The sequence below is a fragment of the Aliirhizobium cellulosilyticum genome, from assembly GCF_014198105.1.
Lineage (GTDB): Bacteria > Pseudomonadota > Alphaproteobacteria > Rhizobiales > Rhizobiaceae > Neorhizobium > Neorhizobium cellulosilyticum.
The window spans coordinates 1-57671 of the sequence record NZ_JACIGW010000001.1 but is presented as its reverse complement, the minus strand read 5'-3'; the positions used below and the strand labels follow the sequence as shown (position 1 = coordinate 57671).

The window sequence follows — 57671 nt, the reverse complement described above, 5'->3', positions numbered from 1 at the left end:
CCGCCCTGCGTCATCGCATAGATGATGTCGAAGCTTTTGACCGCATCGATACTACGGATAATGACACCGATCATCAGGAAGGGCGCGATCATCGGCAGCGTCAGGTAGCGGAACTTCTGCCAGGCATTCGCGCCGTCGATTTCCGCGCTCTCATAGGGTTCGCGCGGAACCGCAGCCAGACCGCCGAGAACGATCAGCATGATCAGCGGCGTCCATTGCCAGGTCTCGACCAGAACCAGCGCCGGAATGACGGTCGACTGGTTGTAGATCCATTCCTGCGCGCCGATGCCGACCAGCGACAGAAGATAGTTGAGCACGCCGAGCTGCGGGTGGAACATCATCGTCCAGACGAGCGCGATCGCCACCGGCGTCGCCATCATCGGCATGACGAAGACCCCGCGCAGAAAGCCGCGCAACGGGAATTCACCGTCGAAGATCAGGGCTGCCAGCGTTCCGAGTATCAGCGGTGCGATAACCGACAGCGCCGTATAGACCAGCGTATGCCACATGGATTCCCAGAACCGCATGTCGCCGGCAAGCCGGATATAGTTGTCGAGACCGGCAAACGTCTGTTCCTGTCCGAGCGTCCACGAATTGACGCTCATCCAGAGGGTAAACACCCAAGGAAAGACGATGACCGCGCCGATAACCACCAGGGCGGGCACCACGAAAGGCCAGTAGTTGGGAGCAAGCCTTTGCGGCTTGCCCCCCTTTACGGCCAGATCCCTGGCCGCGGTGGGTTCTATGGTCACGGAAGCCATTATCCCTCGCTTCGGGCAAGCACCGGCTCGAACTGAGCGGTTGCCGATTCCAGTTCCTTCGCGGGATCGGCACCGCCGATCATGTTGGTGAGGCCCACCCCATAGATGTCACGGAATTCCGTGACCGGGATGATGACCGGGAGTGCGAGCTGCGAGATCTTGCCGGAGGCAACGACCGCATCCACCCATGCCGGCGGCATCTTGACGCCTTCACGCACCTTGGCGTCCTCGAGGATCGACTGACGGAACGGCACGCCGGCACCGGCCTGCAGCAGACGGGCACCCATGTCATGGGAAATGACCCACTGGCAGAACAGATAGGCGGCTTCCTTGTTCTTGCTGGCGGCGGTGACACCGATCCCGTCACCGGTCGTCGCTGCAGCCTGCGCCTTCGGGCCTGCCGGCATGACGCCGTAGCCGACCTTGCCGACGACACGCGACTTCTGCGGATCTTCGATCGGGGGTGCGAAACCGACGCCGTCGAACCACATGCCGATCTTGCCCTGCAGGAAGGCAGACTGAGCTTCCGCCCAGTTGAAGCCCGATACACCGACCGGCGCCGACTTCGACATCAGCCGCTGATAGAGCTTGGCCGCCTCGACAGCACCTTCCGATGTCGTATTGAGCTTGCCGCTGGCATCAAGCGGGGTCGCGCCGTAACCAAGCATGAACGAGGTCCATACCGGCGTATTGGCATTCTTCAGCCCGCGAGCAACGAAACCGTAGGTGCCGGCCGACTTGTCGGTCAGCGCTTCGGCAGCGGTCACCATTTCATCGAAAGTCGTCGGATATTTCAGACCCTTCTTTTCGAAGAGTTCGTTGTTCCAGTAGACGATCCAGTAATCCACCGAGAAGGGCAGCGTGCGCAGCTTGCCATCGGGATCCTTGGCGAATTTCAGCGCAGCCTCGGCGAAATCGCCTTCGACCAGCGACGGATCGGTGAGCGACGGATCCTTGAAGTAGCCGGAAAGATCGGCCAGCCAGCCACCCTTTTCGAACTGCCGCTTCTGCACGTGATAGCTCAGGTGCACGACGTCGAAGCTCGGGCGACCGGAAGACAGTTCGATCGTCGTCTTCTGGCGCTGCTGCTGTTCCGGCGTTGCCTCGGCATTGACCTTGATACCGGTCAGAGCCTCGAACTCGCTGATATATTTCAGGATGGTTTCGCCGCGCGGGCTCTTGACCAGGTTCACTTCCAGCGTAGTGCCGGCAAAGCGCTTCCAGTCGACGGCGGCGGATGCCGGCCGCGATCCGATCAGACCGGCGGCACCAAGCGCTGCCGATCCCGCCAGAAAACTCCGGCGTGTCGGTGTAAAGAACGAAGATGTCATAGATTCCTCCTCCAGGTTTCGCCGGGGTCTCCTCACCCCGGCTTCGCGTGTACTTAAAGTCTCAAGGCACGATCCCTTGCATGGCCGATATGCTTGACGAGCGCCTCGACGGCGCCGTCGGCAGAACGACACTTGATTGCTTCGAGCACGGCCATGTGTTCGCCCATGACAGGCGCGACACGGCCGTTGATACGGAAACGTTCCTGATTGATCAGGCGCATCTTGATCGAGTTGACCCGATAGACGTTCCAAATGATGGCATTGTCGAGTGCTGCGACGAAGGCATCATGCATGCCCCAGTCGACAGCCTGCGCATGAGCATCGAGTTCGGGCGTTTCATTGCCCGAAGCGATGGCATCCGAGATTTCCCGGTGCTGCCGGATCAGCTTTTCTACCACTTCGTCGGAAGCCGTCTGAACGAACAGCGCAACCGCTTCCTTCTCAAGGAAGAGACGCAGCTGAAAGGCCTCGCGGATCAGGTTCAGGTCGATATGGGCGATCTGCAGACCGCGCTGCGGCACGGTCTTTATCAACCCCTCGGCCTCCAGCCGCGGAATAAGTTCGCGGATGGCGCCGAGTGTGAGACCGGTCAGCTCGACCAGATGACGTTGGGAAACGAACTGCCCCGGGCGCACGTCGCGCGCCAGAAGGTGCCGGGTGAAGCTCTCATAAGCCTTTTCCCTGAGCGTCGGTTCTTCCGTCTGCTGGTCTTGGCGCTGGTCCATCATCGTCCTGTTCTTAGGCTTAGCCTGTTATGGCCTCAGGCCGCTTTTGTCCGGAACAGGCCGTCGAAGACAAGGCCGAGCTGCTTCTGTCCGTCTTTCGATATAGAAAGCAGCGGAGCGCGAACCGCAAGCCAGTTTTCGTCACCAAGCTGACGTGCCACCATGGCTTTCACAGCTGGCGTGACCGGGTATTTCAGAAGCTCGGCGACGAAACCCACCACGCGGACATCGTCACGACCTTCATTGGCCATCGCACCGATCTCGTGCGGAGCAAAATTTGCCATGCCGGAGATCGCCCCCTGCCCGCCCATACGCACACCTTCGGCCAGATGACGCTCGTCACCGATCAAGATGATCAGGTCCGAATGTGCCTTCAGAAGCTCCTGCGTATAAGGCCAGTCGCCAGACGAGTCCTTTACTCCAGTCACGATGCCCGGAAAGGCCTGTTTCAGCCGGCCGACAAGCGAAACACTGAGCGGCACCATGGTGACGGACGGAATATTGTAGACGATGATATCGCGCGCCAGCTTGCCGAGATCCTTGAAGACCTTCGAATACCAGCCGAAAAGCCCATCATCGCTGACATTCTTGAAATAGGATGGCGGTGCGAGCAGGATGTTGCGCACGCCCTTGGAAAGCGCCTGCGACGATTGAAGCGCTGCGTCTTCCGCAGCATCCACCAGAACGCCGACAACGATCTGCTCGGGCGCGATGCCCGCCTCGATAAAGGCCGCAAGAACACGCTCGCGTTCCTGTGTACCAATCGACGAGCCCTCGCCGGTCGTGCCGAACAGCGTGCAGCTCGCGCAGCCGGCATCAAGGCTGCGCCTGGCCTGCGCGATCATCATGTCGATGAGTATCTCGCCGTCCTCACCAAACGGCGTAGTCAAAGCGACGGAAAGTCCGAAGCGTGTCATTAGTCATCCTCCACTGATTTTTTAACGCTAACGCACTAACATGTCAGTCGTCAATGGAAAATTTTCAACACGGCGAAACCGGGTTTCGCGGGTGAGATTACTTGAAGGAAACGCACGGGAGGATCGATTGCCGTCCGCCAATCGGGGGAAACGCGCCGGAAAGGGCTGAAAGGAGAATGGCGTACCGGCAGAAGACCGCACACCATCCTTCCAGCGGCTTAGAAGCCTTCCAGCACGACCTTGCCCCTGGTCTTTCCGCTTTCGATCGCCGCATGCGCCTTCTTCAGATTGGCGGCATTGATCGGCGATAGCGTCTCGGTCACCGTCGTGCGGATCTTGCCCTCGTCGACCAGTCGCGACACCTCGTTGAGCAGCTTGCCCTGTTCGTCAATGTCAGCAGTCTCGAAGATCGAGCGGGTAAACATCAGCTCCCAGTGAATGGACACGGCCTTGCGCTTGAAGCCGAGCACATCGAGGCTTTCGGGATCGTCGATCAACCCGAACCGGCCCTGCGGCGCGATCAGATCGATGATCTCCTTCAGGTGGCGATGGGTCTCGGTCGTCGAGAATACGAAGGCGGGCGCGCCGATCCCAAGCGCTTCGACCTGCTCTGCGATCGGCTTCGAATGGTCGATCACATGATGAGCGCCGAGCGCCTTCACCCATTCCTGTGTTTCCGGCCGCGAAGCTGTGGCAATCACGGTCACATCGGTCAGCGCCCGCGCAAGCTGGATGGCGATCGAGCCGACGCCGCCTGCGCCTCCGATGATAACGATCGCATTAGCCGCACCCGGCACCGGCTTGCCGATATCCAGCCGGTCGAACAGCATTTCCCAGGCGGTGATCGCCGTCAGCGGCAGCGCCGCAGCCTCCGCATTGGAAAGGGTCTTCGGCTTCTGGCCGACGATACGCTCATCGACCAGATGAAACTGGCTGTTGGCGCCGGGACGGATCAGTGAACCGGCATAAAACACCTCGTCGCCGATCTTGAAATTCTTCGCATCGGCTCCGGCCTCGACCACTTTGCCGACGGCATCCCAGCCGAGAATTTTCCACTGACCGGCTTGCGGATTGACGCCTTTGCGAACCTTCGTGTCGACGGGATTGACGGAAATAGCTTCGACCTCGACGAGAATATCCCGCCCCTTCGGCACCGGCAAAGGAAGCTCTATGTCCTTTAACGCCTCGTCGCGCTCGATTGCGCCGGCTTCTCTGTAACCGATGGCTTTCATGATCTGCTCCTTTTGATGACGCATGCAGTGTCGATTGATGTGTCATCAAAATGGGCTATATTCACATAGGTGCAATACGCACAAAAACAGCACGTAGTATCAAAAAGGATACTGTCATGGCCAAGGCCCGTCACTCCCGTTTCGATTGCTCTCCCGGCTGCTCGGTGGAAGCGGCAATTGGTCTCATCGATGGCAAGTGGAAGTCCGTCGTGCTGTACCATCTTTTGTCGGGAACACTGCGCTTCAACGAAATCCGCAGGCATATCGTCAACGTCACGCCGCGCATGCTGACCAACCAGCTGCGCGAACTGGAAGACGATGGCCTGATTGAGCGCAAAGTCTATGCCCAGGTGCCCCCGAAGGTGGAATACAGCCTCTCCGAACTCGGCCGCAGCATGGAACCGATCCTGCTTGCGCTGAAACTCTGGGGCGATGCCAATATCGGCCTCTATGGCAAGCCGCGCGGCATGGATCCGCGCGAGCCCACGACGGACGATATCGCCGCATAACCCGTGACGCGCATCAGCCAGGATCGATGCTCATCAATCTGATCTGTTCGGCCTCGTCGAAACGGAGCAAGCCGCCATTCCGGTTGCGCTTCACCCGTTCGACATGCGCACGCGGGCTGACCCCGAAGACACGCTTGAACATGCGTGAGAAATAATAGGGATCACCGTAACCGACGTCCGCCGCCGCATTGGCAACCGGCATCCCCGCCTCCAGCAGATGCATGGCGCGCTCCATGCGCTTCTGCTCCTGGTATTTGCGCGGCGTGTGGCCTACCCGCTTCTTGAACTCGCGCAGAAAATAGTCAGCATTGAAGGGCGAGGCATCGACTGCCTGTTCCGCGATATCCGGATCGAGAGGATTGGCCGAGATCATCGCCGCAGCCTTCATTACCGCCAGATCAAGGGCGTCGGTTCCTTCGGTCTGATATGTCGCACTGTCGTTCCAGCCGATGAACGCGTCCTCGATATAGGCGATCAGCAGATACATGAAGAGATGATGCTGGCTGAGCGTCAGGGAAGAAGGCGGCGCCGTCTGGCGATATTGTCGCACCAGCGGCTCCAGTAGCGGCCACTTCTTAAGCCGGACATGAGGTCGCAGTTGCATCTGCGCAATCAGGTCATGCTTGCCGTAGATGTCCAAGGAGAAATGCTGGGCAATTCCCCTATAGATTGTCGTTCCGCGGTTCCAGCCGCGAAAGCGCTGCCCACGCCGGATAAGCATTGCGTCACCAGGCTCCATCACCCGGCGTTCCCCCTCGATGACATAGTGGCCGCAGCCTTCCAGGCAGATGACGAAATCTTCGACGGGGTTTGTCTTGTCAATGCGCCACGTCTTGGAATGCTCCATCTTGATCGTCGCTCGAGTGAGTTTCAACGACAGCGCAGAGGGCGCGATACTGGAGAGAATGCCACCTTCGATTTCGTCCATCTTTTTTTCCGTGTTTGTTCATTCATTCTCGACTGAAAATGAAATTATGTCACGCTAAATACTGGAGGGGGAACAGAATTGATGAATGTTCAGTCTTTCAGCTAAGCCACTGACGCATAACAGCCTTGCACCTATTGGCTGGAGGAGGAATTTGATTTGCACAAAAATGTATTTCTCATAACCGGGTGTGATTTGCCCGTTGGAGGCGCCTCATGAGGTCTCAGCGCTTCCTGGGATATGCCTATCTGACCCCATATTTGATTGGCCTCGTCATATTCACGGCCATCCCTTTTTTGACTTCGCTTTATCTGAGCTTCACCAGCTACGACCTGATGAGCAGCCCGCAATGGACCGGGCTGTCGAACTATGAGCGCCTGTTCACCCGCGACCGGACTTTCGACAAGTCGCTGACTGTCACGCTTATTTACGTATTTTCCACCGTGCCGCTGAAGCTTGCTTTCGCGCTCTTCATCGCCGCCATACTCAACTACAAGCTTAAATTCATTAATTTCTTCCGGACGGCTTTTTATGTCCCGTCCATCCTCGGCGGATCGATCGCCATCGCCGTTCTGTGGCGTTACCTCTTCTCGGCCGAAGGCCTCGTCAACATGGCGATCGGCGCTGTCGGCTTTGCTCCGGTAGACTGGTTCGGCGATCCGACAAATGCACTTTTCACCATCACGCTTCTGCGCTGCTGGCAGTTCGGTTCGGCCATGGTGATCTTCCTTGCCGCCCTGCAGTCGATCGACAAGTCGCTTTATGAAGCGGCCTCGATCGATGGCGCCGGCAAGGTCACGACCTTCTTCTTCGTAACACTGCCGCTGCTGACACCGGTCATTTTCTTCAATCTCGTCATGCAGATGGTCCAGGCATTCCAGGAGTTCAACGGCCCTTACATCATCACGCAAGGCGGCCCGCTGAAATCCACCTATCTCCTGCCCCTCTACATCTACGAGGAGGCCTTCAAGAAGTTCAACATGGGCTACGCCTCGGCGATCGCCTGGGTGCTCTTCGCCATCATCATGATCCTCACCATCGTGGCCTTCTGGTCCTCGAAGAAGTGGGTCTACTACGCCGGCGACAAGAGGAGCTGAGCCATGGCCGATATCACTATGCCCAAAACTGCGGCCCGCAACTCGGATGAAGCCGCCGCAGCAAAACGCGCCCGCATGGATCTCATCTCCGCGGTCGTCCGTTACTCCCTGCTCTTCGGTGTCGGCTTCCTGATGCTCTACCCGCTGATCTGGCTGGTCGGTGCAAGCTTCAAGACCAATTCGGAGATCTTTGCCGGCGCCGGTTTCCTGCCGGAAAGCCCGACAGTCGAAGGTTATGTCCAAGGCTGGCAGACCTCGACGCCCTATACATTCGGCCGGTTCTTCTGGAATTCGTTCCTGATTATCCTGCCAAAGGTCATCGGCACGGCCATCTCCTGCACGATGGTGGCCTACGCCTTTGCCCGCTTCGAGTTCCCGCTGAAGAAGATCCTGTTCGGATCGGTCATCGCCGTCCTGCTTCTGCCGAACGTCGTCACCCGCATTCCGCAATACATCCTCTTCAGGGATCTCGGCTGGCTGGATAGCTTCCTGCCGCTCTGGGTACCGTCCGCACTCGCCGGTGATGCCTTCTTCGTCTTCATGCTGGTGCAGTTCCTGCGCTCGCTGCCGACGGACATGGAGGAAGCCGCCCGTGTCGATGGCGCAAACAGCCTGCAGACGCTGATCTTCATCGTCGTTCCCATGCTCGGGCCCGCGCTGGTCTCGGTCTGCCTGTTCCAGTTCATGTGGACGATGAACGACTTCCTCGGACCGCTGATCTACATCTCGTCCGTCGACAAATATCCGGTGAGCCTCGCGCTCAAACTCTCAATCGATACAACCGAAGCCTTCGAATGGAACCGCATCCTGGCGATGTCGGTGCTCACCATCACCCCGGCGCTTGTCGTGTTCTTCGCAGCGCAACGGTACTTCATCGAAGGAATCTCTGCGGGAGGCAGAAAGGGCTGACATGGCACAGGTACAACTGAAAAACCTCGAGAAAGTCTACAACAAGACCAACAAGGTCGTTCACGGCATCGATCTTGATATCAAGGACGGCGAGTTCATGGTCCTGGTCGGCCCGTCGGGCTGCGCCAAGTCGACGACACTGCGCATGGTCGCCGGCCTCGAAGAAATTACGGCTGGTGACGTCATCATCGGCGGAGAGCGCGTCAACGATCTCTCGCCAAGCAAGCGGCAGATCGCCATGGTGTTCCAGAACTATGCGCTCTATCCGCATATGAAGGTGCGCGGCAATCTCTCCTTCGGCCTGCGCATCGCCGGTCGTCCGAAGGCGGAAATCGCCGCCGCAGTCGATAAGGTCGCGGAAATCCTTGAAATCGAACCGTTGCTCGATCGCCTGCCGAAACAGCTTTCGGGCGGCCAGGCCCAGCGCGTCGCGCTCGGCCGTGCACTCATCAAGAACCCCGGCGTCTTCCTCTTCGACGAACCGCTGTCGAACCTCGACGCCAAGCTGCGCGCCTCGATGCGCGTCCGCATTACCGACCTGCACCGCCAGTTGAAGGCGGAAGGCAGCTCGCCGACCGTCATCTACGTCACCCACGACCAGACGGAGGCAATGACCATGGGCGACCGCATCTGCGTCATGCAGGCCGGTCACATCATGCAGGTCGCCACCCCGAAGGAACTCTACAACGCTCCGGCCAATCTTTTCGTCGCAGGCTTCATCGGTACGCCGGAAATGAACCTCGTCGAAGGTGCTATGGAAGGCGGAGAGTTCATCATGGGCAGCCAGCGCCTGGCGCTCGGCAGCGATCTCGCAGGCCGGCTTTCCAGTCAGCCCGGCAACGCCGTTCTCGGCATCCGCCCGCAGCAGTTCTCACTGGTCTCGGAAGGACCGGCGCTGCAGGCAAAACTCGTGAATGCCGAGTTCATGGGCCACGAAGTCTACATGCATGCGGATTGCGAAGGCCGCAGGCTGGTGAGCGTGGTTGGTGCTGCAGAATTCGAGGCAAGGGGACAATCCGACGTGATCCGCCTGCGCCCCGACCCGAAGACATTGCACGTTTTCGACAAGTCAGATGGCCGCAACGTTTCGCTGCATGGAGGCAGCATTGCGGCATAACAATTTAAAGCCAATTTGAGGAGGCAACCATGAAAAGCATACTGAAATCATCCGTCTTTCTTGCAGGAGCAGCTCTTGCGGTCATCGCAATGGCACCTTCGGCAAGCGCCGCGGAACTGCGCATGTCGTGGTGGGGTGGTGAAAGCCGCCACGTCGCAACGCAGAAGGCCATTGCCGCTTGCGGCGCAAAATATGGCCACACAGTGAAGGGCGAGTTCACCGGTTTCGACGGTTATCTGGAAAAGCTGACGACCCAGATGGCAGGCAAGACGGAAGCCGATATCATCCAGGTCAATTGGCCGTGGCTGCCGCTGTTCTCCAAGGACGGCAAAGGCTTTGCCGACCTGCGCACCCTGAAGGGTCTCGACCTTTCGAACTGGAGCGACGGCGATCTGGAATCGGGCTCCACGAACGGAGTGCTGCAGGGCCTGTCGGTCTCCACCAGCGGCCGCGTCTTCTTCTTCAACACGACGACGCTTGAAAAAGCCGGCGTAGCCGTTCCGACCACTTGGGATGAGTTCTTTGCTATGACCAAGACGGTCAAGGAAAAGCTCGGTCCGGATTACTACACCTTCAACGCAGTCAAGGAGACGGCGCATCTTCTGATGACGCTGGCCGTAACCCAGGCCACCGGCAAGGGCATGGTTGATCCGAAGACCAACCGTGTAGCCTGGACACCTGAAGAACTGGCAGCCGGCATCGACTTCCTCGGCAAGCTAGTGGAAACCGGTGCGATCCGCTCGCAGAAGCAGGAAGCAGCCGACGGTAACGTCAACCTCTTCGAAAAGCCGGCTTGGTCGGAAGGCAAGATTGCAGGTTCCTACGAATGGGATTCGACCTATTCGAAATATGCCGATCCGCTGAAAGACGGCCAGGTCCTGAAGCCGGTACCGATGCTGAAGATGACCAATGGCAAGAGCGAAGGCGTCTTCCGCAAGCCGTCGATGGTCTTCTCAATCTCGAAGAACTCGAAGAACCCGGAAGCAGCAGCACAGATCACCAATTGCTTGCTGAATGAACCGGAAGGCATCGACATTCTCGGCACGTCGCGTGGCATTCCGGCCTCCAAGGCCGCCATGGCACGACTGACCAATGCCGGCGAACCGGAAGTCCGCGCCGCCAACGCAATCGTCATGGCCTCCGAAGGCCCGACGATTTCACCCTTCGACGAAAACCCGGTCATCCGCGGCATCATCATCGATACGCTCGAAGAATATGCCTACGAGCAGATCAACTCGACGGAAGCCGCCGAGCAGATCATCGAAGGCGTGAACGACGCCCTGAAGAAGTTCGACTAAGCGCGGACGGAACTCTCCACCCGGCCTGATCGCGGGCCGGGTGGTGCATAAATCAAGAGAGAAACGATGAACAAAGCCATTTCAGTTGCGATCTCAGCACGGATCGCGGCCATAAGGCTGGCTGTGCCTGGCGCACGTCATGCCCTGCCGCAACCGTTAGCCTGGCGCTTGTTGCGCAATGGGGAAAGCAACCCCGTACAGCAGGGAACGGCAACCACCGTGGTGACCCTCCTTGATGCCCTTTATCCCGCCACGGATTATCGTTTCGAGGCGGAAGGTTTCGAGCCTCTTTCATTTCGGACCCGCGATTGCGCCGGCCTCGTGCGGGCAGCCGATTACGGACTTGTTCAGAATACCGATCTGTCCGACCTTGCCGCAGCGCGCAAAAATGCCGACGCTCTTGCCAAGGCTTTGGCGGACACCCCCTTGGGTGGCACACTCTATATTGCACCCGGCACATGGACAGCCTTCCCCCTGAAGCTGCGGAGCGACCTGACACTGCATCTCGCAGAAGGTGCGGTGCTTCGCGCACCGAGCGTCCGAGAAGGTTGGCCGATCCTGCCGGCGCGCGCTGATGACGGCCGTATGCTGGGCAGCTGGGAAGGACTACCCGATGCCTGCTTTGCAGCTCCCGTTCATGCCATCGGCGCGGAACGTTTGACGATCGAAGGCAAAGGCACTCTCGACGGCTCCGGCAATGCCGGCGACTGGTGGACATGGCCGAAGGAAACCCGTGATGGCGCACGCCGTCCGCGCGGCCTTCACCTGGTCGATTGCAAAGAGACCCTTCTCCTCGGCTTCACCATTCGCAATGCTCCCTCATGGACCGTCCACCCGCAGGGCTGCGACGGACTGGCGGCGGTGGCACTCCACATCCAGGCGCCCCATGACAGCCCCAATACCGACGGCTTCGACCCCGAAGGCTGCCGCAATGTAACGGTCGAGGGTGTGCGCTTTTCCGTCGGCGACGATTGCATCGCCATCAAGGCCGGCAAGCGCGGCAACAAGGGCGAAGCGGACCACCTGAGCGAAACCCGCGGCGTCGAAATCCGCCATTGCCTGATGGAACGCGGCCATGGCGGCGTCGTCATTGGTTCGGAAATGTCCGGCGGCGTTCATGATGTGACCGTCGAGGATTGCGATATGGTCGGCACCGACCGCGGTCTGCGGATAAAGACCCGCCGCGGTCGTGGCGGCGGCATCAGCAACATCACCATGCGCCGTGTAAAGATGGATGGCGTCTTGGTTACGCTTTCGGCCAACGTCCACTATTTCTGCGATGCAGACGGCCATGACGACTGGGTCCAGTCTCGGACACCTGCACCGGTCGTCGAGGGAACGCCCTATGTCGACGGCATTTTCGTCGAGGACGTCGATGTCTATGGCTTGGCGCTTGCCGCAGGCGTCTTCCTTGGCCTGCCGGAAATGCCGGTCCGCAACATCCGCATCCGCGGCCTGCGTATTCACTCCACCGACCCGGCCGCAATAGCGGCACCTCCCATCATGGCCGATGGCGTGCGGGCCATGCGTCACGAACAGATCCTCTGCGAACATGCGCAGATCGACATCGATGATGCGAGCCTGCTCTCCACCGACCCGATCTCCCTCCCAAACCTACTGGCACCCCGATGAAACCCACCGACTATTTCGACCAATTCTGCACTCGCTACCAGGCCTACAAGAACGGCAACTGGTGCTATGAGGACGGCTGCATCTATCGCGGACTGGAACTGCTCTATCAGGCAACTGGCGAGCAGCGCTGGCTCGACCATATCCTGCGTCTGATTGATCCCCAGGTCAGCCCGGACGGAAGCCTTGCCGGCTACACTCAGGAAGAGTTCAACATCGACAACGTCCTGCCGGGACGTGCGTTGATCTTCCTCGACCGGCAAACCGGCGATCCCCGCTACATGGCGGCAGCACGCCGCCTGATCGCACAGCTCGATGCGCATCCGCGCATCCCGGCCGGCAACTACTGGCACAAGAAGCGCTATCCTTCTCAGGTCTGGCTGGACGGGCTCTATATGGGCCTGCCCTTCCAGGTCGAATATGCGCTCCGGTCCGGTGAAACGCCAAGGATCGCCGATGCCCTGCAGCAACTGGCAACGGCACTCGCGCTGACCCAGGTCGGCAACGGACTTTATGTCCACGGCTATGACGACAGCCGCGCGGAAAAATGGGCAGATCAACTCACCGGCAAATCTCCGGCCGTCTGGTCGCGCGCCATCGGATGGCTGATCATGGCGCTGGTCGATATCCTTGCAGTTCTTCCCGCAGATCAGGCAACAGCAACGCTGAGAAAACAGACACGCGCGGTTCTTCTGGCACTTGCCGAAAGGCAACAGCAATCCGGCCTCTGGCCGCAGGTGCTGGATGCCCCGGATCTTGCCGGCAATTACGACGAAACCTCTGCATCGGCCATGTTCGCCTATGCCCTGCTGCGGGCCGAGCGACTGGATCTGACATCCCCGGAAGAAGCGTCGAAAATCCGCGCCTCCGGCCAGAAGGCGGCAGAAGCGCTTATCGACACACGGCTTGTCGAAGAAAACGGCGAAACCCGCCTTGTAGGCATCTGCCAGGTGGCAGGCCTTGGCCCCTTCAATGGCCGTTATCGTGACGGCTCGCCGGCCTATTATCTGGTCGAGGAAGTCGTGGCCGATGACGCCAAGGGGGTCGGCCCCTTCATGATGGCCTATGCGGAAGCCACGCTTGCGATCAGGGCAAAGGCTGCCTGACCATTAATCGGAACAACCTGGCGGCATGCTCTCATGCCGCCAAATCACTTAAGTCTCAAGCAGCCCAGCTGCGCTCCAGAACCGAAATCCAGTTCTCGTGGCCGATCTTCTTCAGTTCGGCATCGTTGAAGCCATGCTTGCGCAGAGCCTCGACCAACAGGGGCAGCCCGGCCGCATCCTTCATTTCCGCCGGAATGGTCGTGCCGTCGAAATCAGAGCCGAGCGCCACATGCTCGATGCCGATCCGCTCCGCGATATAGGCAACATGGCGCACCAGAAGATCAATACTGGTATTCGGGTCCTTCACCCCGTCGTCACGCAGGAACAGCACACCGAAATTGATGCCGGCAAGCCCCCCCGTATCGCGAATAGCATCGAGCTGGCGGTCGGTGAGATTGCGGCTGTGGTTGCAAAGCGCATGCACGTTGGAATGCGAGGCAACCAGCGGCGCCTTGGAAAGCTTGGCGATCTCCCAGAAACCTGCCTCGTTCATGTGCGACAGGTCGACCATGATCTTCAGCTCGTTGCAGGCACGGATCAGGTCACGGCCGGCATCCGTCAGGCCCGGACCGATATCCGGCGAAGACGGGTAGCGGAACGGCACGCCATAGGCGAAGACATTCGGCCGGCTCCAGACCGGGCCGAGCGTGCGCAGGCCCGCCTGATGCAGCACGTGAAGTGCGTCCAGATCGGCGGCGACCGCTTCCGCTCCCTCGATATGAAAGACCGCGGCAAAACTGCCGGTTTCGATCGATCGGCGGATATCGTCGGCCGTGCGGCATACGGTCACTGCGCCCTGCGAGCGGGCTTCGATATCGAAAAGAAGCCGCGCCATCGCCAGCGTCTCATTCAGCGCATCGGGCTGCAAAGGTGTTGGATAATCCCCGTTCGCGTCCTTCGTCATGCTTGGCGAGGGCACGTAAATAGCGCATAGACCGCCGGCCAGGCCGCCGGCCCTGGCGCGAGGCAGGTCGATATGTCCTGTTTCTTCGCCTTCAATAAAACGCTTTACCGGATCGTTGCCGCCACCACGTCGCAAGCGGAGAAGCACGTCATTGTGGCCATCGAAAATCGGGAGAGGATTGTTCAACATTTTCAAAATCGTCCTGCCGGAACCTATCAGTTGTGGCTATCCGTAAGTAGGTGGGGCCGCGGTCGCAAATGCAAACCGCGCATAACCTATTCGAAAAATGGAATTGGTCGGCCCGTAAACGCACTGTTAAGATGCGCGACAAATTGCGGCAAAATCTTGCTGACCCTTCAAATACTGGGGGTTCAGTTGTTCAATGGGGAATATAGCAATGGTATCCAGACGTAACTTCCTGATCGGCGGCGCAGCCCTGCCCTTCCTGTCCTACATCAACCTGGCCGACACAGTTTTCGCGGCCACGCCGAAGGACATCCTGGTTGTTGCCCAGCAGCTCGACAACATGACCAGCCTTGACCCGCATGAGGGTTTTGAGGCCGTCGGTGGCGAGATGATCAGCAACATGTACGAAAAGCTGGTTCGCGCCAACAGCGACAACCCCAATGAAGTCCTCCCGGTCATCGCCGCTTCCTGGGAAGCCGATGCCGACAACAAGGTCTTCACCTTCAAGCTCGGCAACTCCACCTTCGCCTCGGGCGCAGCCGTTACCGCGGACGACGTTGCGTTCTCGCTGCAGCGCGCCATCAAGATGAACAAGAGCCCGGCCTTCATAATCAACCAGTTCGGCTTCACGGCAGAAAATGTCGAAGCCATGATTGTTGCGAAGGACGAAAAGACCGTCACGCTGACGACCGAAAAGCCGACCGCAATCTCCTTCCTACTGTTCTGCCTCTCGGCAAACATCGGCGCCATCGTTGAAAAGAAGACGGTTCTCGAAAACGAAGTGAATGGCGACCTCGGCAATGCCTGGCTGCAGAAGAACAGCGCCGGCTCCGGTTCGTTCAAGCTTCAGTCCTGGAAGGCTTCCGAAAGCATCGCGCTGACGCTCAACGAGCACGGCCCGTACAAGGGTAACCTCAAGCGCGTCATCATCCGCCACGTCGTCGATCCGTCCTCGCAGATGCTGATGCTGCAGAAGGGTGATGTCGATATCGCACGCGACCTGACCTCCGAGCAGCTGAAGGTTCTGCAGTCCGACGAGAACGTCGTTCTGGTGCGCAAACAGATCGCATCCCTGATGCTGATCTCGATGAACCAGACCAATGCGAACCTCGCAAAGCCGCAGGTTTGGGAAGCCGTCAAGTGGGCGCTCGACTACGAAGGCATCCAGAAGAACATCATCCCGCTGACGCACGCCGTTCACCAGAGCATGGAACCGGCAGGCTTCCCGGGCACGGTCATGGATACGCCGTTCCAGAAGGATGTCGCCAAGGCCAAGGCGCTGATGGCGGAAGCCGGTCTCGCAGACGGTTTCGACATCACCCTCGACCACTACTCGGCACAGCCGGCTCCGGATATCGCCCAGGCGATCCAGTCGAACCTCGGCGAAATCGGCATCCGCGTAAAACTGCAGTCGGCTGAAAACCGCCAGGTTCTCACCAAGATGCGCGCCCGCCAGCACGAAATGGCGCTGTCCGCATGGGGCACCGACTATTTCGACCCGAACTCCAATGCCGAAGTGTTCTGCATCAACAAGGACAATTCGGACGACGCCAAGAAGAAGCCTTTCGCATGGCGCTCCAGCTTCAAGAACGACGAACTGACCGCCAAGGCTGAAGCAGCCCGCGACGAGAAGGACCCGGCAAAGCGTCTGGAACTCTACGAAACCCTGCAGCGCGAATTCATGCACAACAGCCCGTTCGCGATCATGTTCCAGAACACCAAGACCGCAGCTTGCCGCAAGGGCGTTACCGGTTTCCAGATCGGCGTTCTGTCTGAAGGCAACTCCTACCTCGGGACCAACAAGGCGTGAACAGACGTTTTAAAAGCCTTGCAGCAACACTGAGCAGCGTCCTCCTAACGCTGTTCGGTTTGACTGTCCTGACTTTCCTCATCGGCCGGGTCATGCCGGTCGATCCGGTCATTGCCGCCGTTGGCGACAATGCGCCCGAGGATGTCATTCTTCGCGTACGCGCCGAAATGGGCCTTGATCAGCCCATTCCGGTGCAGTTCCTGCATTATCTCTACCAGCTGGCCCACGGCGATTTCGGCATGTCGGTTCTGACCAAGAACCCGGTCGCAACCGATATCGTCCGCTTCTTCCCGGCCACTTTCGAGCTTGCCACCGCAGCCCTGCTTCTCGCAGCGCTGATCGGCATTCCGCTCGGCGTCTGGGCAGCTGTGCGCCAGGGCACGTTCACCGACCAGGCGATCCGCGTCGTCTGCCTCGCCGGCCATTCTGTGCCGGTCTTCATGCTGTCGCTGATCTCGCTTCTGATCTTCTATTCCTGGCTCGACCTCGCCCCGGGTCCCGGCCGCCAGGACATCATTTTTGACGGCATGATCGATACGGTCACCGGCATCCTGACGATCGACACCCTGATCGCCGGCGATTTCGATGCGTTCAAGGATGCGCTTGCGCATATGGCCCAGCCGGTCATCATCCTCGCCTATTTCTCGATGGCCTATATCGCCCGCATGACGCGCGCCTTCATGATCGACGCGTTGAAGGGCGAATATGTCATCACCGCCCGCGCCAAGGGCCTGTCACTGACGAAAGTCATCTGGGGCCATGCCTTCCCGACGGTTGCAGTCCAGCTCGTCACCGTCATGGCGCTGACCTATGCCGGCCTTCTCGAGGGCGCCGTCGTCACCGAGACCGTGTTCTCCTGGCCGGGCATCGGACAGTATCTGACCGTCTCGCTGATGAATGCGGACATGAACCCGGTCGTCGGCACCACGCTGCTGATCGGCCTCATCTATGTCGGCCTCAACCTGATTGCGGACATTCTCTACCGCGTCCTCGATCCACGGGTACAATAATGAACGCCACCTTCCGAAACTGGGCGCTGGACGAAAATCCGTCCTCGCGCCGCCAGGCCGCCTGGGGCAACTGGTACCGTATCTGGCTGAACCTGCGCGGCAACGCGCTCGGCATGATCGGCCTGACCATCATCGCCATTTTCATCGGCATCGCCATCTTCGCGCCGCTGCTTGCCACCCACGATCCGGCAATGCAGGATCTCGGCAACCGCCTCGCGGCTCCGAGCGCGCTGCACTGGTTCGGCACCGATGAACTCGGCCGCGACATCTATTCGCGCCTTCTCTACGGCGGCCGCGTCACGCTGGGCATGGTCATCGCCGTTGTCGTTCTGGTCGCCCCGATTGGCCTCGCCATCGGGTGCATCGCCGGTTATTTCGGCGGCATCGTCGATACGATCCTGATGCGCATCACCGACATCTTCCTCGCCTTCCCGCGTCTCGTTCTGGCCCTCGCCTTCGTAGCCGCCTTGAAGCCGGGTGTCGAAAGCGCCATTCTCGCCATCGCACTGACCGCCTGGCCGCCCTATGCCCGCATGGCCCGTGCCGAAACGCTGACGGTTCGCGGCAGCGATTTCATCGCAGCCTATCGCCTGACCGGTGGCTCCTCCTGGCGCATCATCTTCCGTCACATTATGCCGCTCTGCGTGCCGACGCTCATCGTTCGCGTCACGCTCGACATGTCGTCGATCATCATCACCGCCGCCTCGCTCGGCTTCCTCGGCATGGGCGCCCAGCCGCCGTCGCCGGAATGGGGTGCGATGATCGCGACAGCCAAGCGCTTCATCTTCGAACAGTGGTGGGTTGCCGCCATTCCCGGCATCGCAATCTTCTTCGTCTCGCTCGCGTTCAATTTCTTGGGCGATGCGCTGCGCGACGTACTGGATCCGAAGGGGAACTGACGGATGCTGGTCGATATTCAAAACCTCAAGATCGGCTTCAAGTCGCGCACCGGCTTCCATCAGGCAGTCAAGGGCGTGTCGCTGAAGCTTGGCACCGAAAAGCTGGGCATTGTCGGCGAAAGCGGCTCGGGCAAGAGCCTGACCGCCCGCGCACTGATGAAGCTTCTGCCCACGCAGACCGTCATCGCGGCGGACAAGCTGGAATTCGACGGCATCGACATCCGCTCGGCGTCGGAAAAGCAGATGCGCACGATCCGCGGCAAGCGGGCCGGCTTCATCCTGCAGGATCCGAAATATTCGCTGAACCCGGTAAAGACCGTCGGCAGCCAGGTCGCCGAAGCATGGCGCACCCACAAGGGCGGCAGCAAGCGCGCAGCGCTGGAAGCCGCGATCAACCTTCTGGAAATGGTGAAGATCCGCGATCCGAAGAAGGTCGCCGCCTCCTACCCGCACGAAGTCTCCGGCGGCATGGGCCAGCGCGTCATGATCGCCATGATGCTCGCCCCCGATCCAGAACTGCTGATCGCCGACGAGCCGACGTCTGCGCTCGATGCCACGGTGCAGGCCGAAATCCTGCGCCTGATCGAGGAACTGGTGTCGGAACGCGGCATGGGCCTTCTGCTCATCAGCCACGACCTGCCGCTCGTCTCGCATTTCTGCGACCGCGTCGCCGTCATGTATGCCGGTCATGTGATGGAAGAACTGAAGGCGTCGGACCTGCTCGCCGCGCAGCATCCCTATACGCGCGGCCTCTTGAACTGCATGCCCTCGCTGATGCACCCGAAGGAGCGCCTGCCCGTCCTTACCCGTGATCCGGAGTGGCTGAAATGACGATCGAGATCGACAATCTGCGTATCAGCTTCGTTGGCCGCGAAGTCGTCAAGGGCGTGTCCTTCAACGTCGCCAAGGGCGCAAGCTTCGGTATCGTCGGTGAAAGCGGCTCAGGCAAATCCACGGTGCTGCGCGCCATGGCCGGCCTCAACAACGACTGGTCCGGCCGTATCGCCTTTTCCGGCGAAAACGCCCCGCTCTATCGTCCGCCTGCCTTTTTCCGCAAGGTGCAGATGGTGTTTCAGGACCCTTATGGTTCGCTGCACCCGCGCCAGACGATCGACCGCATCCTGTCGGAACTGCCGCTCGTGCATGGGATGGACAATATCGATGACCGCATCGCCAAGGTGCTGTCGGCCGTTGCCCTGCCGCAGACCGCGCGCTTCCGTTATCCGCACCAGCTTTCGGGCGGCCAGCGCCAGCGCGTCGCAATCGCTCGCGCCCTGATCGCAGAACCGGAAGTTTTGCTGCTCGATGAGCCGACTTCGGCGCTCGACGTCTCGGTTCAGGCAGAAATCCTCAACCTTCTGGCTGATCTTCGCGCAGAGCGGAACCTCACCTATGTGATGGTCAGCCACAATCTCAGCGTCATCGCGCATCTTTGTACTGAGGTCGGTGTGATGATCGATGGCCACATGGTTGAACAGGTAACTGCCGAGGACCTGAGACTCGGTAATGTCAATCACGCTCATACCCGCGAATTGCGCAGTCTGAGCGTGGAGCTCGAAGAACCGGCCTGACCTACGCATCGACCCGAGAACCGGTACGGTTTTCGGAAAGTACGATGCGTCACGAAAGTGCTACAGCGCCATTGCGGCGCTGTGGAGGGTTCTGGCGGACCCGGTCCGGTTCTAGAGCAGTAAGTGGAGAAGCGAGATGTCGATCACGGCCAACTGGGATAAAGCGCAACAAGCTGTCAGAAAATTCACTGACGGATGGGGTGCTGATCAGCCCGGTGGTGCAGTGATCGGCTTCGACGCCAACGGCATCCGTTTTGCCGAGGTTGGCGGTGTCGAAAGCCTCTCCACCATGGCGCCGTTCGGCGCCGATACGGTCGTGCGTTACGCCTCCGTCACCAAACATGCTTTCTGTGCGATGGTGCTTTCCCACCCGGAAGCAATCTCCCTCGACGACAAGCTCGGCCAGCATCTGCCCGAGCTTCAGGAGCCGATCGCAAGTGTCACGGTCGCCCGCGCACTGGACATGAGCGGCGGCCTGCCCGACACGCGCGAATGCCTCTCCCTTCTCGGCCTCTCGGTCTGTACCGAAACCAAGGCCGGCCCGCTGATGGAGTTTCTCGCCCGCCAGACGCGCCTGAACTACGAAGCCGGAACCGAAGTTTCCTATTCCAATACCGGTTATCGCCTCGTCGAGACGGCCCTTGAACGCAAGGGCCTGTTCTTCCGAGATTTCATCCGTGATGCGGGCACAAAGGCCGGCGCCACGCTCGATGCCCCCGATGTCTGGAACGATCCCGTGTCCGGTCTCGTACCGGGCTACTGGCACGATGGCGAAAAATGGCAGCTCTCCGCCGCCGGCCTGCATATCTCCGCCTCCGGCAGTATGACCGGCAGCGCCACAAGCCTCGCCAACTGGCTGCGACTCCTGCTGTCCGGAAACGCGCCCTTCGCTGGCACGCTTGCCCGCCTTGCCGCCCCCCGCACCCTGAAAGATGGGGCCGAAAGCGGCTACGGCCTCGGCATCTGCCGCACTGTGCTGGATGGTCACGAATTCACCGGCCATGGTGGCTCGCATCCCGGCTACAAGACCTATTTCCTTCTCGATCAGGCAAACCAGACCGGTTTCGTCATCGTCTCCAACCGCGAGGACACCAATGGCAGCAAGATCGCGCAGGCAGCCATGGCCGCGCTGTTCGGCCTTGCCCTGCCCGTCCCCTCCTCTGCCTTAAAGGATGGTCTTTACGTCACCGAAACCGGTCCTTTCTGGATCGAGGTCAAGGGCTCCAGCGTCAACTGGCTAGACGCCGATACCGCAGCTTATGAGGACGAAGACGGTTATACCTCGTCCTTCTCCGCCACGTCTCCCATGCGCCTGAAGATGGATGGCACAGCGATCGTCGGCCAGATTGGCTACCCCGCCCGCCGCCTCCACCCGGCTGTCGATACAGGCGTCCCGGCATCGCTTTCCGGCCGCTGGTTTTCCGATGAAGGCGCGACGTTCGAGATCGACGGCGAAACCCTCGTCATGGGTGTCGGCCCGGTCCGTCACCGCATGCCGATGACCGCGCTCGGCAACGGCCGCTTCCTCTTCACCCTGAAGGATGGCCCCTGGACGAAGCGTGTCTGCCTGCATCTCCTATCCGAAAGCCGCCTCGAACTGGTTCTGTCACGCGCGAGAATGATCGAATATAACCGCGCCTGACGGCAGCGTACTGACACAGTCGCATTCCAAAAGCATGATCTGCTGATTGCATTTTGCCGTCATTCGGACCAATGGAAGACCGCAGCCGGTTTTGCATTGGAGTTCGCCGTGGAAGTCAAATGGCTTGAAGATTTTCTGGCGCTGGCGCAGACGCTGAACTTTTCCAAGGCTGCAGACGAGCGCAACGTCACCCAATCCGCATTCAGCCGCCGCATAAAGCAGCTCGAAGCCTGGGTCGGAACCAGCCTCATCGACCGCGCCACCTATCCTTCACGCCTGACCGAAGCCGGCAAGCGTTTCGTGCCGATCGCCGAGCAGACGCTGCAAAATCTCTATCAGGCCCGCCGCAATCTGCAGCATGAGGAAGGCAATGACGCCCGCACCGTGACGCTGACGGCGCTCCACACGCTGTCCTTCACCTTCTTTCCGGATTGGCTGACGGATCTTAGCGCCAAGCTCGGACCGATCGTTTCCCACATGCGGCCGGATTCCGGCAGCATGGAAGAAAATTTGAATTCCCTGATCGACGGTGATTCCGATTTTCTGCTGACCTACCAGAACCTGCATGTGCCGATGTTGCTCGATCCGCAATTCGAACATCATACGCTCGGGGCAGAAACGATCATCCCCGTCAGCGCCCCGAATAAGCAAGGCGCGCCGCTTCATCAGGTCGAGGCGGGCTTCGCACATGTAAGCTATCAGAAAACGTCGTTCTTCGGTCAGTTGATGGCCGGTGCCCTGGCAACACGCCTGCCGACGGACAATCGCGTCCATGTCGGCAGCCATTCCATCGGCCTGAAAAGCATGGCCCTGGCGGGCTGGGGCGTGGCATGGATGCCGGAAAGCCTCGCCAATGCGGAACTGGCGGACGGAAGACTTGTCCGCGCAGCAGAAAATGACTGGGATATCGAGGTCGAAATCCGCCTCTATCGCTCGAAGGAAAACCGGCGGCCCATCGTCAAACGCATATGGGAGACATTGGCCGCCGGCTGATGTTCCTGGCAATTCCAATCTCCGGAATCGCCCTGAAACAACGAAATGCTTAGACCGCCGTGCGGCGGGCATTATCCATGTAGAGCTTGCGCAGGCGCGTAAACATCGGGCCGGGCTTGCCGTCACCGACAGGCTTGCCGTCGATCGATGTGATCGGCACGATGAAGTTGGAAGCGCTGGTGAGGCAGGCTTCGCGCGCCGCCATGGCTTCCTCGACGGTGAACAGACGCTCCTCGACGGCCAGCCCCTGCTCGCGGGCAAGTTCGAGCACGGCCAGACGCGTGCAGCCCGGCAGGATGGCGTTGCCATTGCCACGCGTGACGATCTTGTCGTCATTGGTGATGATATAGGCGGTCGACGACGCACCTTCGGTAACGAAACCATCCTGAACCATCCAGGCCTCGTCGCAGCCTTCGGCCTTGGCGAGACGCTTGGCGAGAACCTGCGGCAAAAGACATACGGTCTTGATATCGCGGCGTTCCCAGCGCTGATCCGGCACGACCTTGACCTTCAGGCCCTTTTCGACGGCAGCGACATGTTCCAGCGTCTTTGCCTGAGTAAAAAGCAGCAGCGTCGGCTCGAGATTTTCCGAATAGAGGAAATTCCGGTCTTCCGCGCCGCGCGTGTACTGCAGGTAGATCACGCCTTCGTTCAGCTTGTTCTCTTCAACCAGACGCTTTTCGATGGCAACGATCTCGTCGGTCGAGATCGGCAGATGACCGCCGATTTCGCGCACGCTGCGCTCCAGACGCGTCATGTGCAGCGGGCTGTCGATCAGCTTGCCATCCAGCACGGCCGTGACTTCATAAATACCGTCACCGAAAAGAAAACCGCGATCGAAGATAGACACATGGGCTTCGTTCTCAGGCAGGAAGGCACCGTTCAGGTAGACGATGCGGGGGGCGTTGGCGGACATGGAAACTCCGTTGGGCTGTATGGAAAAAGATCAGCGACGCTTGAGAGCATCGAGAGAAATGGCATGAATGGTCGAAGGTTTGTTCGTCCCGGCATTGTAGCCATGGGTCGTTGTCGCCATCGTCATCGAATTGAGGATCGCCTCCTCGGCAGCCTCAATCACCGCTTCGAAGAGCGGCGAGACGATATCATTGGAAAGAACCGGGTAGTTCGCGACCGCCTTGCGGCGCTCCGGCGTGCGGCGTACCTCTTCGGCAGTGGAGAATGCCAGCGCATAATCGCCCGAGCCGTTACTGAGTGCAGCGCCCGTGCGCGCCAGCCCGCCAAAGCAACGCTCGGCAAGCCGTTTCAGATTGCGCGAGCAGAGCGGCGCATCAGTCGCCACGATCATCACGATCGAGCCGTCCTTGTCATGCGCGCCTTCTGCCTCATAAGGCTTGCCGGCGACCGTAAGCTTGCCGCCGTAATTGGACTGAACCAGCACGCCGACCGTATAGGCTGCTCCACCGGCCTTCGCGACACGTGAACTGGTACCGATCCCGCCCTTGAGACCGAAGGCAACCGTACCGGTACCGGCGCCGATTGCCCCCTCTTCGACCGGGCCTGTCTTCGCGGCAGCAAGCGCCGCCGCCATCTCGTCCACGGTCGGACGGGCAGCACGAATATCGTTCAGCCTTGAATCGTTGGTCTCGCCGACAACGGCATTCAGCGACACGACGCGCTCATTACCGGCCTGTGCCAGCGTATGCCGGTTGATCGCCTCGATGGCACGGCCGACACCGAGCGTATTGGTCAAGAGGATCGGCGTTTCGATCTCGCCAAGCTCGGCGATCTGCGTCGAACCCGCGAATTTGCCGAAACCGTTGAATACGGCGAGTGCTGCCGGCACCTTGTCCTGAAACAGATTGCCGGAATGCGGAAGGATGGCGGTCACACCCGTGCGCGTCCGTTCACCTTCGACGCAGGTCACATGGCCGATGGCAACGCCCGCGACATCGGTGATCGCGTTGAGCGCGCCGGGCTCGTAATGGCCGATGGAAATACCGAGATCACGCAGGCGCGCACGAGGTTCACTGACCATTGAATGGGTTCCGGTCTTCAGACTGGCCGAAGATTACTTCAGCAAGATCCCAACCGGCACAACAAAAACGGAATAGTTTCAGACCGGCTTTGCAAGAGGATGACCGACAGCAACCACTCCCCATATTGACAGGTGAGCACAGGCGAATGCCGAAACACCTGATACTCAAGACACCTGCCGTTTCGGACACCATCGTGACTTCCGGCCAGACAAGATCACCTGCGAGCCAAGTCCCAGCAGACGGGATCGTCGCATGGTTTAGGCCGCAAATTCCGGGTGCTCGAAGGCCTGTACGCTGGCCGCATAGTCTTCGTCGACCTTGCGAACCCGGACCAGACATGTCTGAGCGCTACATCCCTGCGACAGCGACGACGAAGGCACATCCAGCGTCAGGGCATTGGGATTGCCATGGCGCTCCAGACTGCGGTCAAAATCCATGTCGAACCACGCACCCGTCGAGAGCCTGACCACACCCGACATGATCGCGTCGGAAATCACCACGGCCGAAATCAGACGTCCTCGCTCGTTATGGATTTCGACGAGATCTCCCTCGCTGAGATCGCAATGCTTTGCATCCGTGGGGCTGATGAGAACCGGCTCGCGCCCCTTCACCTTCCCCGCCTTGCTGTGAGGGCTTGCGTCCAGCTGGCTGTGCAGACGTCGCACAGGCTGGTCGGAAATCAGATGGAACTGATCCTCGCTCTCCCGGTTGCCCAGCCATTCCGGCGGCTCGAACCATGTCGGATGACCGGGGCAATCATCAAGGCCGAAGCTGTCGACCATCTCGGAAAAGATCTCGATCTTGCCGGAAGGGGTCGGAACCGGGCTCTCTTCGGGACTTTCACGAAAATCCTGCAGCATCACCACCGGAAGTGCCTGGGGCTGAAGGTCGAAAAGACCATCCTGCCAGAACTGGTCGAAACTCGGCATCTCGACACCCTTTTCGCGAGCATTGGCGGAGGTCACGCCATAAAGCCGCCGCAGCCAGCCTTCCTCATCGAGATTTTCGGAAAAATTCACGCCCATGCGCAGCGCAAGTCCGCAAAAGATATCGAAGTCGTTGCGCGCCTGCGCATACGGTTCCGAAACCTTGTGCATCGCCACGATCAGATCCTCGCCGCCGGATGACGCAATATCGTTGCGCTCCAGAGGGGTCGTGACCGGCAGTACGATATCCGCAAGCTTGGCGGTCGGCGTCCAGTATGGCTCGTTGACGATGATCGTCTCCGGCTTCTGCCAGGCTTTCAGCAAGCGGTTGAGATCCTGGTGATGATGGAACGGGTTGCCGCCCGCCCAGTAGACGAGCCGGATATCCGTATAGCGATGCTCCTTGCCGTTATAGGTGAAGGCCTCGCCCGGATTGAGCAGCATGTCGGTGATCCGTGCCACCGGAATGAACGCCTTGACCGGATTTTCCCCTTGCGGAAACGCGCCTGACTTGAAGCGGACATTGTCGTGTCCGACGGAATTGAGCGCACCATACCCGACCCCGAAGCCACCACCCGGCAAGCCGATCTGTCCCAGCATCGCCGCCAGTGTCACCAGCATCCAGAAGGGCTGTTCGCCATGAACGGCACGCTGCAGCGACCATGAGATATTCAGCATCGTTCGGCTGGACGCCATCTCGCGGGCAAGCGAAGCAATCCGGTCGGCATCGATGCCGCAGATGGCGGCGGCCCATTCCGGCGTCTTGGCGATCCCGTCCGCCTCACCCGTCAGATAGGCTGCAAAACGGTCATATCCGACACAATGGCTATTAAGGAAATCCAGCTGCGCCAGTTCTTCGATGTGAAGCACATAGGCCAGCCCTAGCATCATCGCGACATCGGTATTCGGCCGGGCGGCAATCCACTCGCTGTCGACCGGCATATTGTCCGAGACCGGGCCGATATTGATGAAGCGCGTGCCGTTCTTTTCCATCTCCAGCATACCGGCCACCACGCGGTGCCGCCCTGCCCCGCCGGCCGACATCTGCGCATTCTTGACCGGCACTCCGCCGAAGGTGACGAAAAGCTCGGTATGCTTGGCCATCACATCGAAGGATGTATGTCGATCCAGCAGGAATTCGGTGGAGCCTATCGCATGCGGCAGGATCACCCGTCCGGCGGCGAGACTGTAATTGTCGACCGACGACACATAGCCGCCAATCAGGTTGAGAAAGCGATGAACCTGGCTCTGCGCATGGTGGAAACGCCCCGCACTTGCCCATCCATAAGAACCGCCGAAGATGGATTCATTGCCGTGCTCGCGCCGCACCCGGTCGAGTTCGGCCGCCAGAAGATCAAGCGCCGTATCCCAGTCGACCTCGACGAACGGCTCGCGCCCGCGCAAATGCGGATTGGCACCCGGTCCCTTTTCGAGCCAGCTCTTGCGGATCGAAGGCCTGCGGATCCTCACATCCGTCAGGTCTTTTGCAGCCATGTGCAACCCGATCGGAGACGGATCGGGATCTTGCGCAAAACCTTCAAGCCTCAGCCCAGTCTCACCGGCTTTCACTTCATAGACGCCCCAATGGGCCGCAGTGAATGTCTTACCCATTGGTGAAGTCCGCCTTCTCTCCTACTTCGCCGGAACCGGCTGTGTCTGCCGCCGCTGCAAAGCCTCGATAACGATCCGCGCGCCATCCTCGATCGCATGTTCGATCGCCTCGCGAGCCGCAACCGGTTGTCGCTCATGCAGGGCAACCAGCAGGTCGTCGTAATTGTGGTGTTCTCCTGTTCCCGACTGGACTTCCGGATAAAGGTAGTTGAACCCGGGACCGGCCCTTAGCCACAACAATTCGATCACCCCGAGAAGCGTCGGCATCCGGGCCGCAGCATACAGCACGAAACGGAATTTCTTGTTCAGTGTCAGGGCCAGATGCTGGTCCTTTTCGGCCTTTGCCGCGAGATAACGTGTGAGCAGCGCCTTCATCGTGGCGATCTCGTCGGGCGTGATCTGCGACGCTGCATTGAATGCCGCAAGGCCTTCGACCGATTTGCGGATCTCGGAAATCTCCGAATATTGCTCCACCGTCATCGTCGGCACCCTGAAGGATTGCGCCGGTTCTGCCGTCAGAACCCCGGAGGCGGCAAAACGCACCAGCGCCTCGCGCACAGGCGTGATGCTCATTCCGAGCGAATCCGCCAGCTCCTTCGTGACGAGCCGGGTTCCCGGCTCAAGCCGCCCTTCTATCAGGGCGGCACGGATTTCGTCTTCCACATGGGTAACCAGGCTCCTTCGGGGAGCCGCATTGAACAAAGCTGTACTCACTTAGACCTCACCCTTGGAAAAATTGCCCGTTTTTTGGCACTCAATCGAAAATGCCCATATCTTGCCCACAAAGAATATATCATATATCTTAGCAGATAATAATAGCCCCCTGACGAATACATTGTCAGGATATCAGATACCAACACCAGAGGAAGTGAAGGCCCCCATGAAAAGACTTGCTGCCATTGCGCTCGCTGCATCCATGCTGCTGCCAATCTCCACGGCCATCGCTTCGGCGACCGATATCGTCGTAGGTCGCGGCGCGTCGACCACCGCGATGGATCCCGGCTTCCTCAAGGAGAGCGCCACGATCGTCGACAACATCTTCGACACTCTTGTCATGCGCGACAAGGAGATGAAGCTGGTCCCGGGCCTTGCCACCTCGTGGAAGGCGATCGACGACACGACCTGGGAATTCAAGCTGCGCGACGGCGTGAAATTCCACAACGGTGAGGCGATGGATGCCGAAGCGGTCAAGTTCACCATCGACCGCGTCATCGATCCCGCCGCCAAGTCCCCGACCGTTTCCTACATCCGCACGGTCGAAAGCGTCGAAGTCGTCGATCCGCTGACCGTCCGCATCAAGACCAAGGGCGCCGATCCACTTCTGCCCACCCGCATGAGCCGTTACCCCGCCTATATCGTGCCGCCGAAATACGTGAAGGAAGTCGGCAACGACGTCTTCGCCCGAAAGCCGGTCGGCACCGGCCCTTACAAATTCGTCGAATTCGTTCCAGACCAGCACGTCATTCTCGAAGCAAACAAGGATTACTGGCGCGGCGCGCCGTCGATCGACAAGGTGACCTGGCGCGCAATCCCGGATGGCACGGCGCGTATCACCGCACTGCTGACCGGCGAAGTCGACCTGATCGAAAACGTCCCCGTCGATATCGCCCCGATGGTCAAGGACAGCCCGGATACCGATCTTGTCCAGGTCAAGAACGGTGGTCTCACCATCTATCTCGGCCTCGTGATGAGCGAAAAGCCGCTGGATAACATCAAGGTCCGCCAGGCACTCAACATGGCGATCGATCGCCAGTCGATCGTCACCAACATCCTGCAGGGCATGGCATCGCCACGCGGCACGCAGGTCGGCGCCGCTGATTTCGGCTACAAGGATTTGCCGGTCACGCCCTACGATCCGGCAAAAGCAAAGGCTCTTTTGGCCGAAGCCGGCCTGCCGAACGGCTTCTCGATCAAGATGCAGTCCACCCACCGCTACATGAAGGACAGTGAAGTCGCCCAGGCGATTGCCCAGCAGTTCGGCGATATCGGCGTCAAGATCGATCAGGAAGTGCTCGACTGGTCCGTCTATACCCAGCAGGTTCCGCGCAAGGGCCCGATCTTCATGCTCGGCTGGGGCTCCACCCAGACGCTCGATGCGGATGCCGCCGTCTACGCCATCTTCAAGACCGGCGAGCCCTATTCGACAGCCTCCATTCCGGAACTCGACAAGCTGCTCGACGAAAGCCGCTCGATCGTCGACCCGGCAAAGCGCGAAGCTGTTCTTGCTCAGATCCAGGATCTCGCCGCCGAGCAGGTGCCGGTCATCCCGCTCTATCAGGAAGATGCCCTTTACGGTAAGGCTAAGTCGGTCACCTTCGAAGGACGCCCGGACGCCCGTATCCCGATCTTCGACATCAAGAAGCAGTAATCGCGCATGACACGGTTCTGGAATGTCAGGGACAACGCAGATGCGATATTTGCAACGTTCCTTCTGATCGCGGTTCTGGCGCTTTGCGTCCTCGTGCCTCTCCTCTGGCCGATCGACCCGGTGCGCGGAACCCTGACCGCGACATTCAAGCCACCGCTCTCCGTCATTGGCGGAGAGCTTCATCCCCTGGGAACAGACCAGCTCGGGCGGGATCTCCTCGCCCGTCTTGGGCTTGGAACGGCGATCTCGCTGTCGATCGTGCTTGCCGCCTCGGTCATCTCGGTCGTACTCGGCACGACGCTCGGCATGATCGCCGGTTATTACCGCGGCTGGTTCGACATCATCATCATGCGCGCCGTCGATGTGCAGCTCGCCATCCCGTTCATCCTGCTGATCCTGCTCATCGTTGCCGTCATCGGCCCGAGCATGGGCAATCTCGTCGTCGTGCTCGGCGTTACCGGCTGGGCGGTGTTTGCCCGCGTCGCCCGCGCCAAGACGCTCGAAATCCGCGAGCTGGAATATATCGACGCCTCGCGCTCCATCGGCCTGTCCAACATGGTCATCATCTTCCGCCATGTCCTGCCCAACATTGTCGGGCCGATCACGGTGCTGATGACGCTCGACCTGCCGCGCCTCATCATCCTCGAAGCCTCGGTCGGTTTCCTGGGCCTTGGCGTGCAGCCGCCGACCCCGACGCTTGGCAACCTGATCGGCGAAGGCCGCTCCTTCATCCTGCTTGCCAACTGGCTGGTGCTCTATCCGGGCCTCGTTATCGGCGCGCTGGTGATCGGCTGCAATCTGATCGGTGACTGGCTCGTCCGACGTGCCGACAGCAGGAATGCGTAAAATATGAAGACCTTGAGCTTTATCACCGGCCGCGCGCTTCAGGGCCTTGTCGTCATGTTTGGCGTCTCGGCCATCGTGTTTTTCGCGCTCTTCCTGACCGGCGACCCGGCAGCCCTGATGATGCCGCCCGAAGCCTCGCGCGAGGAGATCGAGGCATTTCGTCAGGCCATGGGTTTCAACGATCCGATCTGGGTTCAGTATGGCCGCTTTCTCGCAAGTGCCGTAACCGGCGAACTAGGCATGTCCCTGCGCTTCCAGCGCCCGGCGCTCGATCTCCTGATCGAACGCCTGCCGGCAACCGCACTTCTGGCCATTACCGCACTCGTCTGGAGTTCTCTCCTCGGTTTCCTGCTCGGCACGATCGCGGCGGTGCGCAAAAACAGCGCCATCGATTTCGCCATCCGCGTCATCTCGCTGCTCGGTCAGGCCATCCCGGTCTTCTGGCTGGCGCTGCTGTTGATCATCTTCTTTTCGCTTAAAATGCGCTGGCTGCCATCGAGCGGCATCGGTTCGGTCTGGCATCTGATCATGCCGTCCATCGCGCTCGGCGCCTATTATCTCAGCGCCATCACACGACTGGTCAGAGCAAGCCTCATTGAGGTACTCGGCGAAAACTATATCCGCACCGCCCGCGCCAAGGGCATCTCGTCCTGGCGCATCATCGTCCATCACGCGCTGCGCAACGCGCTGATCCCGGTCATCACCGTGCAGGGCATGTATTTCGCCTCGCTTCTCGGCGGCGCGCTGGTGACGGAAATCATCTTCGCATGGCCGGGCATCGGGCGGCTGGCTGTCGAGGCGATCCAGAACCGCGACTTCCCGGTCGTTCAGGCCGTCGTTCTCTTCGCCGCGGCCGTCTTCGTCATCGTCAACTTCCTCGTTGATCTCGCCTATGTCTGGCTCAACCCGAGGATCAGGCTGTGACTTCGGACGCCACTTTCGACGCGGCTCTCGACCTCACCCGAGAGTGGTGCGAAATCCCGTCGGTCAAGGGCGATGAACGGCAGATCGCGCGACAGGCGGATGCGGTTGTCAGCTGGCTAAAGAGCGAACTCGGCGCAAGCATCGTCTCGGCTGAATCTTCGAACGGCCGTCCGCCGGTTATCCACGCCCGCATCGATGTCGGCGCGCAAAGGACCGTCATCCTCTACAACATGTATGACGTCATGCCCGCCTCACCTGAAGGCTGGTCGGTCGATCCGTTCAAGGGCGGTATCGTCGATCTCGAAGGGATTGGCAAAAGCTTCGTTGCCCGCGGCGCGGAAAACAACAAGGGGCCGCTCGTCGGCATGCTTTTCGCCGTCAAGGCGCTGGCGGATGCCGGAAAACTGCGCGTCAATGTCGAGATCCTCGTCGATGGCGAAGAGGAAAGCGGCAGCGGCGCGATGCGCGACTATCTCGCTGCGCCGGATTGCCCGGTACGCAAAAGCGCGTCCGCGATTTTCCCCTCTTTCTGCGAATATGGCGGCGGCGCACCGCGCGTCTATCTCGGCTTTTCCGGCATCGCCAAGGGCGAGGTGCGGGTCGAAGGCGGCGCATGGGGCGGCCCGAAAACAGCCATCCATTCCAGCAACGCCCCGTGGATCGCCAATCCCGCAAGCCGGCTGATCGAAGCCCTGTCCCTGATCGGCAAGCCGCCAACCGGCGAACTGGCAAGGGTCGCGATCGACGCGGAAGCGGCAGGAATAATATCGCTTCTGGCAAAAACCTTCGATCCGGCAGCCGAACTGCGCTTCCGCAACACCGAAACCTTCTCGCTGCAAGGCGATGCGCAGGCGCTGCTCGAACACGTCCTCTCGACCGCATCCTTCAACATATCCAGCCTCGAAACCATGCCGCTTGGATCCGATGGCGTCATCCCGCATGGCGCGCGTGCCGCTTTCGAACTGCGCACACCGCCCTCGCTCGACCCGGCCGATTTCCTCGGCCAGTACCGGATGGCGCTCGAAAAGGCGCCGGGCGCGATCCTCAACGTTGCCGACAGCTATCCCGGCTTCCGTTTTGCCGCCAATGCACCCGGCGTCTCGGCCCTTCTGAAAAGCTACGAGACCAACGCCAACGCCCCGCCGCAGATCTGGCCCTGGGCAATCGGCGCCGCACCCGCCTATGCATTTGCTCGCCACGCAAACTCCTTCCTGCTCGCCGGCGCCGGTCGCGGCGGCAACGCGCATGGCATCGATGAGTTCATGACGCTCAAAGGTTTCCGGCGCTTCATTCAGTCGATAACACTCTGGCTCGAACACATCGTAGACGAACCGGAGGCCGCGTGAGCACCATCCGCCATCTCTCCCGCAAGGATGCAATCGAGGCCGGCGCGCTCGATTGGGTGGCGGCCGTGGAGGATATCCACGCCACGATCCGGCTCTTGCGCAGCGGCGAAGCAGGCATGGTCGCCGAAAGCGTCATGCCGCTGGGTAGCGATCCCCGCAACAAGGCCTATGGCCTGCCGGCTTTCGTCGGCGGCGCTTATGATGCCGCCGGTCTGAAATGGACCGTCCACCGCGCAGAGCCGATCGGCGACCTGCCGAGCATCAGCAGCACGACAATCATCAACCGCCTATCGGACGGCGCACCGGTCGGCAGCGTCGAAAGCGCACTCCTGACCCGCATGCGCACCGCAGCCGTCTCCGCAGCAGCAATCAAGTCTCTGAAGCCGGCCGGCATAAGAACAGTTGCGCTGCTTGGTGCCGGCGCGCATGCGCAGACCCATCTGGACATGTTGCTCGCCCTGTTTCCCGGTCTCGAAGCGATCCACCTCTGGAACCGGACACGATCAAACCTCAATCCCCTGATCGAACAGGCCGGGCGTAGCTCCACCCGCATCCTCCCTCATGCCGATTGGCATGACGCGCTGGCCGATGCGGATGTCGTCATCTGCTGCACGTCTTCACCGCAGCCGTTTCTGGGCAGATCCGCCGTTCGGCCCGGCCGGCTGATCATGCAGATCGGCTTTCACGAAGTCATGTTCGAGACGATCGCGGCAACCGATCTCGTCACCGTCGATCTCTGGGGCGATTTCGCCGAGAAGAGCGCCAAAAGCCTGTTCCAGATGTACCGCGCCGGTGAATTTTCGCCCGAGCAAGTGGCGGCGGATCTCCCGGCCCTGCTGCTCGACGGATGGCGGCCGGAGACAAGCGCATCGCTCTATTTCTCCAGCTTCGGTCTCAACGTCTTCGATATCGCCTTTGCCGCCCGTGTGCTGGCCCGAGCCAACGACCTGAACATCGGCACTCTTCTGCCGTCCATCTGATACGCATTCCCGAAAGGATCCGGCCATGATCATCACCGCCGCCGAACTCATCAAGTTGCTGCCAGAAGGCAAATTCGTCCCCGTCGACGTGCGTCCCGAAACGGCATGGCGCGAAGCCACCATTCCCGGCGCGGTGAGCCTCAATGTCTATGACTATTTCATTCCCGAAAGTGACGAGGCGGGCATAACCGGCATGGCCGCCGGCGCTCGCGAAGCCTTCGACCGGCTGGGCCTCGGCGGCGATCGTATTCCCGTCTTTTTCGAGGAACAGACCGGCATGATTTCGCCACGCGGCCTCTGGTTCTATGAACTCGTGGGCCTCAAGGGCGGCCTTATCCTCGATGGCGGCATCCAGGCCTGGAAGGCAGAAGGCGGCGATACGGCGTCAGGAATAGGCTTGCCGGATGTCATCGCGCAATCCGAGACAAAAGGCCTAAGCTTCCATCGCGAACTCGTCGCCTCGACGGATGACGTGCTGAACCACGCGGATCATGACGCCGATATTTTCGACGTCCGCCGAAAGACGGAATTCGAAGGCACATTCCACCATGCCTGCTGCGCTCGCCCGGGTCGCATCCCCCATTCGCATTTCGCCTTTTACGAGGATGTGCTGAAAGACGGCAAATACCGCCCGGCCGAAGAAATCCGCCGGATCGCCGAAGAAGCAGGCCTGTCGCCGGATCGCGAGATCATCACCTATTGTCACCGCGGCGCCCGCGCAGCGACCGCGCTTTATGGCCTGAAACTCGCAGGTTTCGACAAGTTGAAAATCTATGTCGGCTCATGGCATGAATGGGCTGGCAACGCCGCCTTGCCGATCGAAATCGGCCCGGCCGAAGAAGTCTGACCCTCAGGCCGGGCTGACAACGCGGCCCGGCAAACGGCACCGGATCTCAGTAACAATCTTCGACGGTGTAATGGACCGGGATTTCGGCAATGCTTGCCGTCTTCGGCAGTTCGAGAACCATATGCACGATCTTGGCGATATCCTCCGGCTGGGTCAGCTCGGAACTGTCGCGGCTCGCCAGCGCATTGCCCATGTCGGTCGCGACAAAGCTCGGGCAGATGATCGTCGAACGGACACCGTTCTCCTTGCCGCATTGGCGCAGGCCATGCCCGAGCGCCACGGCCGCGAATTTCGACATCGCATAAAGCCCGGAGCCCGCGGATTTTACCCGCTTTCCAGAAAGCGATGCCAGCGTCACGATCCGCCCGTTCGGTGCCTTTTCGAGATGTGGCCAAGCCAATTGGCTCAGCCGCATCGGCGACTTGACGTTGACATTGAAGATCAGGTCGAAATCATCGTCACCAGCCTCAAGCACGGTCTTCGGCGTCATGATCCCGGCATTGTGGACCAGGCCATCGAGACGACCGAAACGGGCGATCGTCTCTTTCATCCATGAGCGTTCGCTCTCGGGATCGAGCGCATCGAAACGGCAGACAAGCGCGTTCGCATTGTCCTTGAATGCGGAAGCCTCCGGGCTTCTCACCCCGAGGCTCACCGCCCAACCCTCGGAAAGCAGCTTTTCCGCAATCGAAGCACCGATGCCGCGCGATGCGCCGCTGATCATTGCCACACGGTTCGACACTGTCATTCTTTCATTCCCTGCCAGTTCACGTCACGCTGCGGCAGCGGCATTGCCCCACTCGTCGCCCCAGGATTGCACGAAGTGTCCCGGTGAAACCTCCACATAATCCCGCTTCGGCGGAACATAGGAGAGCGACCGGACCGGGCTCTTGATTTCCTCATTGCTCAAACCACGGCGAATGCCACGACGGGCCGGGTCCGGAATGGGAACGGCAGCCAGAAGCCGCTTTGTATAGGGATGTTGCGGATTCTCGAAGATCGCCTGCCGCGGGCCGATCTCGACAATCTCGCCGAGATACATCACGGCAACCCGATGGCTCATCCGCTCCACCACCGCCATGTCGTGGGAAATGAACAGATAGGAAAGCCCCATGTTTTCCTGCAGGTCGAGCATCAGGTTGATCACCTGAGCCTTGATCGATACGTCGAGCGCCGACACCGCCTCGTCCGCGACGATGATCTGCGGCGCCATGGCAAGCGCTCGGGCAATGCACAGGCGCTGCCGCTGGCCGCCGGAAAACTCGTGCGGAAAACGGCTGGCCATATCCGGCTGCAAGCCGACCTTCACCATCAGGTCCGCCACCCGGTCGCGGGCGTCGCTCTTGCCGGATGCGATCTTGTGCGCCAGCAGCGGTTCGGCCACCGCATCGCCGACCTGGATGCGCGGATTGAGGCTGGCGAACGGGTCCTGGAAAATCATCTGGATATGCCGGCGCATGGCGCGCATGTCCTCACCCGTCAGGCCGAGTATCTCCTTGCCGTCAAACTTCACCGAACCGGACGTCGCATCCTGCAAACGGATGATCGTGCGGCCGGTCGTCGATTTGCCACAACCGGACTCGCCGACAAGCGCCAGAGTTTCTCCGGCTTTGAGATCGAAGGAGACGCTCTCAACGGCGTGGACACGCCCCGATGTGGACCCCAGAAACCCGCTGCCGATATCGAAACGCGTCACCAGATCACTGACCTGCAGAAGCGGCACCGGTTCGGCAGACACGGTGTCCTTGACCTGTGGCATCGCAACCGGCACGCCCGTCTCGACATCCACCAGCGGAAAACGGGCCGGACCTGCCTCGCCCTGCATCGAGCCGAGCTTGGGCACTGCGGAGAGAAGTGCCTTGGTATATCCCCGCTGCGGCTCGGCAAAAATCTGCTCGGTCTGGCCGCGCTCGATCGCCTCGCCCTTGTACATGACGAGCGTCCGGTTGGCGATTTCGGCAACCACGCCCATGTCATGGGTGATGAAGAGAACGGCCATGCCCTCTTCTTCCTGCAACAGCTTGATCAGTTCGAGGATCTGCGCCTGGATCGTCACGTCGAGCGCCGTCGTCGGCTCGTCGGCGATCAGCAGTTTCGGGCGGCAGGCAAGCGCCATGGCGATCATGATGCGCTGGCGCATGCCGCCGGACATCTGGTGCGGATATTCTTCGAGGCGCTTGGCGGCGGAAGGAATGCGCACCTTCTCCAGCAAGCCGCGCGTCTCTTTCATCGCGTCCGTCAGGGATAGGCCGCGATGCGCAACCAGCACTTCGGAAATCTGGTCGCCGATCGTCAGCGACGGATTGAGGCTCGTCATCGGCTCCTGAAAGATCATCGCGATCCGGTCGCCGCGAACATCGCGCATCCTGCGCTCCGGCAGCGTCGTCAGTTCCTGCCCCTCGAGCTTCACCGATCCTTCGATCCGGCAAGTCTCGGGTGCATAGAGCCGCATGATCGACATGGCCGTCACGCTCTTGCCGGAACCGGATTCGCCAACCAGCGCCAGCGTCTCGCCCGCATGGATATCGAAGGACACGTCGCGCACGACGGGAAGCCAGACACCTTTGCGACGGAAAGAGGTTTTCAGGCCCGACACGGTCATCACAGGTGCGCTCATGGACGGGTCCTTTTTCTCTCAAATTCGGGTCCGGGGCAATAATTTGCCTCTTTATATTGCATGCCACAAATGAAAGCATCTTGCCAGCATCGATATAGGATATATTATATATCCATTGATCATTGCCGGTCGCATCCGACCTGCCGCATCCCGTGATTCAAGAGGAAATCTGCATGAAACTCGAAGCGATCCCCAGGCTCTCCCTTGGCTATCTGCCGACGCCGATCGAGAAGATGGAGCGCCTGAGCGCCGAGCTTGGAATTACGCTTTCGGTCAAGCGGGACGACTTCACCGGTTTCGGCGGTGGCGGTAACAAGGTGCGCAAGCTCGAATACCTGATGGCCGATGCCGTCGCCCAGGGCGTCAAGGTGCTCATCACCACCGGTGGCCACCAGTCCAACCACGCCCGCATGACGGCTGCTGCCGCTCGCAAATACGGCATGAAGCCCATTCTCGTCCTGCGCGGCAATCGCCCGGATCTTTACCAGGGTAATCTCCTGCTCGACCATCTCTTCGGCGCCGAGATCGATTTCCTCGATCCCGATGCCTATTTCACCGAGATCAACCCGCGCATGGCCCACCATGCAGCAGAAGCTGAGGCACGGGACGAAAAGGCCTATATCATCCCGCTCGGCGGTGCCAGCGCACTCGGCGCCATGGGTTATGTCAACGCGGTCAAGGAACTCTCCGAACAATATGCCGCCGCCGGAACACCCGCTCCGCGCTATCTCGTTGCCCCGGTCGGTTCGGGCGGCACGCTTGCCGGCCTGCATATCGGCTGCTCGCTCTATTGGCCCGAGACCGAAGTTGTCGGCATCGCCGTCACCGGCAGCGCGGTTCCGTTCAGCGAACGTATCGCCGTGATGGCCAATGCCGGCGCAGAACTGCTCGACCTCGAAAAGCGCTGGACCGCCGACGATATCCGTATCGAGAACGACTATATCGGCCCCGGTTATTCCATTCCGTCGGATGCAGGTAATGCGGCCATCAAGCTTGCCGGCAATCGCGAAGGCATGCTTCTCGATCCCGTCTACACCGGCAAGGCTTTCGCCGGCATCATCGGTTGCGTCGAGAAGGGCAGCATCGAGAAGGGCAGCTCCGTCCTCTTCATCCATTGCGGCGGCTCCCCTGCTCTCTTCCCTTATGCCGGCCTGCTGACCAGCGATCTCGCTGGCTGAACCAAAGCCAGCAGACCGGACCTAATGCCGGACACCCCTCCCCAACTAAACCTCCCATATTGCCCGAACGCGTATGGGGGGTCTTTTTTGCCCTGACGGGAGAAACAAAGCGCCTGCTGATCAGGCGGCAATCGCCAGCTTCGGACGAAGTCTCGAAATGTTGAATGGCGCAGGGTCGACCAGCGTATCGCCGCCCATGACGATATCAGCCATCAAATGGCCGGCACCCGGCCCGATGCCGAACCCGTGGCCGGAAAAACCGGAGGCGATGAAGAAGCCCGGCGTCGACGGCACATCGCTGATGACAGGAACGGCATCCGGCGTCACATCCATCATGCCCGCCCATTCGTTGACGACGCGCGCCTTGGCAAAGGCCGGATAGGCGCGCGCGAGATTGGCAAGCGCCTTGCGGTTGAAGGATTTTGTCGGCAGCGGATCGAGCGTGCGGATCGTCTCGAAGGCCGTCTTTTCGTCCAGCTGCCAGCGTCTCGGCATCACCAGTTCATCGATGAAAGATTTGCCGACGCGCAGCTTTAGCTCCCGCCAGGTCTGAACGAAGGACGGCATATATTCGAAGAACAGGCGAAAACTGTCCGGCACGATATTGGCGATATTGGCATTGCGTAGCGCCACCGAATAATCGCCATCCAGACGCTTTCTATAGGCGAAATCACCGGCGCCGACCGGCATGTCGGAAATACCCTCGATACCGGTGACGCGGGCAACAGTGCCCATCACCTTCAGCTGCGGAAAGTCGATGCCCATATTACCGGCAAACAGCCGCGACCAGACACCACCCGCCAGCACGACAGACGAGCAGGTAATCCGACCACGCTCGGTAACGACGGCGGAGATTTTACCCGCCGAGCGCTCGACACCACGCGCGGCACATTGCGTTAGGATGTGAGCGCCGGCGCGTCTTGCCGCATTCGCCATGGCAACCGTCGCCAGTGCCGGTTCGGCACGCCCGTCGCTCGGCGTGTGAAGACCGCCGATAAGACCGCCCGACGACCCCGGCAGCAGCGCCTCGGTCTGCGGGCCGGTCAGCATTTCGGAGTTCAGCCCGTACGCCTTGCCCTTTTCATACCAGCCGCCCCAGATCTCCATGTCGCGCTTGTTGTAGCAGAGATAGGTGATGCCGGTGCGTCGCCAGCCGGTTTCCTCGCCGGTGCGTTCGTTCATCTGCGACCACAAACGCAGGCTTGCCATGGTCAGCGGAATTTCCGCCGGATCGCGACCCATCTGGCGTGTCCAGCCCCAGTTGCGCGCCGATTGCTCGCCGCCAATCACGCCCTTTTCGACCACCGCGACGGAGACGCCGCGCTCCGCCAGCGTCAGCGCCGTGTTGATGCCGATAATGCCGCCGCCGATGACGACGACATCGGCATGCGCCGGCAGTTTGGCATCGCCTTGAAAAGGAGAAACGGGAATGGAAAGTGACATGGCCTTTGCCTCAATGGTCTATTTGAAAATTCAAGCCGCCCATTCCGGGCCGGCGTCCTGCACCAGATGGCCCGGCGATACTTCGCGATAGGTCCGCGCAGGTGGCACGTAGTCTCCGGGCCGCACCGGGCTACGGATCTCGCTGTCGGCAATCTTGTGGCGGTCACGCCGTCGCGACGGATCGGGCACCGGCACGGCCTCGATGAGACGGCGCGTATAGGGATGAACCGGATTGGAGAAGATCGCCGCCCGCGGCCCGATCTCGACGATTTCGCCGAGATACATCACTGCCACCCGGTGGCTGATCCGCTCGACCACGGCCATGTCGTGGCTGATGAAGATGAAGCCGAGCTGCATCTCCTGCTGCAGTTCCAGAAGCAGGTTGACCACCTGCGCCTTCACCGAAACGTCGAGCGCCGACACCGCCTCGTCGGCGATGATCACGCTCGGTTTCAGCGCCAGCGTTCGGGCAACACAGATACGCTGCCGCTGGCCACCGGAAAATTCGTGCGGATACCGTTTCGCAATCTCCGGCGACAGGCCGACGCGGGTTAGCAGCGAGGCTGCAATCTCGTCCTGCTCCTTCTCCGTTGCCAATTTGTGGATGCGCAGCGGCTCGGTGATCGCCCGGCCAACCGTCAGGCGCGGATTGAGGCTGGCGAACGGATCCTGGAAAATCATCTGCACCGAACGGCTGAGCGATTGCCGCATGTCGCTGCGCATCGGCTTGCCACAGATCTCCACCTTGCCCGCTGTCGGATGCAGCAGGCCGGTGATCAGCTTGCCCGTCGTGGACTTGCCGCTGCCCGATTCCCCGACGATCGCCAGCGTTTCCCCGCGCGCAAGCGTCAGGCTGACATTCTCGACCGCATGCACACGCGCGGTCACCTTGCCGAAAATCGTTTGCTGCACCGGAAAACGAACCGACAGGTCCTTCACATCGAGCAGAACTTCCGATGTATCGATGGTGGATTGCAACACCGAAGCCTCGGCAGCAAGGCCGGTATTGATATCGTAGATGGCAAAAGGCTGCGGATCGCTTGAGCCGTTCATCGATCCCAGCTGCGGCACGGCGGAAAGCAGGGCCTTGGTGTAGGGATGCCGGGCATTGGCGAAGATCTCGGTCGTCGTGCCCTCTTCCACCACGTCACCGCGATACATCACCACCATGCGGTCGGCGACTTCGGCCACCACGCCCATGTCGTGGGTGATAAAGAGAACGGCCATGCCCTCTTCTTCCTGCAACTCCTTGATCAGGTTCAGCACCTGCGCCTGGATCGTCACGTCGAGTGCGGTCGTCGGCTCGTCGGCAATCAGCAGTGCCGGCTTGCAGGCAAGCGCGATGGCGATCATCACGCGCTGGCGCATGCCGCCGGAAAACTGGTGCGGATATTCACCGTAACGCCGTGCCGCAGACGGGATATGCACCTTTTCCATCAGCCGGATCGCCTCGATCTTGGCCTCTCCCTTCGAGATACCGCGATGGGCGATGATGGATTCCGCAATCTGCTCACCAATGCACATTGTCGGGTTGAGCGAGGTCATCGGCTCCTGAAAGATCATCGCGATCTCGTTACCGCGCAGCGCCTTCAGGTCTTTCGGCGAAAGGGAGAGAAGCTCCTTGTCTCCCAGCCGGATCGAACCTTCGATCCGAGTCGACTGCTGCGGCAACAGGCCGAGCACGGACAGTGCAGTGACGCTCTTGCCCGAACCGGATTCACCGACGATCGCGACGGTCTCGCCCGGTGCGATATCGAAGCCGAGATTGCGCACGACCGAGGTCCATCCGTCCTTGTTGCGAAAGGATATGTTCAGACCGGAAATCGACAGGCCGGGCTTTGTTGTGGTTTCGGCTATCGACATCACTGCCCCCTGATCTTGCTGGATTTCGGATCGAGCCTGTCACGCAGGTCGTCGCAGAAGGCATTGAGTATGAGGATCATCGCCGTCAGCGCTGCACAGGGCCAGACCAACAGCATCGGCGCCTGCGCCAGCGTCGCGCGGCCCGTCCCGATCATCAGCCCGAGCGATGGCGCCGGCGGCAGCACGCCGAGCCCGAGGAAGGACAGGCCGGATTCCAGCACCACGGTGACTGCGACAGTGAACGAAAACTGCACGATCAGCGGACCGGCGATATTCGGCAGGATGGTGGAAAACATAACCCGCGCATTGCTCGCGCCCATGCTGCGCACGGCCTCGACATAATCCTGCGAGCGAACGGAAAGCACGCTGGCATGCGCGACGCGCGTAAAACTTGGCACGAAGACGATCGCCAGAACCGGAATGAGCGTCACCGGTCCCGGCCCGTAAAGCGTCACGGCCAGCATCGCGAGCAGCAGCGGCGGAAAGCAGAGCACGATATCGATGAACCGCATCGCCAGCATTTCGGTCAGCCCGCGTGAATAACCGGCCAGAACGCCAAGCGCCGTGCCGATGACACCCGCCAGAATGGCTGCGGCAAAGGCCACGATCAGCGAGTTTCGCAGCGCGAAAATGAGACGCACGAGAATGTCGCGGCCAAATTCATCCTGACCGAACAGATGCTGGGCCGACGGACCGGCAAAACGGGCCGCAGTATCCATCAGCAACGGGTCCTGCAGCGGCAGAACGGGAGCGAGAAGACTGATGACGAGCAACAGGGCCAGAAGATAGGCCGGGATCTGGCGTGGTGTGAATTTCAAGGACGTTCCGGTCATTTGCGCACCCGCGGATCAGTCAGGCCGTAGAGAACATCGACCAGGAAGTTGAGGCCGATGAAAAGCGCCGAAATCACCAGAATGACGCCGGTCACGGTCGGATAGTCACGGGCATTGACGCCGCTGACCAGCATTCCCGAGAGCCCCGGCCAGTTGAACACATATTCGACAAGCACCGTGCCGCCGAGAAGCGAGCCGATCTGCAGCGCGAAAATGGTGATGACGGGGATCAGCGCATTGCGAAGGATGTGGTGGAGCACGATACGGCGGTCGCCCAACCCCTTGGCGCGCGCGGTGCGCACATAATCGAGCGGAAGCACTTCCAGCGTCGAGGCGCGGGTGATCCGGAAAACAATCGCGGCAAGGCCGATGCCGATGGAAAATGCCGGCATCAGCAACAGCATCATGTGCTTGCCCGGTGCCTGCGAAAACGCCACGAAACCGCCCGCAGAGGTCAGTTTCAGCATCTGCGAGAAAACAAGAATAAGAAGCGTGCCCAGCACGAAGACCGGAATCCCCTGGGCAAAACCCGCGACATAGGATGCAACGCGATCGAACGACCTGCCTGTGTGAAGTGCAGCATAGATGCCGGCCGGAATTCCGATCACCAGACTGATCAACGCCGCAAGCCCGATCAGTTCCAGCGTACGCGGCAGCCGTCGCGCGATCTCTGCAGAAACCGAACTATCATCGACCATCGAACGCCCTAGATCGAAGGAAGCAAGGCCCTTCAGCTTCTCCATATACTGCTCGACGATCGGGCGGTTCAGCCCGAGATCCTCGCGGATCATCTGCACGGTTGCCGGATCGGCCGAAGCGCCATCCTGCGACAGAAGCAGTTCGACGGGGTCACCGGGAACGAAGTGGATGGACATGAAGACCAGCGTCACGATCACCCATAACATGATCAGACTGGCAATCCCGCGTCTCAGAAACCAGAACATATAGCCCCTATTCTCTTTTCGTCACGGCAAAGGCCGCCGCAGTCATGCGACACGGCTGCCGATGCCATTTCCGCCTCCACCTGCGTCAAACGCAAGTGGAGGCGCTGGGGGAGATGGTGTCAGGCAAGCGCCAGCTTGTCGAACAGCGTTGCCGAGAAGGGCGACATCTGGTCCGGCAGCAGTTCGAGATTGCCGACAGTCTTGTTGCGGGCAAAACCCGTCGCGCGATAGGCAAGGCCGCAGAAGCTGGTATTATCGCAGACGAGCTTGTCGACTTCGGCGTAAAGCGCGATGCGCTTGGCTTCGTCGCCCTCCTGGCGGCCACGCTGCAGCAGATCGGTCAGGCCCGGAACCTCGAAATTACGGCTGCGAAGGAAGGTCTGGGTCAGCGACGGATCGATAACGGTTGCCGCCGCATCCGGATCGAGCGTATCGATACCGATGCCCTGGACCGCAAAGTCGCCGATACCGCGATTGCCCATGGTTACGCGGGTTGCCCAGTCCGGCATGGTCAGGTTCACCTTGATGCCGATTTCGGCCAGATGCGACTGGACCAGCACGGCAATGCCGGAATGCATCGTATATTGCGAGGTTGCAAGCAGCGAGATCTCAAGACCGTTCTCGTGACCCGCTTCCTTCAGCAGGGCCTTTGCCTTTGCCGGATCATAAGACCAGTAATTGGCCAGTTCCTTGTTGTAGTAAGGCGAGACAGACGGGCGTGGAACGCCGGCAAGCGGAGCGCCGCGGCCATAAAACACGGTGTTGACGATTTCCTCGCGGCGAATGCCAAAGGCAACCGCCTGGCGCAGCTTCGAATCCTTGAACACGCCCGAACCGTTGAAGCTCAGATACATGAACGCACCGGAGGCCATGGCGTCGAGCTTGAGATTGGCGTCCTTGTCGATCGTGTCCATCGCACTCCACGGCACGTAGTCGATCAGGTCGACATCGCCGGCGGTGAGTGCCGCAACGCGCAGGTTCTCATCCGCATAAGGGGTGATCTGCACATCCTTGAAGGAGGGCAGGCCTTCCTTGAAATAATGCTCTGAGGCAGTCAGCGAAATGCCGACGCCCTTTTCGGCGGAAACGATGGTGAAGGGTCCGGCACCGATACCCTGCTCTTGGGCGTCGGTGGAACCGGCCGCAATGATGGCGAGGAAGGGATAAGCCATGACCGAGGGAATGGTCACGTCCGGTGCCTTGGTGACGAGCTTGAAATTGCGGTCGTCGACAATCTCAATAGAGGCGATCTGGGTCACCGGATCGCGCATATAGGCACCCGAGCCTTCGGCGGCGATCTTTTCCAGCGTCCACTTCACGTCGGCCGAGGTCACCTTCTGGCCGTTGGAGAATTTCACGTCCTTGAGCACGAAGGCCCAGGTCAGATCGTTTTCGCGCGTCCAGCTTTCCGCCAGTTCGCCGACCAACTGCCCCTTCGCGTCATAGGTGACGAGGTTGCGGTTGATCAGGGCCGAAACGAGCTGACCCGCATAACCGACATTGATCCATGGACGAAAATGCGACGGATAGGTGGACAGGCCGACCCGCAGGGTCTTGGCTGCCGGAGCAGCAAAAAGCTGACCGGGAAGTGCTGCGGCGGCGCTGGAGATTGCGAGATATTTCAGGAGATCTCGGCGATTAACAATCATAGCAGTTCCCTCTTTTATGATCTGTCTGTTTCTGGCTTCAAGGCACGGCGCGCATGTCTTCATGCTTTCGCGGATGCCTTGCTATCAAGCATCGACCTGTCTTGCCGCGCTCCCTTAATCATCCATTCCACCCGATGACGAAGCGGCGGCTTAAAGGAAATCCGAAAGGCTTGCGGCCGATGGTTTCCGTTGGTTCAAGCTAAGGACCAGAAATGAAAATCGTCAAGCTCAATTCCAATAAAAGGGCCAAATAATTATCATTAGTCCGATTATAGGAATAAATACGTCTCCTTATGACTGCCAATCATCAAAAATCACCACGTTATTCCGATAGTCGGTCCATAAAATAATATATGATCCATTTATTGGAATTTAGTTGACGATTTTCATTTCTGGTTCTTACATGAAGGCACCTCGGGGCAAACGGCCTCAAAACAAGAAGGGGAACTTCATGGTCTGGCGCATTGGCGTGGATTCCGGCGGTACGTTTACCGATGTATGTCTGTTTGAAGAGAACACCGGCGAAGTGAAGATCTGGAAAGTATCGTCCACCCCGGACGATCCATCCCGCGGTATCACTCAAGGGGTGGAAGAAGGCATCCGCGAAGTCGGCACCACCGCCGCCGAGGTTGCCTTCCTCGGTCACGGCACGACGGTCGCCACCAACGCGCTCATTCAGGGCCGCGGCGTCGAGACGGGCCTGATTACCACCGACGGTTTCCGTGACCTTCTCGAAATCGGCCGCCAGAAGCGCCCTGACCTCTATGACATCCAGGCCGACAAGCCCGATACGCTGGTCAGCCGCGACCTGCGCATCGGCGTCAAGGAACGCGTCCTGTCGAACGGCGAAACCGAGACCTCGCTCGACGAGGAAGAGTTCCGCGCCGCCGTCCGAGAACTGAAAAAGGCCGGCGTCAAGTCGGTCGCCGTCTGCTTCCTCTACAGCTTTTTGAATTCCGAACACGAGGCGATCGCCGGCCGCATTCTCGAAGAAGAGTTCCCTGAAGCCTTCTCCGCGCTGTCGCACAAAATCGCCCCGGAATTCCGCGAGTTCGAGCGCCTGTCGACCACGGTCGTCAATGCCTATCTCGGCCCGGTGATGAAGGGTTACGTCAATGCGCTCAGCGGCAAGCTGAAGGACCTCGGCATTTCCGTCGCCCCGCAGCTGACCCAGTCGAATGGCGGCGTCATCGGTTTTGATGCGGCAGCGGATCTGCCGGTCCGCACCGTACTGTCCGGCCCGAGCACCGGTGTCGTCGCCGCACAGGCGATCGGCCGCATGACCGGCATCGAGAACCTCATCACCTTCGATATGGGCGGCACTTCGAGCGACGTCGCGCTTCTGACCGGCGGCAAATGCCAAGTCGTCAACGAATCCGTCGTGCACGGTTATCCGATCAAGGCGCCGATGCTCGACATTCACACGGTCGGCGCCGGCGGCGGTTCGATCGCCTATGTCGATAATGGCGGTTTCCTCAAGGTCGGCCCGCGCAGCGCCGGCGCCAATCCCGGCCCCTCCTGCTACGGTCTCGGCAACCCGGAACCGACGGTAACGGACGCCAACGTGCTTCTGCAGACGCAGAACCCGAAATACCTGCTCAACGGCCGCATGAAGATCGACCAGGAACTTTCGCGCGCCGCAATCCAGACTCTGGCCGACAAGCTCGGCATGGGCGTTCTCGAAACGGCAAACGGCATTCTCGATATCGTCGCCGCCAACATGGCAAAAGCCATCCGCGTCATCAGCGTGCAGCGCGGCCACGATCCGCGCGAATACACCATGGTCGCTTTCGGCGGTGCCGGCCCGGTTCACGCCGCGCGTCTGGCAAAAGAACTCGGCATGAAGCGCATCCTCATCCCGCGCACCCCCGGCGTGCTTTGCGCGCTCGGCCTGCTGATGACCGACCTGCGTACCGATTTCTCCTCCACCCAGCTGACCCGCCTCGACGAGGCAAGCGCTGATGGCATCGGTGAAATCTACGCCGCCCTCGAAGCCAAGGCCTATGCCTGGTTCGACAGTGAAGGCATTGCCCCGTCTGCACAGCAGATTTCCCGCACGGTCGACGTCCGTTATGCCGGCCAGAACTACGAGATCTCCGTCCCGGTCCCGGCAGGAAAGGTCACGGCTGCGACCTTTGAAGCGATCGAGGAAGCTTTCCTCAACGCCCATCGCCAGCTTTACGGCTTCATCGCCGAAGGCGAGCCGGTGCAGATGGTGACCTTCCGCGTCGCCGCCAGCGGCCTTGTCGAAAAGGCACAGTTCCAACCGGCGGAAATCGAAGGCCCGGACTCGTCTGCGGCGATCACCGGTTCGCGCGAAGTCTGGATGATGGAAGCTGGCGGCTTCGTCACCGCGACGCTTTACGACCGTGCCAAGCTGAAGGCCGGCAACGTCGTCCATGGCCCCGCGATCATCGACCAGATGGATACCACCACCGTCGTGCCGATGGATACGACCGCAACCGTCGATGCCTATCTCAATCTCATGCTTGAGGCGAAGTGATGCTGAACGTCAATCAGGAACAAACCACGGCCATCAATCCGATTACCGTTGAAGTGATTGCCAGCGCTTTTGCTTCGACCGTCGAGGAAATGGGCGAAGCGCTCGTCCGCGCCAGCTATTCCACCAATATCAAGGAACGCCGCGACTGCTCGACGGCGCTCTTCGATGCCAATGGCGCGATGCTCTGCCAGGCCGAGCATATCCCGATGCATCTCGGCAGCTTCATCGGCTTCATCCCTTATCTGATGAAGACGCCGGGTCTGGAAAACATCAAGCCCGGCGACATCTTCATCGGCAACGATGCCTATGAGGGTGGCGGCACCCACCTGCCCGATATCGTCATGGCCTCGCCGATCTTCGTTGAAAACCGGCTCGTGGCATGGGCCATCAACACCGCCCACCATTCCGACTTCGCCGATCGCGGCCATGCGCATATCTATCAGGAAGGCCTGCGTATTCCGCCGGTCCGCCTCTACAGGGAAGGCGTGCTGCAGGAGGATATCCAGCGCCTCTTCCTGCTCAACTGCCAGGTACCGCATGAGCGCGTTTCCGACCTTCGCGCCCAGATGGCGGCAAACCGCCTCGGCATTACCCGTCTCAACGAACTCTGCGAGAAATACGGTCTCGACACGGTTCTGGCCGCAGGCGCCGAACTGATGAACTATGCGGAGCGCAAGATGCGCCTCGGCATCGCCTCCATCCCCGACGGCACCTATTCCTTCAAGGACCGTTTCGACAGCGAATCGCTTGTCGGCGAACTGGAATTCGGTGTCACGATCGAAGTCAGGGGCGATGAGGTTCACCTCGATTTCGTCAGCCCGCCACAGGTCCGCGCCGGCCTCAACGTCGTCTATACGGCACTTCTGGCAACCGTCTATTACGCGGTAAAGTCGATAGTCGATCCGACCATCCTGCCGAATGCAGGCCTTGCTCGCCCGATCCATGTGACGGCGGAAGAAGGCAGCCTACTGCGTTGCGGACACCCGGCAGCCGTGGATGGCCGCATCACCGCCTGCCAGCGTGTCGTCGATCTAGTCCACGGCGCCTTCGCCCAGGTCATCCCGCACCGGGTCACCGCCGCCTCCAACGGCTCTGTCGGCGTCGCGAGCTTCAACGGCACAAGGCCCGACAAGAGCCTCTGGGTCTATCTCGAAACCATCGGTGGCGGTTCCGGCGCACGCTGGAACAAGGATGGACTGGATGGCGTGCATGTGCACATGACCAACACCTCCAACCTGCCCGTCGAAGCGCTCGAGAACGAATACCCGATCACGCTTCTGCGTTATGAACTGGTGGATGGTTCCGGTGGTGCCGGCACGTTCCGCGGCGGCATGGGCCTTCGCCGTGTCTACCGGGCGCAGGACGATTGCCGCGTGCAGGTCATGGGCTCGCGCCTGATCTCCGCACCGTGGGGCATCGATGGCGGGCTCGAAGGCGCCCGCGGTTACTTCTCGCTCAACGGCAACCGCGACGTCTTCGTCGACGGTTCGGTCGACCTCAAGGCCGGCGATCTCCTGGAAATCGTAACCCCCGGCGCAGGCGGTTACGGAGCCCCGACCGGCCGCCAGAAGAACGAGGTCGAGCGCGACGTGCGTGAAGGACGGTTGACGGCCGGCGAAGCCGCATCGCTTTACAGCTAACCTAACCCTGGTTGCATTCCGCCCGGAATTGACAAGCCGGGTGGAAACGTTTCACAGCTTGAACCCGTATCGGCCTGCACTGTCGAAGAACTGCAGGCCGATACACTGCCTTTGGAGGACAGGAAATTGAGCGCGGAAAAGAAATCGTCGAGCAACGTCATGCGCGCGGCCGAGATCCTCATGGCGCTCGCCGATGCCAACCCGCCGGGCCTGACGCTTTCCGACCTCGCGACGCAACTGGACGACGCCAAATCCGCCGTCCACCGGGCGCTTGTCGCGCTGGGGCAATTCGGCCTTGTCGAGCAATCCGGCCGACGCGGCGCCTATCGACTAGGCCCCGGCATCTATGCACTGGCCAACAAGTCGCACAGCATCAACGACATGGTGAATTTCTATCGCCCGGCACTGATCAGCATAAGCGCCGAAACCGGGTTATCGAGTTATCTTATGGTGCGCTCAGGGCTGGATTCCGTCTGTCTGGATTTCGCACTGGGCACCCTTCCCATGCAGGCCCTGTTCGAAGGCGTCGGTGGGCGTCTGCCGCTCGGCGTCGGGCTCGGTGGCGTTTGCGTCCTGGCGCAGATGGAAGAAGCTGCCCGCGACAGGATCATCGAGATCAATACCGAGCGCTACGGCCAATGGGGCGTCGACGCTGATACCGTCATGCAGGAAATCACCATGCTGAAGACGGAAGGTTACGTCTTCGGCACGAGAAAACACGGCGGCGGCGAGATCAAAACGATCGCCTTCCCTGCCGAAAAGGCAAACACCTTCAACAGCCAGGCCGCGATCTCGCTTCTTTTGCCGAATGACACAGGTATTGCCGATCTTAAAGCGCTGATGAGAAGCCTGCAAAGACATCTGGACTAACCGGCCCGCGGGAAAACCAGCTGCCGATAAGCCTCCGGCGGACACATTACGCCGTCGAGCCTTCAACCACGAGCGAATTGACCGGGGCACTCCGAGAGTTGCTTTATCTGCGTGATTTTTCCGCCGGTAAGCCACCCAGCGTCTGGCAGCTCCATGCGAGTTTTACAACGGTACATAGATTACTCTGATAATGGGTATTCTGGTGTCAGGAAGCGATTTTATAGACGTTTCAAGCGCCGTTGCGCGCACCAGAACATCAGGGAATTGCGTCCGTCCTCTGCCCGGATCAAGGGAAGCGGCTACCTTGACGGTCTCAGATAAAAGCCGATCCGTATTGGTGGCATAGCTACCACACCACACCACACGCCAGCGATGATCAGGCAAAATAATCAACCATAAATTGATCTTATGCATGTTTACGCGTCAATATTTCTGGCACTCAGTTGGACGCTGATCGAGGCGTGTCGTGTGTCACGATCTGCATCCAAGCGGCTCGACGACCGGATACGCGCGCCTGCGAAATGGCAGTAGATCGACCATAGGCGAAAGAAGTGCCGATGCTGTTTGGAAAATTGCACGCCGACATATTCACGGTGTTTTCCGGCTCCAACAGGCATATCTATGAGAACGTCATCGCCAAAATTTACGAGCGTTTTTATCAGGCCGACCTGTATTTCCCCAGTCAGAACGATTTGCTCACGCTGATCTACGATCAATTGGCGGAACAGCCTCTCCTGTGGAGAGATGACGAAAGACCTATCGTGCTGGATCAGCTTGCGACGGGAAGAGGCCGCCGGATCCGGCGCCGCCGCAACGAGAAAGCCGACCCGATCGCCAGCAGCGACGCCATGATGCGAGCTCGGCATATCTATTACCGCCTTATAGCAACCGGCTGGCTTGAGCCGATCCACTATGGTTTGAAGATCACCGTCGACATGCCACCCGGTGCAATGCGCCTTGCGGAATTCCTGAGTGGCTTGACTGCCGGCGTTTCGGAACAGCTCGGCGGCCTGGTGGTGCAGGTAAAAACCAACCTCGACCATCTGCAACTGAACGCCCGTGAAAATGCGCTGGGTCTGCACAAGGCCGCACGCGATGCCGCCTCTTTCGGACGATACATGCGCAGCGTCCTGTCGGCCCTGCGCGAAATCGACAAACAGGTCGTTGCCAGCGAAAACATCAGCGACCGCCTCAAGCACTATTTCGAAGATTTCGTCGAGCGGGTTCTGCTGCAGGACTATGCCGCAATAACGACAACCTCTCATCCATACCGCTATCGTTACAGAATTATCGAGGCACTCAACACGCTTGAGGATAACATCGCGGATATCGGAGCGATCGCGGATGCCTATCTGGAAGCGCGTCTTTCAACCGAGATTGCCAGTGCCCGCGAACTGGTTCACGACGACCTGCAGCGTATCCGCAACGTCTTCGACCAGATAGAAGATGCTTTCGAAGCCATTCAGCAGCATCGGGCAAGACTTGAGACCCGATTGCGCAATACCGTGCGATATGCCGGACGCCGTAGCGGCGGCTTTCTTCTTCGCAGCAGCTCGGTCCTGCTCAGGCTCGACAAACTGATTGCCGCAGGCAGGGCAGAGGCCACGATACCGGGCATGATTGAGCCTCGCCTGCCGCCTCTCTCGCCTTTTCTTCTCGCCCGCCCGCGTAATACGCGCCAGCCGATTGTCAGCGACGTACTGGCGCTTCCGCCGGTCGATCCAGTCTGGGAACTGAGAAAACATCTCGAACGTATTTATATGCAAAGGCTGGCCGTCAGACCCGAACAGGTCATGCATTTCCTCGAAAGTCGCGTATCCGCGATTGGTGAAACCCGGGCCAGCCGCTTCCGGATCGACACGATCGACGATTTCCTGGCTTTCGAGGCACTACGTTTGATCGCCCATTCGAATGCGCCGGAAAAGCCGAGCGACAATCCATTGGCCAATCTCCTTGCTACCCGGTTCATTCTCACACCGGTGGCCGATGCAATCGTCGACAATGACTGGCTGCAATGCGCGGACTTCAGCGTTGCCCGCACCCGCTCCAACACATACCGGGAAAACTGAGATGCTCATCGAATTCCGTAATCTGGGTGAACGCGACCCGAAACGTCTGGAGCGCGTCACCCATGTGATCAATCACTTGCTGCGCCATCAGTTCTTTCATCTCGACGACCGCGGCGCGCCCGGCATGATGGAGACGCTCCTGCGGCCGGACATTGAAAAACTCGTGGCAAGCTATTTCGAAGTCGCGGGTTATCGCCTCGTGGTGCGCGACATACAAGGCTGGGCCGGCATTCTTCCCGATACGGAAATCATCACCGGCCCGCGGATGCGAATTGACGAGACGCTGGTTCTTCTCCTCATGCGCCGGCTTTGGGGCGAAGGCGATCTCGGAAAATACGGAAACATGCTGACAACGCTCAACGAGGCTTACGACGCCTATCAGGACATGGTGGGCGGCAGCCGCAGGCCTGCGCTGGGAATAACCGAATTCAGAAATCTCGTACAATCCCTCGAAAGACGGGCGATCGTCAGGCTCGGCGAATTTGATGACGAAGCGCATGACATGCCCCTCATTATCCGGGCTCTCGTCGACACGGTGAGTGGCACGCAGCACCTGACTGGCGTCGAACAACTCCTGTCTGGTCCGGATTTTCAGGACAATGACGAAGAACTTTCCGAGGAAGACAAGGATGCCGCCGAATGATGCAGCTCAGCCGTATCTCGCTGGTGCAATGGCACCTCTTCCACAAAGAAGACCTCGATATTTCCGGCAATAGTGCAATCCTCGGCCAAAACACGTCGGGAAAATCGACGCTGATCGACCTTATTCAGGCCGTCATGGCTGGGGGCTCCACTCGCTACTATCGTTTCAACCGCTCTGCTGGCGAAACCGGCAGCAGCCGATCGGAACGGACCTTGCGCGGTTACTGCCTGGGACAGCTGAATGAACACCACGTCCTTCGCGAGCAATCCGTCACCCATATAGCGCTCGTCTTCGATGATCCCGATGGCCTGCGCAAACCCGTAAGCATAGGGCTTTGCATCGAGGCATCGGCCACCGAGGATGCCCAGGTCGTCGGCCGTTATGTCGCCCAGGGAGTCCGTGTTCACACCGATATGCTGATCGAGGATTTGCCCGACGGGCAACAACGATCGGCATCTTGGCCACTTGTCCGCTCAAGGCTTGAACAGGCCTGCGCGGAACAGGGAACCACGCTTCTCAGACCGGACGTCGCGCGCAATTTCATCCGCGAATATATGCGCCTTCTTTTTACCGGCCGCAGGCACGGCGATCCGGAACGTTTCATCCGCGCTTTCATAACCGCCCTGTCTTTCGAGGAGATGCGGTCGGTTGAGGATTTCGTGCGACGTTTCCTACTGGAAAAGGATGACATCGACATCGGTGAATTGCGGGAATCGATCCAGCGATACCGCGATATCCAGAAGGACATCCACGAACTGGAGCGACGCCTTGAAGCGTTGCGCATCATGCAGAAGCTGGTTGGTGAATATGTGGTCCTGCTCGAACAGGAAGATATTGCCCGTGGTGTCGAAAGGCTGGCGGGACTCATCGAATCCGGTGCGGCATTTGTTGCAAAACTTCGCACACTCCGCCGGATGACTGTCGAGCTTGAACACGTGAGGTCGGAAATCACCCGCCTTGATGACGAACACAAACTGCTTGTCGAAGACGAGGAAATCCTTCAGGCGCAAATCGCCGCACAGGACGTGACCTCGCAGAAATCCTTGCTGACCGCAGGACTCAGGTTGAAGGAACAGGCCCGCTCTGCCACGGCGACCCGGCTGCAACAACGGTTTGTGGATACGATACGCGCGGTATCCCTTCTCGATTATCGCGAAAAGCTGGCGCCCCTGAAACTCGGGCGGTTATTCGAGACACTCGACACCATTCGCCTGAAAACCGGAGATCACAGCCCACCCGCATGGCCCCGTAACCCGACAGAAATGGAGCATCTGATCGAAGCCGCCAGAGCGCAGGCGGGTTCGAGCCAGACCAAGTTGCTGGAGCGGCGCGACGAGGCAATCACCTGGCGCAAGAACCTCGAGACAGAGCTGAAAGGGTTACAGGACCGATTACAGGACGCACGCTCGGGCCAGGTGCCGCTGGAGGCGGCGACGGCGAGACTTATCAGCGCCTTGCAAAGAGAGGGCATGCGTCCACGCGCCCTGTGCCAAGTCACCGAAATCATCGACGAAAACTGGCGTTATGCCGCGGAGGCACTGCTTGCCCGCGACCGCGAAGCCATCATCGTCGATCCGGAACATGCCGCGCGCGCTGTCGAAATCCTGCGGGCCGACAGAAACGGTTTCCGCGGCTGCCGCGTCATCAACACGCGACGTCTTGCAACAAGGACACTGGAAGCACAACCCGGCTCGCTTGCAGGCGTCATGAAGAGCGACGATCCGCTTGCAGCCGCCTTCATCGATTTCCGTATTGGAAAAGTGCGCCTTGCCCATACCCAATCCGAGCTCATGGACGGCGGCCGTGCCATCATGAAGGACGGCACCTATAACAATGATATGGTCGTGGAAGTCCTGCATGCTCAGGGCGGCCTGAAGATCGGCCGTGCTGCAGCGCCGCTGATGCAGGAGGATCTTGCAAGGCAGGTCCAGGAGCAGCGCGGGCTGATCGACAATCATGTTCAGAACGAGAAGTTCTATGACGACCTGGCAAGGCGGCTGGAGGCCTTGATGCAACCGGTCGAGGCTGCCGACCAATTGGAAAGCCTCGCTTCTGAAATCAACCAGCTTGATGAAAAACGTGCAGATCTGCAGCAACAGATCGATCGGGTCGTGTCGAGCATAGATCCGGCCCTCAGGGCTGCTCTTGAACAGATAAAGCAGAGATTGCAAAACGTCCGGGACGACAGAAGTGAATGCCTGGTAAAACGCGGCCAGCTCACGGCCGGTCTGACAGAAATACGCCTTACGCTCGGTGGTGTTGGAAACCAGCTTGGATCACGGGCCCATTTTTCAATGCGCCGCGACCTCTTTCGCCAGAGAATTCGAAATCGCGCCCAACTCGCCGCACTTCGGGAAACATATCTTGCCCAGCGCCCCAAAACCCTTGCCAACGTCATAACGGATATGAGGAAACGCGCGGAAGACACAAAGGACGAAGCTCGCGCCTGCGAAGGAGAGCTGCGCGATGCTCTTACACATTATCGGCTGAACTTCGATAACACCGCGCCGTTGATCGGACCTGCGACCATCTCGACCGAGATCAGGGCCTGGATCGAAACCAATACCGCAATGCTGGAGGCAAACGAGCTGATCCGCTACAGGCAGCAGGCGGATGAAGCAGCAAGCCAGATCAGCCGCCTTCTGCGAACAGCTTTCGTGCAGGAACTCAACAACCGCTTCAACAAGCTGGCCGGCGAACTAGACACGCTTGCCCGGGCGCTGAAATCCCGCCCCTTCAACCACGAGATCTATACGCTGAATGCCCGTCCGAAGCCTGAACTATCGGGCCTGTATCAGCTGGCACAGGCAAGCCAGGATGACGAGAGCGTCTTCGAATCCCTGTTCAGCCATGAAGCGCCGCGCGACCAGCAACATGCACAGGCCCTGGCGGAGGTCGAAAGGCTGTTGAACGACGAGACTCTGGATTTCACCATCTACCAGGATTACCGGAACTATTATTCGTTCGACCTGACGACACGCAACATCGAGACGGGCCTGCAAACCAGCTACGAACGACGCAAGGGCACAGCAAGCGGCGCAGAGCGCCAGGTGCCCTATTACGTCATCATTGGTGCGGCACTGGCAAGTATCTACCATAGCGCAGGTCGACACACCGAACGGGCGGATTTCGGGCTTGGACTTGCCGTTTTTGATGAAGCATTCAGCAAGATGGACGGTCCAAACCAGCGCACCCTGCTCGGCTTCTACAGCGATATCGGCCTGCAGGTCGTGATTGCGGCGCCGTCGGAAAAACGTGCCGTCGTTTACGAAAACATGGACAGTATCGCCGACGTCTTTCGTCACGGCAATGCGGCAACCACCGAGTTCATCCGGATCAAAACCTATGCGCAGGACCTTATGCGTGCCGGCAATCCACAATACATGACCGACGCCCAGCTGGCTGACCGAATAAAGGCCGGCGGCTCGGAACTTCCTGCCGGCCTGGATACGGGCACATGAAACACATAAGCTTTGGGGATGCCGGCAAGCTTCTCGCAAATCTGCTCGACCGATATGAGGCAAAGCCGGGTGTGGCAGCTCTCTTCGGTTATGCAAACGAAGCAGCCTTTTCGAGCGTGGAGGCGCGTGATCGTTTTATCGAGACACTCCGCAAGGCCGAGAAGCTGGGGGCGGTGAAACTGGAGAAGGCAAGAGCTTCCGCTGACACGGCCCTGCGGATCAGGCTTGTCGATGTAGACATCCTCTATCGTCATCTTGGCCGGGTGCCTTCCCACCATCAGGTCCATACCCTGCTGACCGATTTCTACGAGCTTCCGAACCTCCCCGAAACGGCGCGGGAGGTGCTCGACGAAATCGGCGCGGCCTGGTCACGTAATGTCCGGAAATTCGGGATCATGCCGAATGATACGGCGAGCCTGAAGGATGTGTTGCTGCTTGCTCGCGGTTTACAGGAACGGGCAAGCGACCCGGCCGCTGTCGCAATCGATTTCCGCAGCTTTTGCCGCTCCGTCAATACCGGCAGCAAGGCGCTCGACCATCTGGCCTCAAGCGTTGTCGCCATCCATTCCCGCCTCTATCCCGGCCAGCGAACACCCGAAAGCCTCGACACGGACGAGGCTCTGGCCACATTCGGCGTTTCGCGAATGCCGCAGCCACTTCAGCTCAGCGGACCGATCGCAATCGATGGAGTAATACTGCCGACACTTTCCTACTACGGCTTCCCTCCAGATCAGGCGGCGACGATAGGGCTTTCCCATGCTGTGGACTATGTCCTGACGATCGAAAACTACACATCCTTCATTCGCCATGCCCGTGAATGCAACGGCAGCCAGAAAGGCCTTGTCCTCTACACCGCAGGCTTCCCGGCCCGGAGCCATCTCCGGCAGATCACCCGCCTCTGTCGCGAAGCCGGTACCGCCTGCTACCACTGGGGCGATCTCGATGCAGGCGGGGTGCGGATCTTCAGGCATATCGAAAAAGCATTGCAGGCGCAGGGTGTGCAATTGCAGCCGCATCTGATGGACGCTGCTATTCTTACACAATATGGTGTCGCTGCGGTGGGCAGGTCCCCCCTCCCTCCGCAAGGTGCCTCCGGCAGTGCAATTGAACATCTATGGTGCGCGCTGAGGGAAACCGGGCTGGTTCTCGAGCAGGAAAGCCTATCACCTCGTTTGCCGGGCTAAGGGGGCGTTTGACACATTGCCGCTAACTTCGCGGTCTATTTCGGCAACAGGATATTCTCATCAACATAGAAAGCCTTGATGCAGAACCCTAAGCCGAAGCGGAGGCTGACTGGAAGATGCTACAAGTTTGTTTTTGTTGCTGTGGCAGGGCGTTGAGGTTTTTTGTCCCCGATCCTCGGTGACTGTCGTGTTATTCTTGTCGTCAGCGGAGTACAGTGACCGTTTACCAAAACAAAAAAGCCGCCTTCAGGGCGGCATTTTTGTTTGGTTGCGGGGGCAGGATTTGAACCTGCGGCCTTCAGGTTATGAGCCTGACGAGCTACCGGGCTGCTCCACCCCGCGCCAAGCGCAAACCTTT

General features: G+C 59.8%; 46 protein-coding genes and 1 tRNA gene (1 of these 47 running past the window's edge). 28 read left to right on the top strand and 19 right to left on the bottom strand.

Translation table 11 applies throughout. The features are described 5' to 3' along the window. The 5 genes from GGE33_RS00235 to GGE33_RS00215 all read right to left on the bottom strand — a co-directional run. Positions 1 to 761, bottom strand: the 5' portion of a protein-coding gene (locus tag GGE33_RS00235; RefSeq protein ID WP_183820796.1) for a carbohydrate ABC transporter permease. The gene continues 178 nt to the left of window position 1, outside the view; the window shows 761 of its 939 coding nt (coding positions 1-761); its start codon is at positions 759 to 761; the stop codon falls past the left edge of the window. Further along, the gene (locus tag GGE33_RS00230; protein ID WP_183820795.1) at positions 761 to 2092 is read right to left on the bottom strand and encodes an ABC transporter substrate-binding protein; all 1332 of its coding nucleotides are present in this window, start codon (positions 2090 to 2092) and stop codon (positions 761 to 763) included. The genes GGE33_RS00235 and GGE33_RS00230 overlap by 1 nt, the downstream gene beginning before the upstream one ends. 53 nt (positions 2093 to 2145) lie before the next feature. Further along, a complete protein-coding gene (locus GGE33_RS00225) occupies positions 2146 to 2817 on the bottom strand; it encodes a GntR family transcriptional regulator (protein WP_246712516.1) in 672 nt (223 codons plus the stop codon). A 35-nt stretch (positions 2818 to 2852) separates the two neighbouring features. Beyond that, complete coding sequence (locus GGE33_RS00220) at positions 2853 to 3734, bottom strand: dihydrodipicolinate synthase family protein (RefSeq protein WP_183820793.1); 882 nt, start codon at positions 3732 to 3734, stop codon at positions 2853 to 2855. A 218-nt stretch (positions 3735 to 3952) separates the two neighbouring features. Next, positions 3953 to 4966 (bottom strand): zinc-binding alcohol dehydrogenase family protein, encoded by a 1014-nt coding sequence (locus GGE33_RS00215; RefSeq protein ID WP_183820792.1) that lies wholly within the window; start codon positions 4964 to 4966, stop codon positions 3953 to 3955. 116 nt (positions 4967 to 5082) lie between these two features. On the opposite strand from GGE33_RS00215, the gene GGE33_RS00210 reads away from it, so the two are divergent. Further along, entirely contained in the window at positions 5083 to 5475 is a 393-nt protein-coding gene (locus tag GGE33_RS00210) for a winged helix-turn-helix transcriptional regulator (RefSeq protein ID WP_183820791.1), read from the top strand. Positions 5476 to 5488: 13 nt separating this feature from the next. On the opposite strand, the gene GGE33_RS00205 is transcribed toward GGE33_RS00210, so the two are convergent. After that, complete coding sequence (locus tag GGE33_RS00205; RefSeq protein WP_148145212.1) at positions 5489 to 6403, bottom strand: AraC family transcriptional regulator; 915 nt, start codon at positions 6401 to 6403, stop codon at positions 5489 to 5491. A 212-nt stretch (positions 6404 to 6615) separates the two neighbouring features. Here GGE33_RS00205 and GGE33_RS00200 point away from each other — a divergent pair, with 212 nt between their 5' ends. The 6 genes from GGE33_RS00200 (at position 6616) to GGE33_RS00175 (ending at position 13556) form a co-directional block, all read left to right on the top strand. Next, positions 6616 to 7497 carry a carbohydrate ABC transporter permease gene (locus tag GGE33_RS00200; protein ID WP_148145213.1) on the top strand — a complete coding sequence of 294 codons (882 nt, stop codon included), beginning with the start codon at positions 6616 to 6618 and terminating at the stop codon, positions 7495 to 7497. Positions 7498 to 7500: 3 nt separating this feature from the next. Beyond that, positions 7501 to 8406 (top strand): carbohydrate ABC transporter permease, encoded by a 906-nt coding sequence (locus GGE33_RS00195; RefSeq protein WP_183820790.1) that lies wholly within the window; start codon positions 7501 to 7503, stop codon positions 8404 to 8406. 1 nt (position 8407) lies between these two features. Next, entirely contained in the window at positions 8408 to 9523 is a 1116-nt protein-coding gene (locus GGE33_RS00190; protein ID WP_183820789.1) for an ABC transporter ATP-binding protein, read from the top strand. Between the two features lie 29 nt (positions 9524 to 9552). Beyond that, a complete protein-coding gene (locus GGE33_RS00185; RefSeq protein WP_183820788.1) occupies positions 9553 to 10821 on the top strand; it encodes an ABC transporter substrate-binding protein in 1269 nt (422 codons plus the stop codon). Positions 10822 to 10887: 66 nt separating this feature from the next. Continuing rightward, positions 10888 to 12453, top strand: coding sequence for a polygalacturonase PglA (gene pglA / locus GGE33_RS00180; protein ID WP_183820787.1), 1566 nt, complete (start codon positions 10888 to 10890; stop codon positions 12451 to 12453). Further along, positions 12450 to 13556, top strand: a complete 1107-nt coding sequence (locus GGE33_RS00175) for a glycoside hydrolase family 88/105 protein (protein ID WP_183820786.1) — start codon at positions 12450 to 12452, stop codon at positions 13554 to 13556. Before pglA ends, GGE33_RS00175 begins: the two co-directional genes overlap by 4 nt. A 55-nt stretch (positions 13557 to 13611) precedes the next feature. On the opposite strand, the gene GGE33_RS00170 is transcribed toward GGE33_RS00175, so the two are convergent. Then, a complete protein-coding gene (locus GGE33_RS00170; protein ID WP_183820785.1) occupies positions 13612 to 14649 on the bottom strand; it encodes a dipeptidase in 1038 nt (345 codons plus the stop codon). Positions 14650 to 14857: 208 nt separating this feature from the next. Here GGE33_RS00170 and GGE33_RS00165 point away from each other — a divergent pair, with 208 nt between their 5' ends. The 7 genes from GGE33_RS00165 (at position 14858) to GGE33_RS00135 (ending at position 22571) form a co-directional block, all read left to right on the top strand. Beyond that, the gene (locus GGE33_RS00165; RefSeq protein ID WP_183820784.1) at positions 14858 to 16456 is read left to right on the top strand and encodes an ABC transporter substrate-binding protein; all 1599 of its coding nucleotides are present in this window, start codon (positions 14858 to 14860) and stop codon (positions 16454 to 16456) included. Further along, positions 16453 to 17466 carry an ABC transporter permease gene (locus GGE33_RS00160; RefSeq protein ID WP_148145220.1) on the top strand — a complete coding sequence of 338 codons (1014 nt, stop codon included), beginning with the start codon at positions 16453 to 16455 and terminating at the stop codon, positions 17464 to 17466. Before GGE33_RS00165 ends, GGE33_RS00160 begins: the two co-directional genes overlap by 4 nt. Then, positions 17463 to 18365 carry an ABC transporter permease subunit gene (locus GGE33_RS00155; RefSeq protein WP_183822196.1) on the top strand — a complete coding sequence of 301 codons (903 nt, stop codon included), beginning with the start codon at positions 17463 to 17465 and terminating at the stop codon, positions 18363 to 18365. The genes GGE33_RS00160 and GGE33_RS00155 overlap by 4 nt, the downstream gene beginning before the upstream one ends. Before the next feature lie 3 nt (positions 18366 to 18368). Next, positions 18369 to 19196 carry an ABC transporter ATP-binding protein gene (locus tag GGE33_RS00150; protein ID WP_183820783.1) on the top strand — a complete coding sequence of 276 codons (828 nt, stop codon included), beginning with the start codon at positions 18369 to 18371 and terminating at the stop codon, positions 19194 to 19196. Then, positions 19193 to 19936 carry an ABC transporter ATP-binding protein gene (locus GGE33_RS00145; RefSeq protein ID WP_183820782.1) on the top strand — a complete coding sequence of 248 codons (744 nt, stop codon included), beginning with the start codon at positions 19193 to 19195 and terminating at the stop codon, positions 19934 to 19936. The genes GGE33_RS00150 and GGE33_RS00145 overlap by 4 nt, the downstream gene beginning before the upstream one ends. 136 nt (positions 19937 to 20072) lie before the next feature. Then, positions 20073 to 21578: a serine hydrolase domain-containing protein gene (locus tag GGE33_RS00140; protein ID WP_183820781.1), complete on the top strand. Its 1506-nt coding sequence runs from the start codon at positions 20073 to 20075 to the stop codon at positions 21576 to 21578. 108 nt (positions 21579 to 21686) lie between these two features. Continuing rightward, on the top strand, positions 21687 to 22571 hold the full coding sequence (locus tag GGE33_RS00135) for a LysR substrate-binding domain-containing protein (RefSeq protein ID WP_183820780.1): 885 nt from the start codon (positions 21687 to 21689) through the stop codon (positions 22569 to 22571). A 49-nt stretch (positions 22572 to 22620) separates the two neighbouring features. Here GGE33_RS00135 and GGE33_RS00130 read toward each other — a convergent pair whose 3' ends face one another. The 4 genes from GGE33_RS00130 to GGE33_RS00115 all read right to left on the bottom strand — a co-directional run bounded on the left by GGE33_RS00130 (position 22621) and on the right by GGE33_RS00115 (position 27819). Beyond that, on the bottom strand, positions 22621 to 23487 hold the full coding sequence (locus GGE33_RS00130; RefSeq protein WP_183820779.1) for a D-amino-acid transaminase: 867 nt from the start codon (positions 23485 to 23487) through the stop codon (positions 22621 to 22623). A gap of 30 nt (positions 23488 to 23517) precedes the next feature. Then, the gene (locus tag GGE33_RS00125) at positions 23518 to 24567 is read right to left on the bottom strand and encodes a P1 family peptidase (protein ID WP_183820778.1); all 1050 of its coding nucleotides are present in this window, start codon (positions 24565 to 24567) and stop codon (positions 23518 to 23520) included. A 258-nt stretch (positions 24568 to 24825) separates the two neighbouring features. Further along, the gene (locus tag GGE33_RS00120; RefSeq protein WP_183820777.1) at positions 24826 to 27105 is read right to left on the bottom strand and encodes a molybdopterin guanine dinucleotide-containing S/N-oxide reductase; all 2280 of its coding nucleotides are present in this window, start codon (positions 27103 to 27105) and stop codon (positions 24826 to 24828) included. Positions 27106 to 27126: 21 nt separating this feature from the next. Beyond that, positions 27127 to 27819 carry an FCD domain-containing protein gene (locus tag GGE33_RS00115; protein WP_206823805.1) on the bottom strand — a complete coding sequence of 231 codons (693 nt, stop codon included), beginning with the start codon at positions 27817 to 27819 and terminating at the stop codon, positions 27127 to 27129. 166 nt (positions 27820 to 27985) lie between these two features. On the opposite strand from GGE33_RS00115, the gene GGE33_RS00110 reads away from it, so the two are divergent. Genes GGE33_RS00110 through GGE33_RS00085 form a run of 6 tightly spaced genes read left to right on the top strand, consistent with a single transcriptional unit; the run spans position 27986 to position 34416 of the window. Continuing rightward, positions 27986 to 29473 (top strand): ABC transporter substrate-binding protein, encoded by a 1488-nt coding sequence (locus GGE33_RS00110; RefSeq protein ID WP_183820776.1) that lies wholly within the window; start codon positions 27986 to 27988, stop codon positions 29471 to 29473. Positions 29474 to 29479: 6 nt separating this feature from the next. Then, a complete protein-coding gene (locus tag GGE33_RS00105) occupies positions 29480 to 30319 on the top strand; it encodes an ABC transporter permease (RefSeq protein ID WP_183820775.1) in 840 nt (279 codons plus the stop codon). Positions 30320 to 30322: 3 nt separating this feature from the next. Next, positions 30323 to 31243 (top strand): ABC transporter permease, encoded by a 921-nt coding sequence (locus tag GGE33_RS00100; RefSeq protein WP_183820774.1) that lies wholly within the window; start codon positions 30323 to 30325, stop codon positions 31241 to 31243. Then, entirely contained in the window at positions 31240 to 32589 is a 1350-nt protein-coding gene (locus GGE33_RS00095) for a M20/M25/M40 family metallo-hydrolase (RefSeq protein WP_183820773.1), read from the top strand. The genes GGE33_RS00100 and GGE33_RS00095 overlap by 4 nt, the downstream gene beginning before the upstream one ends. Continuing rightward, positions 32586 to 33569, top strand: coding sequence for an ornithine cyclodeaminase (locus GGE33_RS00090; RefSeq protein WP_183820772.1), 984 nt, complete (start codon positions 32586 to 32588; stop codon positions 33567 to 33569). The genes GGE33_RS00095 and GGE33_RS00090 overlap by 4 nt, the downstream gene beginning before the upstream one ends. A 25-nt stretch (positions 33570 to 33594) precedes the next feature. Next, positions 33595 to 34416: a sulfurtransferase gene (locus GGE33_RS00085; protein WP_183820771.1), complete on the top strand. Its 822-nt coding sequence runs from the start codon at positions 33595 to 33597 to the stop codon at positions 34414 to 34416. A gap of 46 nt (positions 34417 to 34462) precedes the next feature. Here GGE33_RS00085 and GGE33_RS00080 read toward each other — a convergent pair whose 3' ends face one another. Together GGE33_RS00080 and GGE33_RS00075 are read right to left on the bottom strand one after the other, a co-directional pair. Beyond that, positions 34463 to 35164 (bottom strand): SDR family NAD(P)-dependent oxidoreductase, encoded by a 702-nt coding sequence (locus tag GGE33_RS00080; protein ID WP_183820770.1) that lies wholly within the window; start codon positions 35162 to 35164, stop codon positions 34463 to 34465. Between the two features lie 24 nt (positions 35165 to 35188). After that, positions 35189 to 37033, bottom strand: a complete 1845-nt coding sequence (locus GGE33_RS00075; RefSeq protein WP_183820769.1) for an ABC transporter ATP-binding protein — start codon at positions 37031 to 37033, stop codon at positions 35189 to 35191. A gap of 173 nt (positions 37034 to 37206) precedes the next feature. On the opposite strand from GGE33_RS00075, the gene GGE33_RS00070 reads away from it, so the two are divergent. Beyond that, complete coding sequence (locus tag GGE33_RS00070; protein ID WP_183820768.1) at positions 37207 to 38211, top strand: 1-aminocyclopropane-1-carboxylate deaminase/D-cysteine desulfhydrase; 1005 nt, start codon at positions 37207 to 37209, stop codon at positions 38209 to 38211. A gap of 120 nt (positions 38212 to 38331) precedes the next feature. Here the strand turns inward: GGE33_RS00070 and GGE33_RS00065 are convergent, their stop codons facing one another. From GGE33_RS00065 to GGE33_RS00045, 5 genes are all read right to left on the bottom strand, one after another. Then, complete coding sequence (locus tag GGE33_RS00065) at positions 38332 to 39654, bottom strand: NAD(P)/FAD-dependent oxidoreductase (protein WP_183820767.1); 1323 nt, start codon at positions 39652 to 39654, stop codon at positions 38332 to 38334. Positions 39655 to 39684: 30 nt separating this feature from the next. Further along, positions 39685 to 41517, bottom strand: coding sequence for an ABC transporter ATP-binding protein (locus GGE33_RS00060; protein ID WP_183820766.1), 1833 nt, complete (start codon positions 41515 to 41517; stop codon positions 39685 to 39687). Next, positions 41517 to 42350 carry an ABC transporter permease gene (locus tag GGE33_RS00055; RefSeq protein WP_183820765.1) on the bottom strand — a complete coding sequence of 278 codons (834 nt, stop codon included), beginning with the start codon at positions 42348 to 42350 and terminating at the stop codon, positions 41517 to 41519. The genes GGE33_RS00060 and GGE33_RS00055 overlap by 1 nt, the downstream gene beginning before the upstream one ends. Continuing rightward, positions 42347 to 43294 (bottom strand): ABC transporter permease, encoded by a 948-nt coding sequence (locus GGE33_RS00050; protein WP_183820764.1) that lies wholly within the window; start codon positions 43292 to 43294, stop codon positions 42347 to 42349. The genes GGE33_RS00055 and GGE33_RS00050 overlap by 4 nt, the downstream gene beginning before the upstream one ends. Before the next feature lie 119 nt (positions 43295 to 43413). Beyond that, the gene (locus GGE33_RS00045; RefSeq protein WP_183820763.1) at positions 43414 to 44943 is read right to left on the bottom strand and encodes an ABC transporter substrate-binding protein; all 1530 of its coding nucleotides are present in this window, start codon (positions 44941 to 44943) and stop codon (positions 43414 to 43416) included. A 451-nt stretch (positions 44944 to 45394) separates the two neighbouring features. Between GGE33_RS00045 and GGE33_RS00040 the strand changes: the two genes are divergently transcribed. The 7 genes from GGE33_RS00040 to GGE33_RS00010 all read left to right on the top strand — a co-directional run bounded on the left by GGE33_RS00040 (position 45395) and on the right by GGE33_RS00010 (position 57313). Next, positions 45395 to 47446 (top strand): hydantoinase/oxoprolinase family protein, encoded by a 2052-nt coding sequence (locus GGE33_RS00040; RefSeq protein WP_183820762.1) that lies wholly within the window; start codon positions 45395 to 45397, stop codon positions 47444 to 47446. Further along, positions 47446 to 49086, top strand: coding sequence for a hydantoinase B/oxoprolinase family protein (locus GGE33_RS00035; protein ID WP_183820761.1), 1641 nt, complete (start codon positions 47446 to 47448; stop codon positions 49084 to 49086). Before GGE33_RS00040 ends, GGE33_RS00035 begins: the two co-directional genes overlap by 1 nt. Positions 49087 to 49212: 126 nt before the next feature. Next, the gene (locus tag GGE33_RS00030) at positions 49213 to 49956 is read left to right on the top strand and encodes an IclR family transcriptional regulator (protein ID WP_183820760.1); all 744 of its coding nucleotides are present in this window, start codon (positions 49213 to 49215) and stop codon (positions 49954 to 49956) included. 557 nt (positions 49957 to 50513) lie between these two features. Then, positions 50514 to 52025 carry a Wadjet anti-phage system protein JetA family protein gene (locus tag GGE33_RS00025; protein WP_183820759.1) on the top strand — a complete coding sequence of 504 codons (1512 nt, stop codon included), beginning with the start codon at positions 50514 to 50516 and terminating at the stop codon, positions 52023 to 52025. Between the two features lies 1 nt (position 52026). Then, on the top strand, positions 52027 to 52668 hold the full coding sequence (locus GGE33_RS00020) for a DUF4194 domain-containing protein (protein WP_183820758.1): 642 nt from the start codon (positions 52027 to 52029) through the stop codon (positions 52666 to 52668). Further along, positions 52665 to 56129, top strand: coding sequence for an SbcC/MukB-like Walker B domain-containing protein (locus GGE33_RS00015; protein WP_183820757.1), 3465 nt, complete (start codon positions 52665 to 52667; stop codon positions 56127 to 56129). Before GGE33_RS00020 ends, GGE33_RS00015 begins: the two co-directional genes overlap by 4 nt. Further along, positions 56126 to 57313 carry a Wadjet anti-phage system protein JetD domain-containing protein gene (locus GGE33_RS00010; RefSeq protein WP_183820756.1) on the top strand — a complete coding sequence of 396 codons (1188 nt, stop codon included), beginning with the start codon at positions 56126 to 56128 and terminating at the stop codon, positions 57311 to 57313. The genes GGE33_RS00015 and GGE33_RS00010 overlap by 4 nt, the downstream gene beginning before the upstream one ends. Before the next feature lie 265 nt (positions 57314 to 57578). Here the strand turns inward: GGE33_RS00010 and GGE33_RS00005 are convergent. Next, positions 57579 to 57655, bottom strand: a tRNA-Met gene (locus tag GGE33_RS00005). Positions 57656 to 57671: the final 16 nt, after the last annotated feature.

Bases quoted from the DNA above. Each gene is read 5' to 3' on its own strand.
- GGE33_RS00050 (WP_183820764.1), bottom strand. From the start codon at position 43,294: ATGTTCTGGTTTCTGAGACGCGGGATTGCCAGTCTGATCATGTTATGG.
- GGE33_RS00060 (WP_183820766.1), bottom strand. From the start codon at position 41,517: ATGTCGATAGCCGAAACCACAACAAAGCCCGGCCTGTCGATTTCCGGT.
- GGE33_RS00210 (WP_183820791.1), top strand. From the start codon at position 5,083: ATGGCCAAGGCCCGTCACTCCCGTTTCGATTGCTCTCCCGGCTGCTCG.
- GGE33_RS00130 (WP_183820779.1), bottom strand. From the start codon at position 23,487: ATGTCCGCCAACGCCCCCCGCATCGTCTACCTGAACGGTGCCTTCCTG.
- GGE33_RS00040 (WP_183820762.1), top strand. From the start codon at position 45,395: ATGGTCTGGCGCATTGGCGTGGATTCCGGCGGTACGTTTACCGATGTA.
- GGE33_RS00035 (WP_183820761.1), top strand. From the start codon at position 47,446: ATGCTGAACGTCAATCAGGAACAAACCACGGCCATCAATCCGATTACC.
- GGE33_RS00150 (WP_183820783.1), top strand. From the start codon at position 18,369: ATGCTGGTCGATATTCAAAACCTCAAGATCGGCTTCAAGTCGCGCACC.
- GGE33_RS00195 (WP_183820790.1), top strand. From the start codon at position 7,501: ATGGCCGATATCACTATGCCCAAAACTGCGGCCCGCAACTCGGATGAA.
- GGE33_RS00080 (WP_183820770.1), bottom strand. From the start codon at position 35,164: ATGACAGTGTCGAACCGTGTGGCAATGATCAGCGGCGCATCGCGCGGC.
- GGE33_RS00105 (WP_183820775.1), top strand. From the start codon at position 29,480: ATGACACGGTTCTGGAATGTCAGGGACAACGCAGATGCGATATTTGCA.
- GGE33_RS00175 (WP_183820786.1), top strand. From the start codon at position 12,450: ATGAAACCCACCGACTATTTCGACCAATTCTGCACTCGCTACCAGGCC.
- GGE33_RS00185 (WP_183820788.1), top strand. From the start codon at position 9,553: ATGAAAAGCATACTGAAATCATCCGTCTTTCTTGCAGGAGCAGCTCTT.
- GGE33_RS00190 (WP_183820789.1), top strand. From the start codon at position 8,408: ATGGCACAGGTACAACTGAAAAACCTCGAGAAAGTCTACAACAAGACC.
- GGE33_RS00070 (WP_183820768.1), top strand. From the start codon at position 37,207: ATGAAACTCGAAGCGATCCCCAGGCTCTCCCTTGGCTATCTGCCGACG.
- GGE33_RS00065 (WP_183820767.1), bottom strand. From the start codon at position 39,654: ATGTCACTTTCCATTCCCGTTTCTCCTTTTCAAGGCGATGCCAAACTG.
- GGE33_RS00045 (WP_183820763.1), bottom strand. From the start codon at position 44,943: ATGATTGTTAATCGCCGAGATCTCCTGAAATATCTCGCAATCTCCAGC.
- GGE33_RS00225 (WP_246712516.1), bottom strand. From the start codon at position 2,817: ATGGACCAGCGCCAAGACCAGCAGACGGAAGAACCGACGCTCAGGGAA.
- GGE33_RS00125 (WP_183820778.1), bottom strand. From the start codon at position 24,567: ATGGTCAGTGAACCTCGTGCGCGCCTGCGTGATCTCGGTATTTCCATC.
- GGE33_RS00205 (WP_148145212.1), bottom strand. From the start codon at position 6,403: ATGGACGAAATCGAAGGTGGCATTCTCTCCAGTATCGCGCCCTCTGCG.
- GGE33_RS00215 (WP_183820792.1), bottom strand. From the start codon at position 4,966: ATGAAAGCCATCGGTTACAGAGAAGCCGGCGCAATCGAGCGCGACGAG.
- GGE33_RS00220 (WP_183820793.1), bottom strand. From the start codon at position 3,734: ATGACACGCTTCGGACTTTCCGTCGCTTTGACTACGCCGTTTGGTGAG.
- GGE33_RS00230 (WP_183820795.1), bottom strand. From the start codon at position 2,092: ATGACATCTTCGTTCTTTACACCGACACGCCGGAGTTTTCTGGCGGGA.
- pglA (WP_183820787.1), top strand. From the start codon at position 10,888: ATGAACAAAGCCATTTCAGTTGCGATCTCAGCACGGATCGCGGCCATA.
- GGE33_RS00075 (WP_183820769.1), bottom strand. From the start codon at position 37,033: ATGAGCGCACCTGTGATGACCGTGTCGGGCCTGAAAACCTCTTTCCGT.
- GGE33_RS00010 (WP_183820756.1), top strand. From the start codon at position 56,126: ATGAAACACATAAGCTTTGGGGATGCCGGCAAGCTTCTCGCAAATCTG.
- GGE33_RS00055 (WP_183820765.1), bottom strand. From the start codon at position 42,350: ATGACCGGAACGTCCTTGAAATTCACACCACGCCAGATCCCGGCCTAT.
- GGE33_RS00170 (WP_183820785.1), bottom strand. From the start codon at position 14,649: ATGTTGAACAATCCTCTCCCGATTTTCGATGGCCACAATGACGTGCTT.
- GGE33_RS00200 (WP_148145213.1), top strand. From the start codon at position 6,616: ATGAGGTCTCAGCGCTTCCTGGGATATGCCTATCTGACCCCATATTTG.
- GGE33_RS00100 (WP_183820774.1), top strand. From the start codon at position 30,323: ATGAAGACCTTGAGCTTTATCACCGGCCGCGCGCTTCAGGGCCTTGTC.
- GGE33_RS00110 (WP_183820776.1), top strand. From the start codon at position 27,986: ATGAAAAGACTTGCTGCCATTGCGCTCGCTGCATCCATGCTGCTGCCA.
- GGE33_RS00120 (WP_183820777.1), bottom strand. From the start codon at position 27,105: ATGGGTAAGACATTCACTGCGGCCCATTGGGGCGTCTATGAAGTGAAA.
- GGE33_RS00020 (WP_183820758.1), top strand. From the start codon at position 52,027: ATGCTCATCGAATTCCGTAATCTGGGTGAACGCGACCCGAAACGTCTG.
- GGE33_RS00140 (WP_183820781.1), top strand. From the start codon at position 20,073: ATGTCGATCACGGCCAACTGGGATAAAGCGCAACAAGCTGTCAGAAAA.
- GGE33_RS00015 (WP_183820757.1), top strand. From the start codon at position 52,665: ATGATGCAGCTCAGCCGTATCTCGCTGGTGCAATGGCACCTCTTCCAC.
- GGE33_RS00165 (WP_183820784.1), top strand. From the start codon at position 14,858: ATGGTATCCAGACGTAACTTCCTGATCGGCGGCGCAGCCCTGCCCTTC.
- GGE33_RS00085 (WP_183820771.1), top strand. From the start codon at position 33,595: ATGATCATCACCGCCGCCGAACTCATCAAGTTGCTGCCAGAAGGCAAA.
- GGE33_RS00145 (WP_183820782.1), top strand. From the start codon at position 19,193: ATGACGATCGAGATCGACAATCTGCGTATCAGCTTCGTTGGCCGCGAA.
- GGE33_RS00025 (WP_183820759.1), top strand. From the start codon at position 50,514: ATGCTGTTTGGAAAATTGCACGCCGACATATTCACGGTGTTTTCCGGC.